The organism is Jiella sonneratiae (assembly GCF_017353515.1).
In the GTDB taxonomy this organism is placed as follows: domain Bacteria; phylum Pseudomonadota; class Alphaproteobacteria; order Rhizobiales; family Rhizobiaceae; genus Jiella; species Jiella sonneratiae.
This window is the reverse complement of the sequence record NZ_JAFMPY010000029.1, coordinates 1-55132: the sequence shown is the minus strand read 5'-3', so window position 1 is coordinate 55132 and position 55132 is coordinate 1. Positions and strand designations below refer to the sequence as shown.

Sequence of the window (55132 nt, the reverse complement as noted above, 5' to 3'; positions counted from 1 at the left end):
TCTTCTCCGTATCCGCGGAGCGGGGCCCCAGGGAAACGTCCTTCACCCCGCTTCGGCGATAGAGGTAATCTCGTCCCTTGATGGTCTTCCAACGCATTGTTCCGCGATGATGCGCCAACCGGTCGCGACCATCGATCATGGTCGCGTAAACCTGGCCGAGATCGGCGACCTGGCGAGACTGATCCAGCCGTAACGGTCTGAAGTTCATGGCGTTACCCCACATGCGACCGAAAGCACTCCCGGCTGGGGTAACACGTTTCGTTGCGAGGAGAGAAGCGATCTGGCGGTGGCCAAAGAAAGCGAGATCCCGCAGCAGGCAGCACCGGGGGGCGAGAATGCGGGCGACGTTGCGTGTCCGACATGGCGGCGGCCTCGACGCTTCGACGGTCCAGGGCACCGTCCCGAGAAGGACGGCGGGAAGCGGGCGAGCGGCGGCGCCTCGCTCGACGCGGTGCGCCTGCAAAAAAACAGCGCGGGCCCTTCCGGACCCGCGCCTTGTTGCATTCACCTCGTGAAGCGGCGGCTCACGCCGCCACCCGGTCTCCCTCGGCGCCGTTCTTCGAGCCGACGACGTGGAAGATCAGCCGGTCTGAGCCGCCCGAGATCTTCACGGTCTGCTCGTCCCTCACCTCGCCCATCAGGATCTTCTCGGCGAGCGGGTCCTGCACCTCGCGCTGGATGACGCGCTTCAAGGGCCGCGCGCCATAGGCCGGGTCGTAGCCCTTCTGGGCGAGCCATTCGCGCCCCGTTTCGTCGAGCTCGATGCCGATCTTGCGATCGGTCAGGAGCTTTTCGAGCCGCGCCATCTGGATGTCGACGATCGCGCCCATCTCCGAGCGATGCAGCCGGTGGAACAGGATGACGTCGTCGACCCGGTTCAGGAATTCCGGCCGGAACGACGCCCTGACCACCGCCATCACCTGTTCGCGCGCGGCCTCGGCGTTCTCGTCCTCGCCGAGGGCGACGAGGAACTCCGAACCGAGGTTCGAGGTCATGATGATCAGCGTGTTGCGGAAGTCGACCGTCCGCCCCTGCCCGTCCGTCAGCCGCCCGTCGTCGAGCACCTGCAGGAGAACGTTGAAGACGTCCGGATGGGCCTTCTCGATCTCGTCGAACAGGATCACCTGATAGGGCCGGCGGCGGACCGCCTCGGTCAGCGCGCCGCCCTCTTCGTAACCGACATAGCCCGGAGGCGCGCCGATCAGCCGGGCGACGGAGTGCTTCTCCATGTATTCCGACATGTCGATGCGCACCATCGCCGCCTCGTCGTCGAAGAGGAAGCTCGCCAAGGCCTTGGTCAGCTCGGTCTTGCCGACGCCCGTCGGCCCGAGGAACATGAACGAGCCGATCGGCCGGTTCGGATCCTGCAGGCCGGCCCGCGCCCGCCTCACGGCCCGCGACACGGCCTGCACCGCCTCGCCCTGGCCGACGACCCGCTTCTGCAGGGAATCCTCCATCCGGAGCAGCTTGTCGCGCTCGCCCTCCAGCATCCGGTCGACCGGAATGCCGGTCCAGCGCGAAACGACCTGGGCGACGTGGTCGGCGGTGACGGTCTCCTCGACCATCGAGCCGGCGCCCTTCGCCCCGTCGCGCGCCTCGGCCTCCTTCAGCGCGGCCTCGAGCTTCGGGATCTCGCCATAGGCGAGCTCGCCGGCCCGCTGGAACTCGCCCTTGCGCTGGGCGATGGCGAGTTCGTTGCGCGCCTCGTCGAGCTGGCGCTTCAGATCTGCCGCCTGGTTCAGCTTCGACTTCTCGGCCTGCCAGGCCTGGGTGATGCGGTCGGACTCTTCTTCCAGATTCGCCAACTCGCCCTCGAGACGCTCGAGCCGGTCCCTCGACGCGTCGTCGGTCTCCTTCTTCAGGGCCTCGCGCTCGATCTTCAGCTGCATGATGCGGCGGTCGATCTCGTCGAGCTCCTCGGGCTTGGAATCGACCTGCATCCTCAGCCGCGCCGCGCCCTCGTCCACGAGGTCGATCGCCTTGTCGGGCAGGAAGCGGTCGGTGATGTAGCGGTTCGAGAGCTGCGCCGCGGCGACGAGGGCGCTGTCGGAGATCCGCACCTGATGGTGCTGCTCGTATTTCTCCTTCAGGCCGCGCAGGATCGAGATCGTGTCCTCGACCGTCGGCTCGGAGACGAAGACCGGCTGGAAACGGCGTGCGAGCGCCGGGTCCTTTTCCACGTGCTTGCGGTACTCGTCGAGCGTCGTCGCGCCGATGCAGTGGAGCTCGCCGCGGGCGAGCGCCGGCTTCAAGAGGTTGGAGGCGTCCATCGCCCCGTCCGCCTTGCCGGCCCCGACGAGGGTGTGCATCTCGTCGATGAACAGGATGACGCCGCCGGCCGCCGCCGAAATCTCGGAGAGGACGGACTTCAGCCGCTCCTCGAACTCGCCGCGATATTTCGCGCCGGCGATCAGCGCGCCCATATCGAGCGCCATCAGCTGCTTGTCGCGCAGGCTCTCCGGGACGTCGCCATTGACGATCCTCAGCGCCATACCTTCGGCGATCGCGGTCTTGCCGACGCCGGGCTCGCCGATCAGCACCGGGTTGTTCTTGGTGCGCCGAGAGAGGACCTGGATAGTGCGGCGGATCTCGTCGTCGCGGCCGATCACCGGGTCGAGCTTGCCCTCGCGGGCGGCGGCCGTCAGGTCGCGGGCGTATTTCTTCAGCGCGTCGTAGCCCGATTCCGCCGAGGCGGTGTCGGCGGTGCGGCCCTTGCGCAGGTCGTTGATCGCCTCGTTGAGCCCGGCCGGGGTGACGCCGGCCTTCTTCAGGATGTCGGCGGTCTTAGCGGTCTTCTCGATGGCGAGCGCCAGCAGCAGCCGCTCGACGCTGACATAGCTGTCGCCGGCCTTCTTGGCGATCTCCTCGGCGGTGGCGAAGACCTTGGCGAGCGGCTGGGCGAGATACATCTGGCCCGACCCGCCGGAAACCTTGGGCATCGCCTTCAGCGCCGCCTCGACGCCGAGCCGCGCTTCCTGCGCGTTGCCGCCGGCCTTTTCGATCAGGCCCGCCGCAAGGCCTTCCTCGTCGTCGATGAGGACCTTCAGGAGATGTTCGGGGGAAAACTGCTGATGATCGTTCGACACCGCCAGCGTCTGTGCCGCCTGGATGAAACCGCGGACGCGCTCGGTGTATTTTTCCATGTTCATGGCTCTCTCCTTGCTGCGCTGCGCCCTCGTTCAGGCACGCAGCACCTACCCTGGAGTCCGGCTCCCGCACGCGGCGAGCCGCCCGAAACAGATATGGGAGGCAAAAGCCGGCGGCGGAAGAGGCGGAGAGGACGATTGTTGCAAAAATGATACGCCCTGCGGAGAGCCCTGCCGCAACGGGCACCAGGCGTCCCGCGTCGTCTCAGGCGGCGAGCTCGGGAAGCTTCAGGCCCTCGCGCTCGAAGGCCGCCCGCACCGCCGGGCGCCCCACCATCCGCCGGGCATGGGCGGTCCATGCCGGAAAATCGCCGGCCATGTCATAGCCGAGGAAGGATCCGTTGCCCCAGTTCCAGAACACCAGGAGATAGGGATCGGCCACCGAATAACTTTCGCCCGCCGCCCAGTCGTCGCCCGCGGCAGCAAGCTTGTCCTCGACCATCCGGTAGATCTCGCGCGTCGCCCGCTTGCCGGTCTCCACGACGTCCTGGCGCCCCTCTTCCGTCGCCGCGTAGCGCTCGGCCCGGCGGATGTGGGCGTAGCTCGGATGAACACCCGACGAAAGAAAGGCCAGCCACTCGGCGCAGCGCGCCTCGCCGTGCGGATCGGCGGGCCAGAGCCTGGCATCCGGATGGGTCACCGCGACGTAGCGCAGGATCGCCGGATTCTCGGTGACGACGAAGTCGCCGTCGGCGAGCGACGGGACCCGGCCCTTCGGATTGATCTTCAGATATTGCGGCGAACGCTGCTGACCGCCGGCGGTATCGATCCGCACGGCCTCGAAGTCGGCCCCCGCCTCCTCCAGCGCGATGTGCGAGGCAAGCGAACACGCGCCCGGGGCATAGTAGAGTTTCATCGCTGCCGTCCTCGCCCTTTGCTCGCGCGACGCTGCGTGTCGCCCCCTGCGCTGCCGGCCGGCGGATGTGCCGCCCGCCACAGGGCGGCGGCTCGCGCGTCGCAATCCCAGGAACAAGAAAGGGCGGACGGTCCGCTCGACCATCCGCCCCTCGCAAAAATCGTCGCGTCCCGCCTTACTGGGCGTAGCGGCGCATCACCAGCGAGGCGTTGGTGCCGCCGAAGCCGAAGGAGTTCGACAGCACCGTGTCGATCCGCTTTTCCTTCTTCTTGTGCGGCACGAGGTCGATCGGCGTCTCGACGGAGGGATTGTCGAGGTTCAGCGTCGGCGGTGCGACGTTGTCGCGGATCGCCAGCGCCGAGAAGATCGCCTCGACGGAACCGGCGGCGCCGAGCAGATGGCCGATCGCCGACTTGGTGGAAGACATGGTGATCTTGTCGGCATTCTCGCCGGCAAGCCGCTCGAAGGCTTTCAGCTCGATCTCGTCGCCCATCGGCGTCGAGGTGCCGTGGGCGTTGACGTAGTCGAGCTCGCCGGCGCTGATGCCGGCCCGCTTCAGCGCTGCCGACATGCAGCGGAAGGCGCCATCGCCGTCCGGCGAGGGGGAGGTGATGTGATAGGCGTCGCCGGACAGGCCGTAGCCGATGATCTCGGCATAGATGCGCGCCCCGCGGGCCTTGGCGTGCTCGAGTTCCTCGAGAACGACGACGCCGGCGCCCTCGCCCATGACGAAACCGTCGCGGTCGCGGTCATAGGGCCGCGAGCCCCGCCTGGCGTCGTGGTTGAAGTGGGTCGACAGCGCTTTGCAGGCGGAGAAGCCGGCGAGCGACAGCCGGCAGACCGGCGACTCGGCGCCGCCCGCCACCATGACGTCGGCATCGCCGAGCCCGATCAGGCGGCTGGCGTCGCCGATCGCATGCGCGCCGGTCGAGCAGGCGGTCACCACCGAATGGTTCGGGCCCTTGAGGCCGTTGCGGATCGAGACGTGGCCGGAGGCGAGATTGATCAGGCTGCCCGGGATGAAGAAGGGCGAAACCCGGCGAGGCCCCTTCTCCGCCAGGATCAGCGAGGTCTTCTCGATGCCCTGCAGGCCGCCGATGCCGGAGCCGATCAGGACGCCGGTGGTGATCCGGTCCTCGTAGGTCTCGGGATGCCAGTCGGCGTCGTCGAGCGCTTCGGCGGCGGCCGCGACGGCGTAGACGATGAAATCGTCGACCTTGCGCTGCTCCTTCGGCTCCATCCACTGGTCTGGATCGAAGGTGCCGTCGTGCCCGTCGCCGCGCGGGATCTGGCAGGCGATCTGGCACGGCAGATCGGAAACCTCGAAGTTCTCGATCCGCGCCGCGCCGCTCTCTCCGGCCAGGAGGCGCCGCCAGGTGACCGGTGCGCCGGCGCCAAGCGGTGTGACCATCCCGACGCCAGTGATGACTACTCGTCTCATATCGGCTCTTTTGTCAGATGGACGGGTCGATCTGCGGGAAACTGGTCGGCCGCCCCGGCTCCGGCAAACGCGATGCCGACGAGCCCTGCCTACATCCGCCAGCCTCGCCCCGACCGGGCGAGGGCCGCCGCCATGCGGCGTTCAGTCCGCACCCGCTGCGCGGCAAGCCGTCGGCCCCCGAAACGGGGGCCGCCCGCCCATCAGGCCTGGTTCTTCTCGATGAACTTCACGGCGTCGCCGACGGTGAGGATCGTCTCGGCCGCATCGTCGGGAATCTCGACGCCGAATTCCTCCTCGAACGCCATCACGAGCTCGACGGTGTCGAGGCTGTCTGCCCCGAGATCGTCGATGAAACTGGCGTTCTCGGTGACCTTTTCCTGCTCGACGCCCAGGTGTTCGACGACGATCTTCTTCACTCGCTCGGCGGTATCACTCATTGTCATTCCTCTGCTGTGATGACGTTGGCCGTTCGTTAGCGGCGACACGGCGCTTTATCAAGCGGCGCGCCCGGTTTTGCCGGCCGCGCCATCAATTCGGCCCCATCGGTCTCGATGCGGCGGCTCGTTAGCACCTCCGCGAGGTCCCGCCAAGGGCGGCGGCATCGCGCGACGGGCGCCCCGTGCGTTCAGATCATCGCCATTCCGCCGTTGACGTGGATGGTCTGCCCGGTGACGTAGCCCGCCTCGCTGGATGCGAGATAGACCGCGGCGGTGGCGATGTTCGATGCCTCCCCCATGCGCTTCATGGGAATCATCCCCAAGATCGAATCCCGCTGTTTCTCGTTCAGCTTATCCGTCATGGCGCTGGAAATGAAGCCGGGGGCGATGCAGTTCACGGTGACCCCGCGCGAGGCGATCTCCTGCGCCAGCGATTTCGAGAAGCCGACCATTCCGGCCTTGGCGGCGCAGTAGTTGGCCTGGCCGGGATTGCCGATCACGCCGACCACCGAGGTGATGTTGATGATGCGGCCGAAGCGGCGCCGCATCATCGGATGGACAAGCTCGCGGGTCAGGCGGAAGGCCGCCGTGAGATCGATCTCGAGCACGTTGTCCCAGTCGGCATCGGACATGCGCACCATCAGACCGTCCTTGGTGATGCCGGCATTGTTGACGAGGATGTCGATCCCGTCGAGCGCCTCGCTCGCCTGTTCCGCCAGCCGGGTCTGGCCGTCGCGCTCGGAAAGGTCGGCCGGCAGCGCGACGCAGCGCTCGCCGAGCGAGGCTGCGAGTTCCTCGAGCTTCTCCCGGCGCGTGCCGTGCAGGCCGACGGTCGCGCCGCGTTCGTGCAGCGCCCGGGCGATGGCTTCGCCGATGCCGCCGGTGGCACCGGTGATCAGGGCCCTGCGGCCGGTCAGGTCGAACATGTCGTGTTTCCTCGAAAGCGTTCGTGGAGGCGAGCTCGACGGCTTCGCTCGATCTTATGGGGGACTCACGCCATCCGATGCGCTTCGACGAAGGCCTTCACCGCCTCCGCCGTGCCGAGCGCCTGGGCCGACAGACGCTTGTCGATCCGCCGGGCGAGGCCGCTGAGGACCTTGCCGCTGCCGATTTCGACGAGGTCGGTGACGCCGGTCCCGGCAAGATACTCCATGCTCTCGCGCCAACGCACCTCGCCGGTGACCTGCCTGACCAGCCGATCGCGGATCTCCGCCGGATCGGCGGTCGGCGTCGCGGTGACGTTCGAGACCACCGGCACCTTCGGCGCGCGGATCGTCGCCGTCGCCAGCGCTTCGGCCATCTTTTCGGCGGCGGGCGCCATCAGGCTGCAGTGGAAGGGCGCGGAGACGGGCAGCGGGATCGCCCGCTTGGCGCCGGCCTCGGGCGCCAGCGCGACGGCGCGCGCCACCGCCGCCGCGGCGCCGGAAATGACGATCTGGCCGCCGCCATTGTCGTTGGCCGGCGACAGCACCTCGCCCTCGGCGGCCCTGACGCAGAGTTCGGCGACGCTCGCGGCGTCGAGGCCGAGGATCGCCGCCATGCCGCCCTCGCCGGCGGGCACCGCCGCCTGCATCGCCCGGCCGCGCAGCTTCAGGAGCCGCGCCGCCTCGGAAACGCCGATCGCGCCTGCGGCGCAGAGGGCCGAATATTCGCCGAGCGAATGGCCGGCGACGTAATCCGCCGCGGTGACGGCGAAGCCTTCGGCCTCGAGCGCGCGCATTGCCGCGAGCGACACCGCCATCAGCGCCGGCTGGGCGTTCTCGGTCAGCGTCAGGCTCTCTTCGGGGCCTTCGAAGATCAGCGCCGACAGCTTCTCGCCCAACGCCTCGTCGACCTCCTCGAAGACCGCGCGGCTCTCCGCATAGGTCTCGGCCAGCGTCCGGCCCATTCCCACGGCCTGGCTGCCTTGCCCTGGGAAAACCAGCGCCAACGTCATCATCTCGCTCCGTAATCGTCCACTCGGGATAAGGGTGGCGTGGGCAATGGGCGCTACGAACCCGGGTGTCAAGCTTGCAGCGCACAATCCTGCGGCGCCGGAGCCGCCCGGCGCCGGCGCGCAAGCATCGCGAGAGCGCTATTCCTTCACGGCGCCGGTCATCGACGAAACGTAGTAATCGACGAAGAAGGAATAGAGGATCACCACCGGCAGCGAGCCGAGCAGCGCGCCGGACATCAGGGCACCCCATTCGTAGATGTCGCCCCTGACAAGTTCGGTGAGGACGCCGACCGGCACCGTCTTGTTCTCCGAAGAGGAGATGAAGGTCAGCGCGTAGATGAACTCGTTCCACGAGAGCGTGAAGGCGAAGATGCCGGCGGAGATCAGGCCGGGCACGGCCAAGGGCAGCACCACCCTGGTGAGGATCTGCCAGCGCGTCGCGCCGTCGACCAGCGCCGATTCCTCGAGTTCGAACGGGATCGTCCGGAAATAACCCATCAAAAGCCACGTGCAGAAGGGGATGAGGAAGGTCGGATAGGTCAGGATCAGCGCCAGGCGCGAATCGAAGATGCCGACCTGGAAGACGATGAAGGCGAGCGGGATGAACAGGATCGACGGGGGCACGAGATAGGCGAGGAAGATCATGAGGCCGGTCGTCCGCGCGCCGGTGAAGCGGATGCGTTCGATGGCATAGGCCGCGAAGACCGAGGCGAAGAGCGAGATGAAGGTCGAGGCGACGGCGACCAGCATCGTGTTCCACAGCCAGCCCGGATAGGAGGTCTCGAACAGAAGGTACCTGATGTGTTCGAGGGTCGGATTGACCACCCAGAACGGGCTGTAGTCCTTGTAGTTGGTGAGCTGGTGATCCGGTTTGATGGCGGTGATCGCCATCCAGTAGAAGGGAAACAGCAGCACGAAGATGAAGCAGGCGAGCGGCAGATAGACGACGAAGATCCGCCGCAGCGGCGTGTCGAACTGGTCCATGCCTTCGGAATCGTCGTGGATCGCCGGGCGGTTTGCGGAAACGGACGGCTGGCTCATCGAACGGGTCTTTCCTCAGTCGGCTCCGCCCTGCTGCCATTTGCGGCGCTGCAGACCGAAGAAGGAGAACAGGATCGCGGCGAGCAGGAACGGGATCATCGCGACGGCGATCGCCGCGCCCTCGCCGAGCTGGCCGCCCGGGATCGCCCGCTGGAAGGAGAGCGTCGCCATCAGGTGGGTGGCGTTCACCGGGCCGCCGCGGGTCAGGACGTAGATCAGCTGGAAGTCGGTGAAGGTGAACAGCACCGAGAAGGTCATCACCACGGCGATGATCGGGGTGAGCAGCGGCAGCGTCACCTTGGTGAAGCGCTGCCACGACGTCGCGCCGTCGAGGGCGGCGGCCTCGTTCAGCGACTGCGGGATGGTCTGCAGGCCGGCGAGCAGCGAGATGGCGACGAAGGGGATGCCGCGCCAGACATTGGCGGCGATGACCGCGGCGCGGGCATTGGTCGGATCGCCGAGGAAGTTGATCGGCCGGTCGATCCAGCCCCACTGCATCAGCACCCAGGAGATGATCGAGAACTGCGAATCGTAGATCCACCAGAAGGCCAGCGCCGAGAGCACCGTCGGCACCACCCAGGGCAGGAGGATGATCGCCCGGAAAAAGGTCTTGAACGGCAGGTGCTCGTTGAGGATCAGGGCGAGCCACAGGCCGAGGGCGAATTTCAGGATCGAGGCGACGATCGTGTAGAGCAGCGTGTTGTAGACCGACAGCCAGAACACCGGATCGTCGAACAGCCAGGCGTAGTTCTCGAAGCCGATCCACTGCCCCGACCGGCCGATCGAGGCATCGGTGAAGCCGAGCCAGACGCCGAGGCCGAGCGGATAGGTGAGGAAGCAGAGCAGAAACACCGCCGCCGGCAGCATGAACAGGAAGCCGAGGCCGTTGCGGCTTTCGACGAAGCGGCGGAGGAGACCGGGGCGCGGCCTCGCCGTGCCGCGTGATCCGGTGGTGTCTATGGCGGCCATCGACCGAGGCTCCCTGAGATGCTCTCTTCGCCCGTCCGACCGACGGGACATGCAATTCAGTCGACGGACGCCCCCGATCGGGCGACACCCTCGACGCTTCGTCATTGTCGGGCCCCGTCCCGAGATCCCGGAGATCGTCGGCCCTGCCAGCTCCGGCCGCAAAGGGGCGGACGCGGCCGATGCGGCGCCAACCGCCCCTGGATTCTCGGGACGGGGCCAGAGAATGACGAGGTTTCAACTTCTGCCCCGACCCTTCCGAGCAGACGGCCCTCGAAAGCCGCTCGCCGACCAGACCCCGCCGCGGCGGCGATGCCGCCCGAACCCTCTCGCCCCTACCCCCCTTCGATGAACTCGAGAGGTCCTGGATGAGGGGCCGTCGCGGCACCGGATCATCCTCATCCTGAGGTGCGAACCGGAGCCTGCGACGGGGAGCCTCGAAGGGCGAGGGTGACCCCGCCTGGTTTCGATGCGGCACCAAGCGCCCCCTCGCCCTTCGAGGCTCACCCGCTCAGATGAGCGGGTGAGCACCTCAGGATGAGGGAGGCTATTTCAGCGCCGCACCGGATCGGCGCGGCGCCTCCTCCTTACCGATAATACCGCTTGATCCGCCGTTCGGCATTGGCGATCGCGTCCTCGGTGGAGCGCTGGCCGGTGACCGCCTCGGCGAACATGTCGACGAGAACGTAGTCGGCCATGACGCCCGCCGATGCCGGTCCGAGAGGCCCGGCATAGCCGTTCGGCCTGAGGCTCGCGGAGGCGTTGGCATAGGCCTTGTGCACCGGGTTCGACGACCACACCGGATTGTCGGCGAAGGCCTTGAGCGGCTGGCAGCAGTAGGCGCTGGCGCCTTCCAGCCAGGCGTTGAACTTCTCCGGCTGGAACATGAAGGCGATCCAGGCCTTCGCCGCTTCAGGATATTTGGTGTGCTTGAAGATGTTGATCGTCGAGGTCTGGTGCAGTTCCACCGACTTGCCGACCGGGCCGATCGGCAGGTTCGTCGTCCGGATGTCCTCGGCGATCTCGGCCATCGCCGGATCCTTCTTGGCGGCGTAGTACAGCGAGACGCCGTTCGCCGTCAGCGAGATCTGGCCGGCCAGGAAGGCGCGGTTGTTGTTGATGTCGAGCCAGCTCTCGGTGCCCGGGATGAAGGTCGCATAGAGCTTCTTGGCGTATTCGACGGCGGCCTTGGTCTCGGGGCTGTTGATCGCCGGCTTGCCGTTCTCGTCGACGGTCATGCCGCCGTGGCTCCAGAGCAGCCAGTGGGCGTAGTTGTTGCCGTCGCCGACCGCCTTGCCGTGCGGGAAGCCGGCGGGCGTGCCCTTGTCCTTCATCGCCTTGCAGAGCTCGAGGAAACCGTCGGTGTCCTTGGGAAATTCCGAGAAGCCCGCCGCCTTCATGTGGCTGTCGCGGTAGCAGATGGCGTTGCCGATGGCGCAGAGCGGGATGGCGATGAACTTGTCGCCCTGGGTGGCGTAGCCCTTCAGGCCGTCGTACCAGCCGCCATTCGCCTCGCCCAGCGCGTTGCCGAGGTCGGTGACGTCGACGAGCTTGTCGGGATACTGGAACGGATCGTCGAACCAGCTCATCACCATGTCCGGCCCGGAGCCGACATTCGCGGCGACGGCGGCCTTCGGACGCACGTCCTCCCAGCTTTCCTGGTCGATGCGGACCTCGACGCCGGTCGCCTCGGTGAAGGCCTTGGTGTTGGCGTTGAAGGCCGCCTCCTCGCCGGAGACGAAGGGCACCCAGCGCAGCAGGCGCAGCGAGGCGCCCTCCTCCGGCTTGAACTGCGGCATCGAGCCCGCCGCGAAGGCCCGGCCGGCGCCGAAGGGGCTGCCGAGGGCCGCGCCGGCGGCGATGCCGGCCGCGCCCTGCATGAGCGTCCTGCGATTGATGGTCATGACGTTTCCTCCCTGTCACACCGAATGTCACTGCCTGATGGCGCCACCCTCCTCGGCGGCGCCGCTTTCGACCTCTTCCTCGCCTCCGGCCGGCGGCCGGAACGCTGCGGCTTGACGCATCGCGCCCGAGGTCGCCGCAATCTTGCCTATGCCGAAACCCGCTCTCCCGACTTGGCGTCGAAGACGTGGACGCTCTCGGGATCGATGCCGACCCGGATCTCCTCGCCCGGCCGCGCCGCGATGCGCTCGCGGAAGACGCAGGTCACCTCGGTCTTGCCGAGCCTGGCGAGGACGTGGGTCTCGGAGCCGGTCGGCTCGACGACGTCGACCGTCAGCGGCACGTCGCCGCCGAGGTGGAAGCTTTCCGGCCGCACGCCGTAGATCAGTTCGGCCCCAGCCGCAGCGGTGCCCGGCCGGCCGACCGGCAGGACGTGGCCGTCGCCTGTGACGAAGCGCCGGGCATCGCCGCCCTCGATATGGCCGGTCAGGAAATTCATTGCCGGCGAGCCGATGAAACCGGCGACGAACAGGTTGTCCGGCCGGTCGTAGAGTTCGAGCGGCGCGCCGACCTGCGCGACCGCGCCGTCGTGCATCACGACGATCTTGTCGGCCATGGTCATCGCCTCGATCTGGTCGTGGGTGACGTAGACGGTCGTCGTCTTCAACCGCTGGTGGAGGTTCTTCATCTCCGAGCGCATCGAGACGCGCAGCTTGGCGTCGAGGTTGGAGAGCGGCTCGTCGAACAGGAAGACCTGCGGCTCGCGGACGATCGCCCGGCCCATCGCGACGCGCTGGCGCTGGCCGCCGGAGAGCTGGCGCGGATAGCGGTCGAGGAGATGGCTGAGGCCGAGGATCTCCGCCGCGGGCCGGACCCGCTCGGCGATCTCGGCCTTCCCGACGCCCTTCAGCTTCAGGGAGAAGCCCATGTTCTCGGCGACGGTGATGTGCGGGTAGAGCGCGTAGTTCTGGAACACCATGGCGATGTCGCGCTCTTTCGGCGGCAGCGCGTTGACCACCCGGTCACCGATCCAGATCTCGCCGGCGGTGACGTGCTCCAGACCGGCGAGCATGCGCAGCAGCGTCGACTTGCCGCAGCCCGACGGGCCGACGAGGACGACGAATTCGCCTTCCTCGATGGCGATCGAGACGCCGTGCAGGACCTCCACCGTACCGAACGCTTTGCGGACGTCCTTGAACGTCACCGATGCCATCCACTACCCCCCGGATCGATTTGCAACGTATTTTTTGGGCGCATACTGTCCGCTTCGCCGCGGAAGCGCAACAGGCCAGTCGCGCGCACCGGAATTTCGCCGTCGACAGTGTGGAAAGGCCTCCGTCGCTACGGCGCCGGACGGACCGGCAGAAACGCCGCCGCCGGCCGCAAGAGGGCGCAACGTATACGTCTTGCCGGCCCCGGACGCCCTATGCCCGCCCCCCCCCGCCCATGAGGGCCGCCGACCCGCATCGCGGCGGGCCCGGCCGCCCTCACTCGGGGCGGATCAGGATGACGAGACCGAAGAGGACGAGGCCGACGGCGGCGATCTTCCAGAAATCGCCGCGCTTCCTCAGCCCGGGCAGGCCGAGCGGGCGGATGAGATGGGCGCCCATCAACAGGACGAACAGGATCGAGAAGAGTTTGCTCATGGTGCCGAGGCCGTACAGCATCGCGGCGCGAAGCAAAATCGTCCCGGCGCAGATCCCGGCCGAAACGGGCGGGTGCCGTCGTCCGTCAGATCCTGTCGAGCGCCCCGGAGGCAACGACCGGGCCGGTCGGCTGGCCGGTGGGCGAGCCGCCGGGGGGTTCGAGCGAGACGGCGAGCGCCGCCTTGGGTTCTCCCACCGGCCGGTTCTTGAAATGGATCTGGGCCGGCCGCTCGGCATTGATCAGGCCGAGCGACAGCGGCGCCCCGCCGTTCGGCGGCACCACCCAGAGCTCCGGCACGCGGTTGCCGTGATTCTCGTGGGTGACCGGAATCAGCGTCGCGATGTCGTGGTCGCGGTCCATCACCACCGTGAAGAGGGCCTGCCCCTGGTCGCTCGCCAGCGTGCCGACGAGGACGTTTTCGAAGACGTCGCCCGTGTTGCCCGTCCCGAGCCCGGCGAGATTGCCGGAAACCAGGATCAGCGCGGCGAGGCTCGCCGCCGCAAGGCCCATGCCGGACAGGCCGATCCACTGCCAGATGCCGGAGACCCGCCGGCCGCGCGGCCGCTCGCGGCCGTCGGCCGCCGCGACGCGGCGCATGCGCGCCAGTTCGCCGGCGATGCCGGGCCAGACGCCGGCCGGCGGCTCCACCGGCTGGATCGCCGCATAGAGCGGTGCCAGACGCGCGTCCCACGCGGCCACCTCGGCGGCGAAGGCCGGATCGCGCTCGATCCGGCGCTGCGCGGCGCGACGATCGGCACCGTCGAGCACGCCGAGCGCGTACTCGGCGGCCGGATCCGCCTCGTCACCGTCGTCGCGGCGCAGATCGTTCATTGCGACAGACACTCCTTCAATCTGATCAGGCCGCGCCTGATCCGGCTCTTGATCGTCCCGAGCGGCACCGAGAGCCCCGCAGCGAGCTGTTCATATGTCATGCCGCCGAAGAAGGCGGCGGCAATGGATTCCCGCGTGCGCTCGTCGAGCGTGCGCAGGCAATCGCCGAGACGGCGGCCCTCGTCCACCTCGGCGAGGCGGTCGAAGGCCGACGGTCCGGTCTCGGCGACTTCCGCCGCCTCTTCCATCGGGCGGTCGCCGCCCCGCCGCCCGATCTGCCGCAGCCGGTCGATCGAGCGGTTGCGGGCAATGGTGGCGAGCCAGGTGATCGGGCTCGCGCGTCCGGCGTCGAAGCTGTCGGCGCGCCGCCAGGCGGTCAGATAGACGTCCTGGAGAACGTCCTCGGCTTCCTCGCGGTCATTCAATATACGCAGGCAGACACCGAAAAGCTTCGCCCCCGTCCGGCGGTAGAGCTCGCCGAGCGCGGCCTCGTCGCCCGCGGCGAGACGGCCCATGATCGCGACGAGAACCGTCCGCGCCTCCTCTGGCTGCACGAAATGCTCCTCCAACGCGGCCACACACAGCTGTGCCTAGGGCAAACAGCTTCGAGGCCCGGTTGTCAACGTCGGGTCGATCGCGTCGCCCGAATGGTCCGGCGGCGTCAGTAGGGCGCCGCCTCCGGCCCCGTCGCGACATAGACCGACTTCACCTGGCTGTAGTGTTCGAGCGCCTCGCGGCCGTTCTCGCGGCCGATGCCCGAGCGCTTGACGCCGCCGAAGGGCATCTCCACCGGGGTCAGATTGTAGGCGTTGATCCACACCGTCCCCGCCTCGACACGCGCCGCCATCCGGTGCGCCCGCGACAGATCGCGCGTGTAGATGCCGGCGGCGAGGCCGAAATCGGTGGCGTTGGCTCTCGCGATCGCCTCGTCCTCGCCGTCGAAATCCATGACGCACATCACCGGTCCGAAGATCTCCTCGCTGGCGATGCGCATGCCGTCGGCGACGTCGGTGAAGACCGTCGGCTCGACGAAGAAGCCGCGCTCCATGCCCGCGACCTTCGCCGCCTTTCCGCCGCAGGCCAGGCTCGCGCCCTCGCTGCTGCCGATCTTCAGATATTCCAGCACCTTGTCGTACTGCGCCCTGGAGACCAGCGGGCCGAGATGGGTCTCGGGATCGAGCGGATCGCCGAGCCGGATCGCCTGCACCCTTTCGCAGAGCCGTTCGACGAAGGCCGCGCGCACGCTCCTTTCGACGAAGACGCGGGTGCCGTTCGAGCAGATCTGGCCGGTCGAGTAGAAATTGCCGAGGATCGCGCCGGAGACCGCCGCATCGAGATCGGCGTCGGCGAAGACGAGGATCGGCGACTTGCCGCCGAGTTCGAGGGTGACGTGCTTGGTCGTCTCGGAAGCCGCACCCATCACCTTCGCGCCGGTGCCGACGGAGCCGGTGACCGAGACCTTGGCGATCGCCGGATGCGAGGCGAGCGCCGCCCCCAGCGGGCCCTTGCCCTGCAGCACGTTGAAGACGCCGGCCGGCAGCCCCGCCTCGGTATAGATCTCGGCGAGCTTGAGGGCCGAAAGCGGCGTCACGTCCGATGGCTTGAAGATCATCGCATTGCCGCAGGCGAGCGCCGGCGCGCTCTTCCACGAGGCGATCTGGATCGGATAGTTCCAGGCGCCGATACCCGCACAGATGCCGAGCGGCTCGTGGCGGGTGTAGGCGAAGCCGTTGGAGAGCGGGATGTGGGCGCCGCGCATGTCGGCGGCAAGCGCGGCGAAATACTCGATGCAGTCGGCGCCGGAGGCGGCGTCCGCCACCCGCGTCTCCTGGATCGCCTTGCCGGTGTCGAGGGTCTCGATCTGGCTGAGCTCCTCGTTCCTCTCGCGCATGATCTCCGCCGCCCGCCTGAGGACGCGAGAGCGCTCGGCGCCGCTCCTTGCCGCCCATTCCGCCTGGCCGCGGCGGGCGGCCGCGACGGCGCGCTCGAGCAGCGCCGGGGTGGCGGCATGGAGCCTCGCCAGCGTTTCGCCGGTCGCCGGGTAGAGGCTTTCGAAAGCCTCGCCGGCGGTGTCGTCGACATAGGCGCCGTCGACGTAATGGGAGGCTTCGGGCTGGGCTCGCATGGCTTCGGGCTCCTCGATGCGGGTCGGACCGACCGGTTCTTGCGTCGGCGCTTCATATCGGCCGGAACGCGCGAACGCCAACCGCTTCCTCCGATCGGCGGGATCGCCGGGTGCCGGCGGGGATCGAAAGCGCCGCTCCCGCAGTTCCTGGTGAAAGCGAATAAGGGAGACCGCAATGGCAAGCCCCGAAGAAACCCGTCAGCGGATCACGATCACGCCCGAGCCGCATCCGGTCACCGTCTATTTCGACGACGTCGTCATCGCCTCGACCAAGGAGGCGCTGAAACTCGTCGAGGACGGCCACGCGCCCGTCTACTACATTCCGCGCGACCGGGTGGAGATGGCCTATTTCGCCGCGACGGACAAGCGCACGACCTGCCCCCACAAGGGCGAGGCCCGCTACTGGACGATCACGGCGATGGGCCGGGCGGCCGAAGACGCCGCCTGGTCCTACGAGACGCCGCACGGGGGCGTCCAGGAGATCGCCGGTTACATCGCCTTCTATCCGACCGCCGTGCGGATCGAAGTGGACGAGCCGCCGACCAAGCGGGACTGGTGAGCGGCATCCGCCGCCCGGACGTTCCGGACCGCCGGCGGGCGACACGCCGAGCGCGCCGCCCCTCTCTCGACGGTTGCGGCGGGCCGCCTCGATGCCGCCGCGCAAGGCTTCCGGCCGGCGCCTATTTGGACTTGGCGCCCGTCTTCTGCCCGGCATGACCGTTGTGACCGGCATGGGCGTCGGGCGCCTTGCCCATCGCGTCGGGCTTGTCGACGGCAAGGTCGACCTTCACCTCTCCCGCCTTCTCGAAGGTGAGGGTCAGGGGGACGCGCTCGCCCTCTTCGAAGCGCTTGGACGGCTTCATCAGCATCAGATGGTAGCCGCCGGGCGCCAGCCTCACCGTTTCGCCGGGCGGCAGCTCGAGGCCCTCCTTCAGCGGACGCATCGTCATGACGTCGCCCTCCATCTTCATTTCGTGCAGCTCGACCTTCGCGGCGGCCGGCGTGGTGCCCCCGAGCAGCCTGTCGGCGGTCTTGCCGGTGTTGGTGATGGTCATGTAGCCGCCCGCGACCGGCGCATTGGGCAGCGTCGCGCGGCTCCAGGGATGGCCGATCTCGAGCGTGCCGACCTTGTAGGAATGGGCGCCGGCGGGAAGGCTCGCGGCGCAGATGATCGCGGCCGCAGCGATCGTGGTCGTCGTGAGACGCATGAATTCTTCTCCGATTGAAACGTGAAAGGACGGCGCCGGCGGGATGGCCGCCGGCGATTCTCGAACTTCAGGCGGAGAGTGACGGCGGCCCGCGCTGGCGCATGAGGCCGCCGGGTATCGTGCGCCGGCGCACGACCCTTGCGGCGACGGGCCGCGGCAGGGCGATCGAGGCGCTGCGGTCGAAGGCCGGCGCCGTCTCCGGCGTCATCGCCATGACGACCGGGCGTCCGGAGCCGCAGAGCGTCGCGCAGGCACAGTCCGGACAGTGGCCGGAATTGCCGTCCGACCGCTCGCCGCGATCGACCGCGGCATCGGCAGGGACCGCCACGCCGGAGCACAGCACCGCCGGCACCCCGCCGAAGGCCATGTCGAGGCAGGACTTTCCGGCGACGAGCCCCTGCAGCAGCATCAGCTGCGCCAGCAGCGCGACTGCCGCCGCCGCCGTGAGCCTGTCGCCGAGAAGAAGCCGAAACGCGCGCATGGCGCGACTTGTCGCAGAGAAGACGGGCCTTGTCATCCGTCCCGGTGGCTGCGGCAGAGCGCCGATCCACGCGGCACCCGTTTCGAACCTCGGCACGTCCGGCCGCGCCCTCGCGAGGGGCGCAAAGTCGCGTGATCAGCTTGCGGGGCGGCGGCGCTGCGTCTACGCCTTGAGCCATGACGTTCCGCCGCTTGCTCGCACCCTTCCTGGTCCTCATCGTCGCCGCCTGCGGCTTCGGCGCGCCGGCGCTTGCCTTCGAGACGAAGGCGCCGACGGCGATCCTCGTCGACGTCGGCACGGGCCGGGTGCTGTTCGAAAAGAATGCCGACGATCCGATTCCGCCTGCGAGCCTCGCCAAGCTGATGACCGCGACGGTGGTCTTCGACATGATCCGCAAGGGCGAGGCCTCGAAGGACGACACGTTCGAGGTCTCCGAACACGCATGGAAGGAGGGCGGGGCGAATTCCGGCGGCTCGACCATGTTCCTGCCGGTGCACAAGCGGGTCAGCCTCGGCGACCTGATCAAGGGCCTGATCATCCAGTCCGGCAACGACGCGGCGATCGTCATCGCCGAGGGACTTTCCGGCAGCGAACAGGGCTTTGCCGAGAAGATGAATGCCGAGGCCAAGGCGATCGGCCTGTCGCATTCGCATTTCGTCAACCCGCACGGCCTGCCGGCCGAGGGCCAGCAGGTGACGATGCGCGACCTCGCACTGCTCGCGGAATATCTGATCAAGACCTTTCCGGAGGAATATCCGCTGTTCTCCGAGGAAAGCTTCCGGTTCAACGGCATCACCCAGCGCAACCGCAATCCGCTGCTGGCGCTCGGCGCCGACGGTCTGAAGACCGGCCATACGGCCGCGGCCGGCTACGGCCTCGTCGCCTCGGCGACGAAGGACGGGCGGCGGATCGTCCTCGCCATGTCCGGCATGCAGAGCTCCGAGGAGCGGGCGCGCGAGGCCAAGCGCCTGATGGATTTCGGGCTCCAGGACTTCGAGGAGGTGACGCTGGTCAAGGCCGGCGAGCCGCTCGGAACGGCGCGCGTCGCGGGCGGCTCGCAGGCGAGCGTGCAGCTCACGGCGCGCGAGGACCTCGCTTTGCTCGTGCCGCGCGGCAGCCTGAAGGACGTCAGCCGCCACATCGTCGACAACGGCCCGATCCCCGCCCCCGTCGCCATGGGGCAGCGGGCCGGCTGGGCGCTGTTTTCGCGCGGCGACGAGACCATGCGCGAGGTGCCGCTCTATGCCGCCGAAGCGGTAGACCGGGCGGGGGTCGTCGCGCGGGTCGCCGAGACCATCGTCGGGCAGTTCTCGTCGGAACGCAGCGAGTGACGGGCCGCGGGCGCGTCGCTGCGGAAGCCGCTGACCCTTGGGCGGTGCGGCAGGACGCCCCCTCGATTGTGACTTGACGCGGCGCAGCAAAACGACGATATGGGCAACATCACGCCGTGATCGCGCGATCGTCGTATCTTCAGCTTCACCCACAGTTGGTAGCCCTCGACGAAATCGGATCGGCCTGGTGGCCCCGCCATCGGCCCGCCCGACACGGCCCGTCGAACCGTCCGCCCGCGCGAAGACGTTCGATCCTTCCGGCGGCCCCGGTCACGGCGCCGCACGCATCCAAAGGCATGCTTTGACCTCTCAGAATTTTCAGGCGTTCGGCCTTGCCGACACGCTCCTCTCGGCGCTTGCGCGTCTTTCCATCACCGAACCGACGCCGATCCAGTCCCAGGCCATTCCCGCCGTCATGGCCGGCCGCGACGTTCTCGGCATCGCCCAGACCGGCACCGGCAAGACTGCCGCCTTCTCGCTTCCCGTCATCCACGCCCTCCTGAAGAAGGGCGGCCGTGCGGCCCCGAAGCAGACCAAGGTGCTGATCCTGACGCCGACCCGCGAGCTCGCCTCGCAGATCGCCGGCAACGTCAAGTCCTATACCGTCGGCACCAAGATCAGCCACACGACCGTCTTCGGCGGCGTCTCGATCCGTCCGCAGATCGCCACGCTCGCCCGCGGCGTCGACATCGTCATCGCCACGCCCGGCCGGCTCATCGACCTGATGAACCAGCGCGCCGTCGACCTTTCGGCCGTCGAGCACGTGGTCCTCGACGAGGCCGACCGGATGCTCGACATGGGTTTCGTGCGCGACGTCATGAAGATCGTCGCCAAGCTGCCGAGCGAGCGCCAGTCGCTGCTCTTCTCGGCGACCATGCCGCGCTCGATCGGCGACCTCGCCGCCAAGATCCTGACCAAGCCGGTGCGCGTCGAGGTGACGCCGGAAGTCGTGACCGTCGAGAAGATCGACCAGAGCGTCTTCCTCGTTCCCCAGAAGGCCAAGAAGCACTGGCTGATCGACCGGCTGGCGGATGCGAGCCTTGCCAAGGTGGTGATCTTCACCCGCACCAAGCACGGCGCCAACCGCCTCGCCGGCGACCTCGAAAAGGCCGGCATCCCGGCGCTGGCGATCCACGGCAACAAGAGCCAGGCGGCCCGGCAGAAGGCGCTCGCCGCCTTCCAGCACGGCTCGGCGCGGGTTCTCGTCGCCACCGACATCGTCGCCCGCGGCATCCATGTCGACGAGATCAGCCATGTGGTGAACTTCGAGCTGCCGGAAGAGCCGGAGAGCTACGTCCACCGGATCGGCCGCACGGCGCGGGCCGGCCATTCCGGCATCGCGATCTCGCTGATCGATCCGTCCGAGCGCGCCAAGCTCAAGGCGATCGCGCGGCTGACCGGCCAGAGCCTCGAGCCGCAGCCGACCGACTTCAAGGTGCCGGAAGGCGCTGCCATGGACGGCGACGAGCGTCCCGCCCGCGGTCCGCGCCAGCCGCGCGGCCGCAACGGCGGAGGCAATCGCCGCGGCGGCAATCCCGGCCAGGGCGCGCCGCGCAATGCCGGCGGTGGCGAGAACCGCCGCCAGGAGAACGGCGGCCAGCGCGCGGGACAGCGTGAGGGCCAGCGGGAAGGCCAGCGCCGGCGGCGGCGCGGCGGCGGCGGCGGCGCACAGCGCCAGGCGGCCGGCGTCTGAGCCTGCCGGCGCCAACGCAGATCATGGTGGGGAGCGCGGGGGCAACTCCGCGCTCTTTTTGCGTGATGGCCGCTGTCCCGGGGGCAGACGCGCGGCACGACGTTGCGCCGCAGGGGCGGCGTCGCCATATCCGGTGCGAGGCAGACGGCAAGGAGACGGCGATGGCCGAGACGGTGAAGGTCGACATTCCCCACAAGCTCACCCGCGAGGCGGCGCGTGGCCGCATCGAAGGCGGGTTCGCGAGCCTCAGGCAGGACATGCTGGGCGGCATGGTGAAGTTCGAGGACAGCTGGGAGGGCGACCATCTCGACTTCCGGGCAAGGGTGATGGGCCAGACCGTCACCGGCCGTCTCGACGTCCTCGACGACAGCGTGCATGTGGAGATCGACCTGCCGGGCTTCCTCGCCTCGATCGCCGAGAAGCTCAAGGGCCGGCTGAAGAAGGAAGGCACGCTGCTTCTCGAAAAGAAGTAGGCGCCGTCCCGCAAGGCCGCGCCGCTTCGGCCGGAACCCCGCTTTCCGCGGCGCCGCCTGCGCTCAGCCGGGCTCCCCGCGCTGGGCAAGCGCGGCGACGCGCATCTGGCTGAGGGTCTGGCGCGGGGTCAGCGCCTCCGCCGATATCGCAAGGTCGAGCACCGCGCCGGTCTTCGAGGCGAGCGCGCGTTCGAAGGCCGCAGGAAACTCCTCCGTCCGCTCCACCCGCTCGCCGTGAAAGCCATAGGCCCTCGCCAGCAGCGGAAAGTCCGGGCTCTCCATGTCGGTCCCCGAGACCCGCGCCGGATAGTGGCGCTCCTGATGCGCGCGGATCGTCCCGTAGGTGCCGTTGTTGAGGACGAGGACGATCGGCTGGGCGCCCGCCTGCTTGGCGGTGGCGAGTTCCTGCGAGGTCATCTGGAAGTCGCCGTCGCCGGCGAAGCAGACGACGGTGCGGCCGGGATCAGCAACCTTGGCGGCGATCGCCGCCGGAAGTCCGTAGCCCATCGCGCCGGCCTGGGGCGCGAGGAGTCGCGCCTGCGGCCCGTAGAGCAGGAACTTGTTCGGCCAGACGGTGAAGTTGCCGGCGCCGTTGGTGACGATCACGTCCTTTGGCAGCACGGCGCGCAGATGCGCCGCGACCTTGCCCATGTCGACCGGCGACGGCAGGTCCGGCAGGTCGAGGCCCGCCTCGAAGGCCGCCCTGCCCCGCGCCCGCCAGTCCGCCCGGTCGCCGGAAACGGCCTCCATTTCGCCAAGCGCCGCGGCGAAGGCGTTCGGCCCGGCCTGGATGCCGAGCGACGGACGGTAGACCTTGCCGATCTCGCCGTCGGAGCCGTGGACGTGGACGAGCGCCTGGTTGGGTTCGGGAACCGTCAGCAGCGTGTAGCCGGCGGTCGAATTCTCGCCGAACCGAATGTTGAGCGCGAGGATCAGGTCGGCTTCGGCAATCAGCGCCTTTACCGAAGGCGTCATGCCGACGCCCGCCTCGCCGCAGAAGGTCGGCGAGAAGTTGTCGTACTGGTCCTGGTAGCGGAACACCGAGACGACGGGAATGTCGGAGGCTTCGGCGAAGCGCTGCACCGCGGCCATCGAGCCGGGCTTCCAGTTGCAGCCGCCATAGAGGATCAGCGGCCGCTCGGCGCCCTGCAGCATCTCGCCGAACCGCGCCATGGCGGCGGCGGCCGGCGCCGGCTCGAAGATCTCGGCCGGGCCCGACAGCGGCGCGGCGTCGGCGGCGCCGCTGAGCATGTCCTCCGGCAGGGCGACGACGACCGGGCCCGGCCGGCCGCTCACCGCCGTCGTCCAGGCGCGCAGCAGGATCTCTGGGATCCGCTCCGCCCGGTCGATCTCGACGGCCCATTTCGCCATGGTGCCGAACACCGCCCGGTAGTCGAGCTCCTGGAAGGCCTCGCGGCCCTTCATGTCGGTACCGACCTGGCCGACGAAGAGGATCATCGGCGCCGAATCCTGCATCGCCGTGTGGACGCCGATGGCGGCATTGGTCGCGCCCGGGCCGCGGGTCACCATGCAGATGCCGGGCGAACCGGTCAGCTTGCCCCAGGCGGCGGCCATGAAGGCGGCGCCCCCCTCCTGCCGGCAGAGCACGTAGTCGAGGCGGCCGCGCGTGTCGTGCAGCGCGTCGAGCACCGCGAGATAGCTCTCGCCGGGAACGCCGAAGCACGTCTTCGCTCCGAGCGCCATCAGGCAGTCGACGAGCAACTGGCCGCCGTTTCGCATCTGGACGTCATCCCTCTTCGTCGGATCGGCCCGAGATGCCAGCCTTTCATGCGGCCCGCAACCCGCGACCTGCCGCGAAGCCGGGAGGTCCCCGCAGGCGGCGCAGGCAGCGCCCCCGCCGGACGCCGCGACGGCGATCAGGCCTCGGCCAGCGCCTTGCCGGCCGTAATCCGCGCGATCTCGTCGGTGAGATGCCGGCAGTCTTCGTCGATGGCGAGGAAGCGGCCGGAGCCCCAGGTGTTCAGCCAGCCGAGCCCGATGAAGTAGAAGCCGGGAACCTTCGTGACGCCGCGGTCGAAGACCGGCTTGCCGCGTTCGTCGAAGACCGGAACCTCGATGAAGGAATAGTCCGGGCGAAAGCCGATCGACCAGACGACCGAGGTGATGTTCTCGGCCTGCGCGTCGATCTCGGTGATCTCGCGCTCGGGGCGCCAGAGCTTTTCGAAGGGCGGCTCGGCCGGCGCGTCGATGCCGTTTCTCTCGATATGGACGTCGATCTGGTTGCGGATGCCGACATAGCTCCGGTCGGCGTCGTCGAGGTTCTTCTCGAGCTCCGGCGCGAAGCGGATCGTCCGGCCGTCCATGCCGGCGACCGAGCCGTAGAGGCGGACGCCGTCCTCCAGCGCGAAGCGGCGCAGGTCGATCTCGTGGCCGCCGTCGCGCCCCGACATGTAGTGGTTGGTCTGGGTGACCGCCTTCATCGGATCGGGATGATCCCGGATGGTCATGGCATAGTGGCCGGCCTCGTGGAGCCAGTCGGTCGAATCGCGGCCGCGATATCTGCGGGGGCTGCGCGGGGCCGGCCCGACGGCGAGATGCACCTCGCGCCCCGCCTTGAGGAGATCCTCCATGATCTGGACGCCGGACTGGCCGGTGCCGACGACGAGGCTCGCACCGTCCGGAAGCTGCGATGGCCGCCGATATTCGCGCGAATGCATCTGGACGATCGCCGGATCGAGACGTTCGGCATAGGGCGGGACGATCGGCGTGTCGTAGCCGCCGGTGGCGATCACCACCTGATCGGCGGTCCAGACGCCGGCCGAGGTCTCGATGCGATAGCCGCTTCCGGCGCGGGCGATCCGGGTGACGGCGACGTTCTCGCGGAGCGGCGGGGCAAAGCTCGCCGCGAAGCCTTCGAGATAGTCGACGATCTCGTCCTTCACCATGAAGCCGTCCGGATCCTCGCCGCGATAGGGATGGCCCGGCAGCCGACATTGCCAGTTCGGCGTGACGAGGCAGAAGCTGTCCCAGCGGTTGACCCGCCAGGAATGGAACCGCCGGTAGCGCTCGAAGACGACGTGGCCGATGCCGCGTCGTGCGAGGTGCCAGCTGACGGAAAGCCCCGCCTGGCCGCCACCGACGATGGCGACCGTGACGTGGCTCGGTGCCGCCGGGCTCTTGCTCATCGCTTTGTCCTTTCAGATTGCCGGCGCGTCGCGGCGGCCATGCCGCGCGCAGTCCCGGCGCCTTGCCACCCGCCCCCCGTCATTCGTCGAGCGACAGGCAGACGACTTCGGCGCCCTCGCAGCCGAGGAACGGCCGCCCCCGCGCCTCGATGCGGGCGAGTTCCGCCATCGCGGCGGTGCAGGCGAAGCCGTATTTCGCCGCCACCCGGTCGGAGGCGGCGGTGAGCCCGTCCCGGGCCCGTTCCAGGAAGTCGGCGAGCGGATAGGTCTCGCCGGCGGCGACGAAGCGTCTGATCGCGGTGGAGGGCGAATAGCAGCGCTCCTCCTTTCCGTCCGGCCAGCGGATGGTGAAGCGAACCTCGGGCATCACGGCCTCTCCGGGGCGGGCGCGGGGCGAAGATAGGGCGTTTCCCGCCAGTCCCAGAAGACGGCGGAACGCCCGCCGGAATGGAACGTCACCGTCGACGAACGCTCGACCTCGCCGATGAGCCCGGCATAGATGCCGCGCTCTTGGAACATCTCGGCTGCCCGCAAGACTTTGTCCGGCTTCATTGCAAAGAGGAATCCGAAACTCGGGAAGGTCCGCATCCAGCGTTCGAGCGGAATTTGCCCGGGCGGGAAGGGAGTGAGGACGCGGTCGAGATCGAGCGCGATCCCGACGCCGGAGGCTTCGGCCAGCATCAGCGCCGTTCCGGCGATGCCGCCCTGGCTGATGTCCTTGCCCGCCCTGAAGAACCGGCGCTCGGCAAGGTCGGAGACGAGGGCGAGGTCGCCGCGCAGCCGCTCGGGGGCGACGTCGATCGCGGCGCAGAAATTGTCGAAATTCCGGTAGGTGCCGCGCATGTCGACCGCGATCATCAAAACGTCGCCGGGCCTCGCGTCGAAACTCGTGAGAAGCGCGCGCGTCCGGCCCAGGACGGTGACGGCGAGGCCGAGATCGGGCGCGGCGAAATTCGTGTGACCGCCGACGATGGGCACGCCATAGGCCTCCGCCGCCGCCCGCAACCCTGCGAGCAGGGGCGCCGCCTTTTCCGGCGACGGCGCAAAGACCTGGTCGACGAGGGCGACCGCCCGTCCCCCCATCGCGGCGATGTCGGAGAGATTGACCATCACCCCGCACCAGCCGGCGAACCAGGGGTCGTCCTCAACGAAGGACGGGATGAAGCCCTCGCCGGCGAGAAGGTCCCACCCGCCGGCCGCATTGGGCAGCGCCGCCGCGTCGTCGCCGGCCGTCGCGGCGTCGCGCATCGACAGGCCGAGCGCACCGGTCGCCCGGCCGATGGCGAGCTTGCCGCGGATCGAGGGATGCGCCCTGAGGCTCTCGGCAAGCGTGTCGGGGTCGAGCGTCACCGGTCCCTCACCACGGGATTTCGGCCGGCGGCGGCACGCGCCGTGCGAGCGCCAGGAAGCCTGCGGCGGGATCGGCGATCGGCGGATAGGCGGAAAGATCGGCGCGCATCCGTGCATGGCTCATGCCGTGAAGCACCACCTCCTCCTCGACCTGCCAGTGCAGATGCTTGAACATCTCGACGTTCTGCGCCTGGACATGCGCGAGAAAGGTGTGGCAGCCCCGGCCGTTGGCGGTGGAGACGGCAAGCCGGATCAGTTCGCGGCCGAGCCGGCCGACATGGCGGAAGCGGCTGTCGACGGCGAGCCGCGAGCCCCACCACAGGCCCGGCTCCGGCTCGTGGATGCGCACCGTTCCCACCACCTCGTCGGCCTCGTGGGCATAGGTCGAGAGAGCAACGAGCGAAGTGCAGTCCCGGTCGACCGCGTCGCGGTCGTGGACCGGAAAGAGCGTCTGTTCCTCGACGAAGACGCGGTGCCGGAGCCGGGCGGCGCCGGCCTTTTCCCAGGAGGCGACCGCCGCGCGGACGAAATAGCCGGGCGAGAGGAAGACGGAGGGGTCGACGGCGTTCATCAGGCGCTCCGCTTTTCGAGGGCTGCCGGCGGCCGCGGCAGGGCGAGCTTCTCGTAGGTCGAGAGCGCCGAGCAGGCGCCGCAGCGCCCGCAGCCGGCCTTGATCTCCTCGGCAGCCATGCCGGCGGCCCGGATCATCGCGGCGAGCGGCGCGAGGATCTCGGCCATGAAACCGGCGGACGGCGCCGGATGGCTTTCGAGCGGCGTGCCGGAGATCGGCACGAAGGGCACGACGAAGGGATAGACGCCGAGCGCGCAGAGCTTCTCGGAGGTTTGTAGGATCGCCTCGGCGGTGTCGCCGAGCCCGGCGAGGATGTAGGTCGACACCTGGCCGCGCCCGAACACCTTCACCGCCGCCTCGAAGCTTGAAAAATACTTTTCGAGCGGCACGGAAGCCTTGCCCGGCATGATCCTCGCCCGCACCTCCGGCGTCACGGCTTCGAGATGCATGCCCAGCGCATCGACGCCCGCCGCGCGCATCCTCTCGTGCCAGGCGTCGTCCTCCGGCGGCTCGCACTGCGCCTGGATCGGCAGGTCGACCGCCGCCTTCACGGCCCGGGCGCTGTCGGCAAGGATCGCCGCGCCGCGGTCCTTGCCCGGCGGCGTCCCCGTCGTCATCACCATGTGCTTCACGCCGTCGAGCTCGACGGCGGCCTTCGCCACTTCGGCGAGCTGCTGCGGCGTCTTGCGGACGATGGTGCGGCCGGCGGCGAGCGACTGGCCGATGGAGCAGAACTGGCAGGTCTTCTTCCTGCTCTCGTAGCGGATGCAGGTCTGCAGCACCGTCGTCGCCAGCACGTCGCGGGAGTGGAGAACGGCGATCTTTCCGTAGGGAATGCCGTCGGCCGTCTCGAGGTCGTAGAACCGCGGGCGGGCGGGAAAGCGGACCTTCGCCACCTCGACGCTGTCGCGGGTGACGCGCGACAGGCCCGCCGCATCCGGCGCGTCGACGAGATAGGGGCTGTCGAAGGCCGGCGCGGTGTGCACCGGCACCATCACCGTCCGGCCGCCGATCGTCACCGCCTTGTGGTCGGAAGGCCCGGCGCCGCCGCGGCGGCTTTCGTGGCCGGCCCGCGGGTCGACGAGGCGCATGCCGCGGGTCTGGAGGTCGTTGATCAGGTCCGCCTCAGACATGCGCCGCCTCCGTCTTTGCCGCCGGCTTCGGCGCCTCGATCCGCTCCGCCGGATCCGCCGCCTCGTCCGCCCCGTCGATCCGGTGCATCGGCCTTGCCGCCTGCGCGTCGAGGACGAGAGACAAAAGCTCCGGCCGCGCGTAATGGCCGACGGAATCCATCATGCGCTTGCGCTTGGCGATCAGCCGCATGTCGAGATCGGCGACGAGGATGCCCTCGCCCGCGGTCAGCGGCGGGACGAGATGCCGCCCCTCCGGCGAGACGATGCAGGTCATGCAGCCGTCACGGAGCCCCTTCTGCAGCTTCGGGTCGGGATGGATTTCGGCGATCTGCTCCTCGGTCAGCCAGCCCGTCGCGTTGACGACGAAGCAGCCGGATTCCAGCGCGTGGTGGCGCATCGTCACCTCGATCTGCTCGCCGAACACCGGACCGACGAGACTGCCGGGAAAGTGGCTCGCATGGATCTCCTCGTGCTGCGCCATCAGGGCGTAGCGGGCGAGCGGGTTGTAGTGCTCCCAGCAGGCGAGCGCCCCGACGCGGCCGACGGCGGTCTCGGCGACCTTCAGACCGGACCCGTCGCCCTGCCCCCAGATCATCCGCTCGTGATAGGTCGGGGTGATCTTGCGGCGCTTCAGCGCCAGCGAGCCGTCGGCGTCGAAGACGAGCTGGGTGTTGTAGAGCGAGCCGTGGTCGCGCTCGTTGACGCCGAGGACGACGACCATGTTGCGCCGGCGGGCGGCATCGGCCACCGCCGCGGTCTCCGGCGACGGCACCGTGACCGCCTCCTCGTAGAGCTTCAGATGCGGCGCCCCCTGCATCACCGGCGGTAGGACGAAGGAGAAATAGGGGTAGTAGGGAACGAAGGTCTCCGGGAAGACGACGAGCCCGGCGCCCTTGTCGGCCGCCTCGGCGATGGCGTTGAGGACGCGCTCGATCGTGCCGGTCCGCCCGGAAAGATCCGGCGCGATCTGCACGGCGGCGGCCCTGACCGTGTCGGTTCGAAAACTGTCTGCCTGCATCTCCGGCTCCCGCTCGGCGAAGGCGGCGCTTTGAGGCCTCGGTCGGCAGGGCGGGCGCCGCGGCGCAGCAACCCGCCTCCGCCTTCGGGGTCTCACACCGTCCAGGTATCGAGGATGACGGCGTTCGCCTTCTTGTGGAGAAGGATGCAGTCGAGCACGTCCTGCGGCGCGATCGGGGTGATCCCAGGCAGGAGCGACGGCTCGCCGTGGCCGTAGAGCGCCTGCAGCGCGAAGCGGCAGGCATAGACCTTGCCGCCCTCGCCCATGAACTTCTTCAGATTGTCGGCGAAGTTCTGGTGGCCCGGAAAGGCCGCGTCGCCGAGCTTGGGGAAGCCGCGCTGAATGCCGAGGGTGACGCCCGGGCCGTAGAGCAGGATAGAGGTCTCGTAGCCCTTGCGGTTCAAACGGATGGCGTTGAGGATGTTGACGAGGCCGATCGAGCCTTCGAAGGCGACGGTGTGGAAGGTGACGAGCGCCTTCTCGCCGGGCGCGGCCTTCACGTCCTCGAAGACCTTCTCCTCGTAATCGACGAAGTAGTCGCCGTCCTTGTGGGCTTCCGCCATGACTGCCGGCATCGCTCTCTCCTCTTGCGGATGGTTCGACGGGCAGAGTGAGCGAGTGCAAAAACTCCAGTCAATCGCCATTCTATTTTCCATACAATTATTTTGTCGCCTCGGGCCAATGGCGCGCAAGGATGCGCCAAATTGCGCACTATAAAGGCATGTTTCGCCGTCGGATTGGGCATGGAACGGCGAAATTGCGGTTGCCTCGGTCGCGAATAATCTCCATACAATTCACGACACGGATGGCCCGGCACCGGGCTGCGAAGCGGGACGCATCGATGAGTTGGCTTCCGGAACTGACCAAGAGCGGCAAGCCGCTCTATCTCGAGATCGCCGACGCGATCGCGACCGACGTCTCCGCCGGCCGGCTGAAGGCCGGCGACCGGCTGCCGCCGCAGCGGCGCCTGGCAAAGCGGCTCGCCATCGACTTCACCACCGTCTCGCGGGCCTATGCCGAGGCCCGCCAGCGCGGCCTCGTCGACAGCCATGTCGGCCGCGGCACCTTCGTCGAGGCGGGCGAGGCCCTCGCCGCCCGTCCCGACGCCTCGCGGGAAGCCGCCGAAGACCTGACGATGAACATGCCGCCCGAGCCGACCGACCCGGTGCTGCTCGCCAAGATGCGGGAGGGCCTCGGCTATGTCGGGGCGAACCTCGTCGCGCTGTTGCGCTACCAGGCGACCACGGGGAGCGAGAAGGACAAGGTCGCCGCCTCCTCCTGGCTGTCGATGCGGGGCATGGTGCCGAAGCTCGAGCGCATCGCCGTCACCCCCGGCGCCCATCCGACGATCACGGCGATCCTGTCGATCCTCGCGCGGTCCGGCGACACCATCCTGTGCGAGGAGATCACCTATCCCGGGCTGCGGGCGATCGCCGGGCTGATGAACCTGCGCGTCGTCGGCCTCAAAATGGACCGGGACGGCATCCTGCCCGACGCCCTCGAAGCGGCGATCGCCGCGCACACCCCGAAGGCGCTCTACGTCAATCCGACGCTGCAGAACCCGACGACGGTGACGATGCCGACGGCGCGCCGGCTGGCGGTCGCGGAGATCCTGACGCGGCACGGCCTCGCCGCGATCGAGGACGACGCCTACGGCTTCATTCCGCTGAAGGCGCCGGCGCCGCTCGCCGTCAGCGCGCCGGACCTGATCTGGCACATCGGCGGCCTTGCCAAATGCATCGGCGCGGGGCTGCGCCTCGCCTATACGGTGGCGCCGAGCGGCAAGGACGCGCTGCTGCTCGCAAACGCCCTGAAGGCGGTCAGCGGCATGGCCTCGCCGATCTCGATGGCGCTTGCGACGCAGTGGATCGAGGACGGCACGGCCGACATGATCCGCCGCTTCAACCGCGCCGAGAGCGAGGCGCGGCAGCGCATCGCGGCGGAAGCGCTGGAGGGTTTTGACTACGACACCAACCAGCATGCCTTCAACATCTGGCTGCGCCTGCCGGACGGCTTTTCCCGCGCCGACCTGATGGGGCGGATGGCCGGCCGCCATGTCGGCATAACGCCCTCCGACGCCTTCACCGTCTGCGGACCGCCGGAAGAGACCGTGCGCGTTTGCCTCGGCGGCCAGATCACCCGCGACCGGCTGAAGACCGAGCTCATGGTGATGGCGAGCGCCCTCCACAGCCCCGCCTGGGGCGGCTGAACTGGCCGGGCACGCGGAACCGGGCACGGGCCGCCGCCGTGCCGGCGCGGGCAAGGTCTCGTCCAGGATCAAAGGCTTGCGGATTCGCCGTTCGACGAGACGTCCGGCGCCGAATCGGACCTATACCGTCAGATCCTGCCGACGAATTCTTTGCCAGAGGGTCGCCGGCCGCAAGTCTCGCCGCGGCGAACGCCAGTGCGCCCGCAGGCGGCGGGACGTTCTGATCTGCTTGTTCTGAAAAAGAAAACACCGGATGTGGCGCTTCGATACGCGAAACCTTCTTCGAAGCCGACGACATCCGGTGTCGAGGAAGGTTTTACGGGAATGGGGTTACCTTTCTCTTTACTCGCCCCGCCCCTCTCGTCCGGCGGGCAGGGAAAAGGTCCTTCGCGCTGCGGCAGAGCGAGCGGGCTCGGCGGGGATGTCGTCTCCAGCGCTGCAGCGGAGCTCCGTAGGATGCGTCGAAACGGAGGGTTGCAGGCCCCTCGGGGCCGTGCCGGCGGCGAGGCGTAGCCGGTCACCGCGGCATTTTATCGCGGCCTCCCGGCAGGTCCTTCTGGCGGCGCGTCAGGCCGTCGTGGAGAGCCGGTCGTCGTTTGCCCGCAGGCGCTCGACGCTCGGGGCGAGACCCGCCGCGACGATGCCGTCGACGACACCGAACATCCGCCAGGGCAGCAACCGGCCGCTCAAGCTTTCCGCCTGCAGCGCCAGGCATGCCGCCAGCGTCGCCGCCTGCACGGCCGCCACCCCCTCGATGAAGGCGCCCGACTTCTCGACGATCGCCTTGCGGGTTTCCCGCCGCTCGGAGAGGGAGAACATCGTCGTCTCGCCGACGAGCAGCGGAATCCGCAACGAAAGCACCAGCGGCACCTCGTAGGCGATGATCATCATCGCGCTGAGGCAGTCGTTGTCCTCCCCGCCGGACCCGTCGCCCTCCGTGGCGAGGTCCGGCTCGCCCGGTTCCTCGAGCAGCGCGGCATCGAAAAGCCTGAAGTCGAACAAGACTAAAACTCCTTCACGATGCGATGCGTCGGCACGGCGGCAGCGATGCAAACGCGCCGCGGACGGCGCCGACGGCACCTTCCGCGTTTTATTGTGCAGTGCAATATAGACCGGGGCGACGCGGCTTCAATCGGAGCGGCAGCGGCGGCGCCCGGCGCGGGTCGAAACGAGCCACGGAAAGACGCCCGGCGCGGCGCACCTTGCCCTTCCGGTCCGATCCGGTCCGGCGCGTTGGCAGCACGTCCCGCCGAAACGTTCCTCAGGCGGCCCGGCGAGCGGCCTGCGTCTCCCCGACGTCGGCGTCGGCGTCGGCCGCCATCAAGTCGGCGGCTTCGGTGAGCTGCGCATAGCATGCGGCGAGGACGTCGAGATCGACCGGTGCCTGGCGGATCAGCGCGCGTTCGATGGTCTCGCGGCCGTAGCCGGCCCTGATCAGGGCGCCGACCAGCGCGCCGACGAGTTCGGGGTCTTCCAGACGGCGGACGGAACGCTCATACATCTGCCACGGCTCCTCACCCGATGCATCGAACCGACGGAAGCGGGCCGAGACGCGATTCGCCTGCCACCCACCGCTGCATCTGCGAGTTCATCATCCGAGGCTGGCGCGTGGCTGGAGAGCCGGCGACGAATCGGCGCAATTGACGCGGGCGCATGGTCGCGTCGCGCGCCTGGAGAGATGCCGATGCCGACCCTCGCCGAGAGACTGGCCGCCCCCGGAACGGTGATTCTCGCCGACGGCGCGATGGGGACCAATCTCTTCGCCTTAGGGCTTGCGCCCGGCACGGCGCCGGAGACCTGGCTCGACGAACGGCCGGACGCGATCGCGGCGCTGCACCGAAGCTTCGTCGCGGCCGGGTCGGAGGTGATCCTGACCTGCTCCTTCGGCGGCAACCCTCCGCGCCTGGCGCTCTGGGGCGCAGAGGGCCGGGCCTTTGCGCTGAACCGCCGGGCGGCGGAACTCGCCCGCGCGGCGGCCGACGCTTCCCTGCGGCCGGTGCTCGTCGCCGGCTCCGTCGGGCCGACATGGCAGACGGGAGAAGCGGCGGAAGACGCGATGGCCGCGATTTTCTTCGAGCAGATCGCCGGGCTGAAACAGGGCGGGATCGATTTCGTCTGGCTGGAGACCATGGTCTCGGCCGCCGAGACCCGCGCCGCGGCGATGGCGGCGATCGCGGCGGGGCTTTCCTACGTCGCGACGGCGAGCTTCGACCATCGGGGGCTCACCCCCGCGGGGCTGGCGCCGGCGGGCTTTGCCGCGGCGTTCGACGGCCTGGCCCGACCGCCGCTGGCCATCGGCGCCAATTGCGGCGACGGCCCGGCATCGGCGCTGGCGATCGCGGGCGCCCTCCCCCGCCCGGCCGGCGCGGCGCTGGCGCTGAAGCCGAATTGCGGGCTGCCGGCGCCCGGCCCGGACGGGGCGCGCCATGCGATCGGGCCGGCCGACCTCGCCGCCTTCGCAGCCGCCGCTCGGGCGGCAGGCGCGACGCTCGTCGGCGGATGCTGCGGCACGACGCCCGGGCACGTGCGGGCCATGCGCGAGGCGCTGGACCGCCGCGTCGCATGCAACTGAGAGGTCACGGCATAGCCGGACCGACCGGCGGACCACGGCGCGCCCCGAGCGGCTGAGACCCCTTTTCCGGCAGGGAATGCCGGCCGGAAGACCCGGCGTCGACGTCCGCCGATGCCGCAACGCAGAATTTTGTTTCCCGGCAGGCCCGCGAGGCGCCGGACTTTCAGCTTTGCTTAACAAGAATCCGAGTTGATTGGCCGGCTTGCCCCAATCTGCGGACCACCGATGCGGTATTTTCTCAGCACTGTTCTCCTTGCCCTCGCATGCGGTGCCGCCCCCGCCTTCGCCACCGAGGCCGCCGGTGACCTTCCGCAGCCGGCGGACGACGTCCATGTCTGGGTGCTGATCTCGGCGGGCCTCGTGCTTTTGATGCAGATCGGCTTCCTGTTGCTCGAGGCCGGCCTCGTGCGCTCGAAGAACTCGATCAACGTCGCCCAAAAGAACCTTCTCGACCTTCTCCTGTCGATCGTCGCCTTCGCGGCGGTCGGCTTCATGTTCGCGTTCGGCCGCGACAGCGGATACGGCTTCGGCCACGAGCAGCGCTTCGCCTTCCTGCGCGACCTCACCCCCGGCGAACACGCCTTCTTCGCCTTCCAGGTGATGTTCTGCGGCACCTCGGCGACCATCGTCTCGGGCGCCGCGGCGGAGCGTCTGCGGCTCGCCGTCTACGGGGTGGTGTCGATCCTGATCGCCGCCTTCATCTATCCGGTGTTCACCCACTGGGCGTGGGGCAACGCGCTGCAGCACAGCGACTCCGCCTTTCTCGCCAATATCGGCTTCATCGACTTCGCCGGCTCGACCGTCGTGCACTCGACCGGCGCGTGGATCTCGCTTGCCGCCTGCATCGTCCTCGGGCCGCGGATCGGCCGATTCGCCCCCGACGGGACCATCCGGCACATCCAGGGCCACAGCGCCGTGCTGGCGACGGCCGGCGCGATGATCATCTTCGTCGGCTGGGTCGGCTTCAACGGCGGCTCGACGATCAAGGCGACCCCCGCCATCGCCTCGATCATCGCCAACACCGTGCTGGCGGCCGGCTGCGGCGGAACGGCGGGCTATCTCTACGGCCTCTGGAAAGACGGCATCACCCGGCCGGAAATGCCGATCTGCGGTCTCATCGGCGGCCTCGTCGCGGTCACTGCCGGCTGCCACGTCCTCGACGGCGCCGGCGCCATGACGGTCGGCGTCGCCGGCGGGCTGATCGCCATCCTCGGCAACGATCTCGTCACCCGCTGCGGGATCGACGACGCCGTCGGCGCCATCGGCTGCCACGGCTTTGCCGGCATCGCCGGAACGCTGGCGCCGGCGCTTCTCGCGCCGAGCGACGCCCTCGTCGACGGCGATCGGCTCCTGCAGCTCGGGGTCCAGGCGGCCGGTGCCGGCGTCAACTTCCTCTGGACCTTCCCGATCGCCTATCTGTTCTTCCGGATCGCCGACCGGATCGAGCCGATCCGCGTCAGCCCCGCCGACGAGGAGCGCGGCCTCAACCAGGCCGAGCACGGCACGGTGCTCGGTACCGGCAGCCTCGAAAACGCCCTCACCGCTTATATCTCGGGCCGCATCGACCTCAGCCACCGCCTGCCGGTCGAGACCGGCGACGAGGCCGAGAGCGTCACCCGGCTGTTCAACGCCTTTCTCGACGAGATCGAAAATTCCGAAATGGCCCGCCGCGACCGCGAGGCGCTGCACCGCTCCACCCAGGAGGCCGAACGCCTCGCCGCCATCGGCGACGCCGCCTTCGAAGGCCTCGCCGTCGTCGTCGACGGTCGGGTGGTCGACATGAACGCCGCCCTCGCGCGCCTCGTCGACCGCCCCGGCGCCGATCTCGTCGGAACCCCGGTCGCCGACCTCGTCGACGACTGCAGCGAGGCGACGGTCGCCGAACTCATGGCCTCGGAATCGACGAAGGTGCTCGAACTGTCGCTGAAGCGGGCCGACGGCTCGCCGATCGCCGTCGAGGTGCGCTCGCGCGCCATCGTGCTGCGCGGCGTCGCCGCCCGGGTCATGGCCTTCGCCGACATCAGCGAGCGCAAGGCGGCCGAAGAGCAGCTGCGCTTCACCGCCCACCACGACACGCTGACGCAGCTGCCGAACCGCGCGCTCTTCGCGAACCGGCTCGAGACGGTCATCCTGCGGTCCCGGGAAACCGGCCGCAGCGCCGCGCTGATCAGCGTCGACCTCGACCACTTCAAGGACATCAACGACCTCTACGGCCATCCGGCGGGCGACGCCGTGCTGCGCGCGACGGCCGAGCGGCTCTGCGCGGTGGCCGGCAGGAGCGCCATCGTCGCCCGGCTGGGCGGCGACGAGTTCGCGGTGATCCAGACCGAGGCGGCCTTCCGCAACCAGGTCGCCGATCTCGCCTTTAGGATCGTCCGGGCGATCTCGGAACCGGTGGACGTCGGCAACGGCATCCAGATCCGGCCCGGGGCGAGCGTCGGCTTCGCCCTGACGCCGGACGACGCCGTCGAGCAGGAGGCGCTGATCTCGCGGGCCGACACGGCCCTCTACCACGCCAAGCGGCAGGGCCGGAACACCTTCGCGGGGTTCGAGCCGGGCATGGACACCGAGCTCAAGGTCAGGCGCGAGCTCGAGGCGGATCTCGCCAGCGTGGTCGAACGGGGCGAGCTGTCGCTCTGCTTCCAGCCGCGGGTCTCGATGAGCAGCGGCGCGATCATCTGCTACGAGGCGCTGGTGCGCTGGGAACATCCGGAGCGCGGCCAGATCGGCCCCGGCCTGTTCATCCCGATCGCCGAGCAGTCGGGCCGGATCGACGCCATCGGCAACTGGGTGATCCGCGAGGCCTGCCGGCTCAGCCTGAGCAAGCTCTCCGGCGCGCCGGTCAGCGTCAATGTCAGCGGCCACCAGCTGCGCAGCCGCGGCTTCGTCGAGAACGTCCTGCAGATGCTGAAGGACTGCGACTTCCCGCCGGAGCGTTTCGAGATCGAACTCACCGAGAGCATCCTCGTCGAGGATCGCGACCGCTCCCTCGCCACGCTGAAGGCGCTGAAGCGCAGCGGCATCCGGCTGGCGCTCGACGATTTCGGCACTGGCTACTCCTCGCTGAGCTACCTCAGGGCCTTTCCCTTCGACACGATCAAGATCGACCGCTCCTTCATCATGAACCTCGCCAACGACAACAGCTCGCTGGCGATCGCCGAAGCGGTGATCAATCTCGGCCGGGCGCTGAAGCTGACGATCGTCGCCGAGGGCGTCGAGACCGTCGAGCAGCTGACGATCCTGTCGAGCCGGCGCTGCGACGAGGTGCAGGGCTATCTGTTTTCCCGGCCGCTGCCGGCCGATGTCGTTCCGCAGACGGTGGAAAGTCAGCTCGCGGTGATCCTCAGGAGCATCGTCAAGGAGCCCCGCACCGCCCGCAGGGCCTGATCGCGCCGGGCGGCGGCTCCGCGCGGGCAAAGCGCGGCCGCCGGGCGCCGGAAAATCACGGCCTGCGCGCATCCGGAAAAGGGCTCGGGGGAGACGGCGCGGGTCCCGGGCCTCTCGGAGCAAACCTCGCGGACCGGGCCTCGCGGACCGGGCCTCCCGGATCAGGCCTCGACGACGTCGATGAAGGCTTCCGGCTCGTCGGTCTCGATCTCGATCACCCAGAAATCCGGGTCAAATCGCGCCTCGCGCTGGAACCGCGCGTCGAGCGCCGCCTCGTCCTCCGCGGCCTCCAGCATGAAGCGCCGGCCGCCCTCCTCGTCGGAAAGGCTCTGGACGGCCGGCCCGTAGAGCCGGACGCCGCCGCGCCCGCGCTGGACGACGAAGATCGCCCCCGCCGCCTCGGCGCCCCGGCGCATGACGGCGGCAAAGCCGCCGGCCGCGAACAGCCGGCGCGACAGCTGGGAGACGAAGAGCTCGCTGGTGATCCGCACGCGGCCGGGTCTATTCGACGAGGCCGATCGCGGCAAGCCGATCGAGGACCTTGGCATCCGGCTCGCCGGTGACGTCCATGCCCTCCAGCGCCTCGAAGGTGCGGATCGCCGCCCTGGTCTTCTCGCCGAGAACGCCGTCGACCGAGAGCTGGGCGACCTGCGCCGAGGACAGCGCGGCCTGGATGAGCTTCACCCGCTCGCCCTCGCTCATGGCGGAAAAGCGCTTGGACGCCGCCGATCCGGACCGCGCCGGCTTGGCTTCCGGCAGCGCCACGACGCGGCCGCCCTGCCCGGGCGTGATCGAGGCCGTCTGCTCGGGATCCGGCCGTTCGAGCGGCCGCGGGGCAGGCGCCGGCACGCGGCCAGGCCGCACCGGCGCGACCGCGTCGGCGGGCGTCGAGCGCGTGGTCTCCGCGACCTGCCGCGACGTGGATCCGGCCGGCGAGATCTGCGGGGAAGCCGGCGCCGCGTCGCCCGGATCGCGCATCGACGCTTCCGGCTCCGCCACGGTGCGCGCCGGCGCGCCGAACCGCGCCGCGTCGGGCGCAGCGGCCATGACGCGGGTCGCGAGAATCGGGTTCTGGTGCCGGCCGTGCTGCTCGTAGAGACCGTTCACCGTGATGCTGGTGAAGGTCACGGCGAAGACCGCGATGCCGGTCGACTTCGCGGGATGACGCGCGAGGAGATGCAGGAATCGCATCCCCGTCCGCGTCGAGAGCGCGGCCACCCGGTCGAGCAGGCCCTCAGGCCGAGCGTCTTTTCTCACGGGTCTGCGGCTGGGGGTTCGTTTTGCTGCGGGCATCACTCAACGCGACGATGTTTTCGGGAACGGTTAGGGACGGATCGGCGGCGGCGGCGGGGCCGGCGAGAGGCAGGCGGACGGTCACCATGGTGCCGACGCCCGGCTGGCTCTGGACGGTCATGCCGCCGCCGTGCAGTTCCGCGAGCCCCTTGACCAGCGACAGGCCGAGGCCGGTGCCCTGGTAGCGGCGGGAGAGGCCCGAAGAGAGCTGCACGAAGGGAATGCCGAGGCGGTGAATGTCCGCCTCGGCGATGCCGATGCCGGTGTCGCAGACGAGAAGATCGCAGAAGCCGCCGCGCAGCCGCGCTTCCAGCGTGACCGCACCCGCCTCGGTGAACTTCACGGCGTTGGCGACGAGATTGAGGAGGATCTGCCGGCAGGCGCGCCGGTCGGCGACGAGATCGATGCCGGCAGACGGCCTGACGTCGATCCTCAGCCCCTTGCGGCGGGCCTCCTCGCGCATCAGGTCGCCGATTTCGGCCATCAGTTCCGACAGGTCGAAGGGCTCGGGGTCGATCTCGTAGCGGCCGGCCTCGATCTTCGAGACGTCGAGAAGCGTGTTGACGATGGCGAGAAGGTGCTGGCCCGACTGGCGGATCAGCCCGACATATTCCTTCTGCTTGATGCTCTCGAAGCCGCCGAAATATTCCTGGTCGAGGACGTCGGAGAAGCCGATGATGGCGTTGAGCGGCGTGCGCAGCTCGTGGCTCACCGTCGCGAGGAAGCGGCTCTTCGCGGCCGATGCCTCGCGCAGCGCCTCGACGTCGGCGGGGTCCATCGCCGGCGCCGCGGGCCGTTCGGCGACCGGCCGTGCGACGACCCGCACGCAGGTCTCGCCGGGCCTTGCCATTCCGGCCTCGCCGGCGCCGCAGATCGTCAGGTCGAAGCGGGCGAAGCCGCCGTCGGCGATTTTCAGCCGGGCCTCGCAGAATGCCGGGCGCGCGCCTTTGCGGGCGTCGTCGATCGCCTGCATCACGGCCAAACGGTCGGCGACGTGGCAGAGTTCGCCGAAGAGGTTTCCGGCAAAGCCCCAGCCGGGACCGGCGATCGCCTCTGCCGCTGCCGTCGAAGCATGATCGATCCGCCCCCCGGGCGAGACCTCGAACATCAGCGTCGCGAATTCCTCCGCGATGCGGCGGCGCATCTCGCGCCCGTCGCGCCAGGAGGCTTCGCTTCCGGGCCGCGCGGCGCGGCTGCTACGACGCGCCCGCCGTGCCAGCCTGAGGCCGTAGACGAGGGCAAGACCCGCGAGAAGCGCGGCAGCCGCCGGCCCGCCGAGCGCGGCCGGCGCCGTCACGCCCGCAAACAGCGTGCAGCCGAGCGACACGGCAAAGAGCGCCGATGCGAGAGCGGGCCTGCCGGCGACCGCCGCTTCGAGCGGCAACAGGACGAGGACGACGGGCAGCACCGCCGCGAGGCCGGCAGCGCCCTCTGCCGCGATGGTGAGGCCGAGGCAAAGCATCGCGCCCCACAACCACAGCACGGCGTCGGGCCGCCCGGCGATCGACAGCCAGGCCGCGGAGGCAAGGGCGACGGCCGCGAGGATGAGCGGCAGGGCCGTCGTCGCGACGGAGGTGCCGGAGGCGAGGAGAACCGGGAAGGACAGGGCCGCGCCGAGCGCGAAGACGAGGAGGATGCGCAGCAGCAACGCCTGGAAGCGGCGCTCGCCGCCGCGGGTGATCGAGGGCGAGACGAACTCGTCGAGACGCACGGTCACGAGGCGGATCGCGGCTGCGCGCATCCGCCGTCCTGTGCCCGTGGGACGCTTCGCCGCTTGCCTCATACTCGGTCTCATCCTGGCAGATCATCTGTCGAACCGGCACGTCGACGGCGCTCTGGCCGCGTCGAAGCCGACTGTCCGGATCATGCCGGGGGCGCATTAAGGAAGCCATAAACCGGCGCTTCCTCAAGCTGGTGCGAGGCCTGCGTTCCCCAGAAAACTATGCTTTCCGTACGACGAAGAGATCGCAACATGGTTAACCAAAGGCAACCGCACGGCGAATCCCCGGCGGCGGCGGTGCGAAACCGTCCGGCCGCGCCGAATCGCTCGGGTTTAGCTAAAATTTGCCGCGCAATTTCAACGTGACCTTCCGCCCGGCATGCCAATGTCGGCGCAATGAAGCCGCGGCCGGTGCGATCCGGAACGCGGCCGGCATTCAGGACGGGGAACGGCGATGATTCGCTTCGTCATCAAGGTGGCATTCTTTCTCGGGCTGATCGCCCTTCTCATGCCGGGCGGCGGCGGGCGCAGCGACGGCCCCGCGATCAATGCCTTCGCGCTGCTCTACGGCGCCCAGGCGGCCGTGGCGGATCTTTCGAACTTCTGCGACCGGGCGCCCTCCGCCTGCGCGGCGGGCGGCGACGTCGCCCGCTTCGCCGGCGACCGGGTGAGCGAAGGATTTTCGATCGCCTACGGCTTCGTCGACGATGCGATCGCCAAACGGCGCCGGGACGCGGCGCCGGCGGCCGATGGCGGTTCTGCAGCGGGCCACCGCCCGGCGGACGCCGCGGCCGACACCCGGCGCGAGACCGCCGGCATCCGGGAGCCGGCGACCGACCGCATCACCACCGCGGCGATCGCCGCTGCGCGCCTTGCCGCACGCAAGGTCGAAACCAACGTCATCGCCGTGCCCACGGATCGCGGGGTCGCCGAACCGGCCGGGCCGGGCCCGCGCCTCGCCGCGTCCGGGGCGGCGCGTCTGCCGACGGTCGCGGCACGGCCGCTGCAGGCCGCCGGCGAAGCGCAGATCCCCGCAACGCGGCTTTCGGCGAACGTTCCGGGTGCCGGCTCCCCCCCCCGCGGCTGACACGGCGCACCTTCGCCCCTATATGCGGGTCGAGCGGCGGCGGGCCCGACGGCCCGCCCCGCGAGGACGGCCGGCGAGGCGGCGGCGCCGGGTTCGTCGGCCCGGCTTCATCGTTGCTGCCTCATCGCCTTGTCCCGATCGCCAAAGAGGGTTTCCGGAACGCATCATGCAGACGATCGACGAGATCACCGCGGATTTCGAGCTTCTCGACGACTGGGAGGACCGCTACCGCTATCTGATCGAACTCGGCCGCGCGCTGCCGGGGCTCTCGCCGGACGAGATGAACGAGGACACCAAGGTGCGGGGCTGCGTCAGCCAGGTCTGGCTGGTCGGAACCAGCGACGCCGCCCGTCCGCCGCATCTCTCCTTCCGCGGCGATTCGGACGCCCACATCGTCAAGGGCCTCGTCGCCATAGCGCTGGTGCTGTTCTCCGGCCGCACCAGCGACGAGATCCAGGCGATCGACGCCGAGGCGGTGTTTTCCCGTCTCGGCCTGCAGGAGCATCTGACGCCGCAGCGCTCCAACGGCCTCAGATCGATGGTCGCCCGCATCAAGAACGACGCGCGCGAGGCCGCCGCCGCCTGAGCGGTGAAGCTTCGCGCGACGCTTCGCAGAAGGCCGCGATTCGACGGCGGAAGCCGGCAGGGGCGATGGCCCCTCGCGTCACCGGGCGCTGTCCCCGGCCTCGTCCTTCGGCGCCCGCCAGTGGCGGATGCGGCCCGACCTTGCGCCGCCCTCCCGGTCGAAGCCGTAATGCCGGGCGAGCATGGCGAGACCGGTCTTCAGCAGAAGCTTGGCCGAGCGCGCCGGCCACTGGCGTTCCCGCTCCACCGTCTCCAGCCCTTTGAGGAAGCAGCAGACGTCGAGGAGGAGGCCCGACAGTTCGGGACCGACCGCATCGCAGGCCGCGCCGACGCGCTTCCTCGCGTCGATCGCCGTGTCGGCGAGGTCGCCGATGCCGCCGCGCCGGGGCGCACGGGGCATCGCGTCCCAGCGCTGGGTGATCGCCGGGCTCATCTGCCCGCGGGTGAAATCGGCCCGGATCCGCTCGCCGGCCATCGCCTCGGCCTGCGTCAGGAAAGGCTCGCCGCCCCTGACCCGTCGCGTCGCCAGCCGCGTCAGCGGCGTCTCCTCCTCGTCGAAACCCGGCCCCGCGCTCATCGCCGGTCTCCGGCAGCGAGCTTGACGGCCACCCCCGTCTCGATTGCCCGGCAGGCCGCGACCGCGAGGTCCTCGAGGCGCTGCAGCCGGCGGTCGAACGCCTCGTCGTCGCGCAGATCCTCGACCCGGCGGATGGCGTAGGAAATGCTCGTGCGCTCGCGGCCGAAGGCCGCACCGATGCGCGTCGACGAGATGCCGAAGGTGGTGTTGGCGAGATACATCGCGACGTGGCGGGCGTCGCAGGCGCGGCTCTCCGCCCGGCTGGCGCGGCGGATCTCGGCGACCGGAACGTCGAAGCCGAAGGCGGCGATCTCCTGCGCCAGCCGGCACGCCGCGGCAACCGTCGCCATGCGCAGCTGCACCGTCGAGGACGGGCCGGGCGGCTCCTGCAGCCGCGCCGCCTCCTCCCACCAGAGCCTCGGTTCGTCGCGGCACCTTTCGGTCGCGGCGGGCCCGTCGCTTGCTGAGGCGAATTGCATCGGTTGCGTCTCCCGGCTGGATTGTCGAGACCTTATAAGCCAGCCGACGCATTATGTGAATATCTTCCTACAACCGAAAAAATCCCCTTTCTGTTCAATCTTCCGGTTTTTCAAACGCTTGTCCAGTCATCGACGCCGAGACGCTGCGACCCGTGGCCGGAAGAAATCCCCATCCCGACGAAGGCCATCGATGCTGGGCCCCCCGCATCGTTTCCCGGAGTTTCGCCGCGATGGCCGCCGACGACCTCTCTCCCATGCTCGCGATCCTTGCCGCCCGCATCCGCCGCCACAGGGAGGCGCGGCAGGCATCCGACCTTAAGGAGACGCAGCGGCTGGAGCTGTCTGCGGCGCTGCGGCGCTTCGGCGCGGCCGGCGCCGGCATCGCCGCAGCCTGCCGCGACGACGATCCGTCGCGGCTCGATCCGGCGGAGCGTGCCGCCGTCGCGCTCCGCGTCTCGCGGGAACTGCATCGGCAGGCGCGCTTCTCGCGCGGCGGCGATCCGCGCTACGACATCAACCGCCACATCGTCGTCGCGCGCCTGGCGCGCTGGCTGACCACCGGCGAACGCTGGCTGAAGCCGCCGGATGACCCGGCCCGACGCCCCTCCACCGCCAAGCCATCGAGACCCGGCAGGCAGGACCGCATCAGGCGTCAGGGCGAGCCTCGCAAGCCGGCCCGTCCGGGGCCGGGCCGGTCGCGGCGGCGCAGGGCGAAACCCGCCGGCGGCGGGCCTTCGACCAAAGTCTAATGGGCGGCGTTAGACCCGGCCTTTTGCAAATCAAGCCGTTGACATCGGTGCCGCCCCTGTCTCTCATTCGCGGCGAAACGAAGGGCCCGGGAGGAAAACTGGCCCTTCACGGTTTCGTTCGGGAGGAGTTCGACATGCGCATGGACAGGATTTTGCTCGCCGCCACGGTTGCGGCGGGTGTCGCGGTACCGGCCGGTGCCTTCGCCCAGGAGGTCTCCGACGACGTCGTCAAGATCGGCATCCTGAACGACCAGTCGGGCGTCTATGCCGACTTCGGCGGCAAGTGGTCCGTCGCCGCCGCGGAAATGGCGGCGGAGGATTTCGGCGGCAGCGTTCTCGGCAAGCCGGTCCAGATCATCAATGCCGACCACCAGAACAAGCCGGACATCGCCTCCAACATCGCCCGCGAGTGGTACGACACCCAGCAGGTCGACGCGATCATGGAACTGACGACCTCATCGGTCGCCCTCGCCGTCCAGGGCCTGTCGAAGGAAAAGGGCAAGATCGACATCGTCACCGGCGCGGCGACGACCGAACTCACCGGCAAGCAGTGCAGCCCCTACGGCTTTCACTGGGCCTACGACACCCATGCTCTGGCGGTCGGCACCGGCGGCGCGCTGGTCAAGGCCGGCGGCGACAGCTGGTTCTTCCTGACCGCCGACTACGCCTTCGGCTATTCGCTGGAGGAGCAGACCGCGAACTTCGTCAAGGAGAACGGCGGCGAGATGCTCGGCGAGGTCCGGCATCCGCTGGCCAGCAACGACTTCTCCTCCTTCCTGCTGCAGGCGCAATCCTCCGGCGCCAAGGTGATCGGCCTCGCCAATGCCGGTCTCGACACCGCCAACGCGATCAAGCAGGCCTCGGAATTCGGCATCGTCCAGGGCGGCCAGAAGCTCGCCGCGCTGCTCTTCACCCTCGCCGAGGTGCACGGCCTCGGGGCCGAGGCGGCCCAGGGCCTCAACCTCACCGAAGGCTGGTACTGGGACCAGAGCGACGAGAACCGCGACTTCGCCGAGCGCTTCATGAAGAAGACCGGGCGCATGCCGAACATGATCCAGGCCGGCACCTATTCGGCGGTGCTGCAGTATCTGAAGGCGGTCAAGGCCGCCGGCACCGACGAGACCAAGGCGGTCGCCGCCAAGCTGCACGAAATGCCCGTCGAGGACCTGTTCGCCAAGAACGGCAAGGTCCAGGAAAACGGCCGGATGGTCTACGACATGTATCTCTTCCAGGTGAAGAAGCCGGACGAGATGAAGGGCGACTGGGACTTTTACAACGAAGTACTGAAGGTTCCGGGCAACGAGGCCTTCCTGTCGGTCGACAAGTCCGGCTGCGACGTCTCCTCCTTCGCAAAGTGACATGCCTGCCTGGCGGCGTCCGGCCCTCGGGCCGCGGCGCCGCCGGCTTCCCGCATGACGCGGCGAGCCGCCTGCGACCGCCGGAAAGCCGCCCCGATGCATTGCCCCGTGGCTTCGCTGCGAGCGGCGTGCGGCCGGGGAGCCCGGGCGGCGGAGAAAAGCGCCGCCCGCAGAAACTCCACCGGGCTCACGCCCGAAGCCTTCACGAGATCGAAGAACGGACATCGACGGCGATCGCCCGCGACAGGAGACGAGAAACCGCATGAGCGCTCCCCCGGCAGATCCGATATTGTCGGCCCGCGGCCTCACCAAGGAATTCTTCGGCTTCAAGGCCGTCAACGACGTCGATCTCGACGTCGCCGAAGGCACGATCCATGCGCTGATCGGCCCGAACGGCGCCGGCAAGACCACGGTCTTCAACCTCCTCACCAAGTTCCTCACCCCGACCGCGGGCCGGATCGTCTTCCGCGGCACGGACATCACCGGGGTGAAGCCGGCCGACGTCGCGCGCATGGGCCTCGTGCGCTCGTTCCAGATCTCCGCCGTCTTTCCCCACCTCACCGTGCTCGACAACGTCCGCGTGGCGCTGCAGCGCAAGGAGGGGCTCGCCTGGCAGTTCTGGCGCTCGAACCGGCTGCTCGACCGGCTGAACGACGAGGCGCACGGGCTGATCGACGCCGTCGGCCTCGAGGCCTTCGCCGCCCACGACGCGGCGGAACTCCCCTATGGTCGCAAGCGGGCGCTGGAGATCGCGACGACCCTCGCCCTCGATCCGCCGGTGCTGCTCTTCGACGAACCGATGGCCGGCATGGGCGTCGAGGACATCGGCCGAATCTCCGATCTCATCCGGCGCATCGCCAGGGGCCGCACCGTGGTGATGGTCGAACACAATCTCAACGTCGTCGCCGATCTCTGCGACCGGGTGACCGTGCTCGCCCGCGGCGAGATCCTCGCCGAGGGCGACTACCGGACGGTCAGCAACGACGCCCGCGTGCGCGAGGCCTACATGGGAAGCGAGCATGAATAGCGCGCCCGCCGCGGAACGGGGCGAACCGCTCCTGAAGGTCCGCAAGGTCAACGGCTGGTACGGCGAGAGCCACGTCCTCCACGACGTGTCGCTCGATCTCTACGAGGGCGAGACGATCACCCTGGTCGGCCGCAACGGCGCCGGCAAGACGTCGACGCTGCGGGCGATCATGAACCTCCTGCCCCGCCGCTCCGGCGAGATCCGCATCGCCGGCCGCGACATGGCAAAGGTGCCGGTTCACCGCACGGCGCATTCCGGCATCGGCTACGTTCCCGAGGAACGCGGCATCTTCGCCTCGCTCACCGTCTCGGAGAACCTGATGCTGCCGCCCAAGGTCGCCGAGGGCGGGATGAGCGTCGAGGCGATCTTCGATCTGTTCCCGAATCTCGCCGAGCGGCGCAACTCGCCGGGCACGAAGCTCTCTGGCGGCGAGCAGCAGATGCTGGCGATCGCCCGGATCCTGCGTACCGGGGTGAAGATCATCCTCCTCGACGAGCCGACCGAGGGCCTCGCCCCGGTGATCATCCAGCGCATCGGCGACGTCCTCGTGGAACTGAAGAAGAGCGGCATGACGCTGCTCCTCGTCGAGCAGAACTTCCGCTTCGCCCGCAAGGTGGCCGACCGCTTCTATCTGATGGAGGACGGCCACATCCTCGAGAGCTTCCCGACGGCGCAGCTCGACGCCAAGATGGACCGGCTTCACGAAGTCGTGGGGGTCTGACCAAGATGACGATGATCTTCGGCATTCCGCTGCCCGCTCTGCTCGGCCAGCTTCTGATCGGCTTCATCAACGGCTCGTTCTACGCGCTCCTGTCGCTCGGCCTTGCGGTGATCTTCGGGCTGCTCAGGGTGATCAACTTCGCCCACGGCGCGCAATACATGCTCGGCGCCTTCGCCGCCTACCTGCTTCTCGCCCATACCGGCATCGGCTTCTGGCCGGCGCTCGTCATCGCGCCGCTCGTCGTCGCGGCGATCTCGGCGGTGATCGAGCGCACGATGCTGTCGCGGCTCTACGACCTCGACCACCTCTACGGCCTGCTCTTCACCTTCGGCCTCGCGCTGATCCTCGAAGGCACCTTCCGCTGGTATTTCGGCGCCGCCGGCCAGCCCTACGCCCAGCCGCAGATCCTGTCCGGCGGCACCAATCTCGGCTTCATGTTCCTGCCGAACTATCGCGGCTTCGTGGTCGTCGCCTCGATCGTCATCTGCCTGTCGGTGTGGCTGCTGATCGAAAAGACCCGGCTCGGCGCCTATCTCAGGGCCGCGACGGAGAACCCGCAGCTCGTCCAGGCCTTCGGCGTCAACGTCCCGCTGCTCCTCACCCTCACCTACGCACTCGGCGCCGGCCTCGCGGGCCTCGCCGGCGTGCTGGCGGCGCCGATCTACCAGGTCTCGCCGCTGATGGGCTCGAACCTCATCATCATCGTCTTCGCGGTCGTCGTGATCGGCGGCATGGGCTCGATCGGCGGCGCGATCGTCACCGGCTACGTCCTCGGCATTCTCGAGGGCCTGACCAAGGTGTTCTATCCGGAGGCGTCGAACATCGTCGTCTTCGTGATCATGGCGGTGGTGCTGATGCTGCGGCCCGCCGGTCTGTTCGGCAAGGAGATCTGACGATGTCGAGCCTGACGGGATCCGGCGCCGCGGGCGCCGCCGCCGAGACCGGCCCTGCGACGGCGGCGCATGCCCGCCACAGAAATCTCGAACGCCTCGGCTTCGCCGTCGCCGCGGTGGCGATCGCGCTGCTGATCGCCGCGCCGTTCTTCGTCTATCCCGTCTTCCTGATGACGGTTCTGTGCTTCGCCCTCTTCGCCACCGCCTTCAACCTTCTCCTCGGCTATGTCGGGCTCCTGTCCTTCGGCCATGCCGCCTTCTTCGGCGGCGCGGCCTATTTCGCCGCCCACGCGGTCAAGGTCTGGCACTTCGAACCGCTGTCGGCGATCCTCCTCGGCGCCGTCGGCGCCGGTCTGATGGGCCTTGCCGTCGGTTTCCTCGCGATCCGCCGCCAGGGCATCTATTTCGCAATGGTGACGCTGGCCCTATCCCAGATGATCTTCTTCATCTTCCTGCAGTCGCCCTTCACCCACGGCGAGGACGGCATTCAGAACGTGCCGCGCGGCTGGCTGCTCGGCTTCGTCGACCTCACGCGGCCCCTGAACATCTATTATTTCGTGCTGGCGGTGTTCCTCTGCGGCTTCTTCGCCGTCTGGCGCATCGTCCATTCGCCCTTCGGCCACGTGCTGCAGGCGATCCGCGAGAACGAGAACCGGGCGATCTCGCTCGGCTACCGGGTCGAGCGCTACAAGCTCGCCGCCTTCGTGATGTCGGCGACGATCGCCGGGCTCGCCGGCGCGATGAAGGCGATCGTGCTGCAGATCGCCACCCTCACCGACGTCGCCTGGCAGATGTCCGGCGAAGTCGTGCTGATGACGCTGCTCGGCGGCATGGGGACGATCTTCGGCCCCTCCGTCGGGGCTGCGCTGGTCGTGACGATGCAGAACTATTTCGCGACCTCCGACGTCCCGGTCACGGTCATCGTCGGCGTGATCTTCGTGCTCTGCGTGCTGCTCTTCCGCCGTGGCATCGTCGGCGAGGCAATCCGCCTGATCAGGCGCTGAAGAGATCCGCCACGGCATTCGCCGTGCGGGTTCCTGCCGGCAAGGTCCGGCTTTCGGCTTTCGGCGATGGAGACGGCCTCGCCGATGCGGGGGGCGGTAAGAGAGCAAGCCCCAGACGCGATCCCGTGGTGACCCCGGTCACAGCGGACGCAGGCCCTTCGTCGCTAGGTTCCTGATGCCGGCGAAATGGTTCGCCCGCCTCCCAAGCTTCAGGAACACTCCCATGCGCAGCCTTCGCAAGATCCTCCTCTCCGCCCTGCTGCCGCTGGTCGGAACCCTCGCTCCGGCCCTCGCCTTCGCCGACACCTACGCCGTCGTCATCAACGCCACCAAGGAGCCCATCCTCCTCAACGGCGCCAACGTCCCCGCGCTCGACAGCGCCTGGACCCCGCTCAATGCGAACATCACCTTCGCCGACGGGACGTCGGGCAACATCATGGACATGCACGCCAAGTGCAGCGGCAACAGCGGCTGGCTGCTGATGAGCAACGCCCAGCTCCCCACGCCCTACTGCATTCCGCTCGGCTTTGCCGAGATCGGCTGCATCTTCGCCACCGTGCGCCGCGATCCGGCGACCGGCCTGCGCAAGATCGACATGCAGAAGACCCGCGGCACCGCCTGCTCGGACAACTGGTACCAGAAGGGCGGCAGCAAGATCCTCGGCGACGTCGCCGACAAGCTGCTGACCTATCAGGGCAACGTCGGACAGGTTCTCGGCGCGATCGTTCCGTGAGCCGAGGCTTTCATCCCGGAGCCTTCGGGGAGGCGGGGGTGAGGTGGTCCGCACCACCTGCCCCCGCCGGCCAGCTTCCGGGCAGCGTCCTTGACGATCGCCTCGAACCCTGCCGGCCTCAGCCGAGCGCCGCCGCAAGCCAGAAGCTGTGGGAATAGACATAGAGCCCGGCGACGCCGAGCGCGATGCCGTAGGGCACGCCGGTGTCCTTCTCCATCAGCCGGTCGACGAAGGCGACGCCCGTCACCGGCAGGAGATGGCTGCGCAGGACGAGGATGGTCAGCGTCAGTCCACCGCCGACCAGCGCCGAGACGAGCAGATATTCGGCGGCGAGCATGGTGGGGCCGAACCACAGCGCCGTCGCCGCGATCAGCTTGGCATCGCCGCCCCCCATCCAGCCGGCCGCGAACATGCCGAAGGTGACGCAGAGGCAGAGAAAGCCGGTCAGAAGATGCATGCCGACGACCGGCCAGGGCAGGCCGGCGAGATAGGCGGCCGGCAGGAATGCGGCGGCAAGCACGATCATCGCGCGATTCTCGATCTTCATCTCCAGAAGATCGGTGAGCGCGCTGTAGATCATCGCGAAGGGAAACACGGTGAGAAAGAGGGTCGTCGCCAGCATGTCGATTCCTTCGCTTCCTGGGCGCTTCCCGGGCGCTTCCTGGGCGCTTCCTGGGCGCTTCCTGGACGCCTGCCGGGCGGCGGTCCGAACGGTGCCCGCCCGAGTGGGGCCGCCGCGACCATGATGCCCCCGAACGGTGATCGTTCGGTTTACGGCCAAAAGCGCGGCATCGCCCGCACCCGAACCCGCGGCATCGGCCGGACAGACCACTGCCTATCAACCGCCGGAGCACCCGCGCCCTCGCTGCGCCCGACGCTGTCGCGCGCATCCAACGTCCAGGCGGGCCGGCCCGGCCTTTTTTTTCCGGCCGCCTAATACAATTGTGGGCAGCCGGCTTGCCGCCGACCGCCCACAGTCGATTCCTTCGTCCGGTCAGACCGGCGACTTGCGGCGATTACTCGACCTGCATCTTGTCGCCGATGGTGCTGAGGGCGTCCGACATCTTCGGCGTGAGGATGGCGAACATCGCGATCAGGGCGACGGCCATGATGCCGGCGATGAGGCCGTACTCGATGGCGGTGGCGCCGGACTCGTTCTTGGCAAAGCGGGTGATGAGCTTGGACATGGTGACTCCTTGAGATCTCTGTGTAGCGCTCCCGTCGACTGTCCCGTCGTTCGGGTGAGGCTGACGCTACCGGCCGCCTGTTGCGATGCACTTAAATTCATTGGTTGATTTTTACTTATCAGAGCGGCGAGCGGGGCGGCGGGCGCAATCACCTCGCCGCTGCCGTTGCGAAAGATTTTTGCGACAACTCTTCGGCGCACCGACGGCAACCGCCGCAACAGCTTGGAATTTCAGACCGTTGCATTCCCGTAGCCGGCTCTCTTCGCTCACCCTGCGGCACGCCGTTAACGCTTCGTTCAGCCTATTCAGCGAGAGTGACGATCAACGCGCCCCACCCGACGACCGACCGGATCACCGCCATGCGACGAGCCATCGCCCCCCTGCTCTCCGCCCTTGCCGTCCTGGCTCTGGCCGCCGGGCCGGCCGTCGACGCGGCGGCGGCCAAGGAACCGCTGTCGGTCGAGATGGATCAGGCCCGGGTCGTCGAACTCGACAAGGCGGCGTCCACGGTGATCGTCGGCAACCCGGCGATCGTCGACGTCCAGGTGCTCTCGCCGAAACGCCTCGTCCTCACCGGCAAGAGCAACGGCATCACCAACATGGTCATCCTCGACGAGAACGGTCAGCCCTTCATCGACGAGCAGGTCTCCGTCCAGACCTTCGAGGCGAACACCGTGCGCGTCTACCGACAGGCGAGCCGCGCGACCTATGCCTGCACGCCGAAATGCGTGCCGACCGTCACGGTCGGCGACGACATGAGCCAGTTCAGCCAGGTCGTGCAGCAGCAGTCGCAGCGCCAGAGCATCGTCGAGGACGCCGCTAAGAACCACTGAAACCAGGCGGGCGAGGACGTCGACGCGCCCGCTCGGACGAGCCGGCGCGGATGAGCATCGCCGCCGATCCGTCCCCGCCAACCAAGCGCCCTCTTTCCGACCGACGAGGCCGGCCCCATCTCGACCGCTCGTCCCGAAGCGAGCGGCGCGCGCCGTCTTGTTTGACGGCAGCCGGGGCTCCCGCTGACCGATCGGCGCAATTTCCTGCCCTGACGTAACCAATTCCTAAGCCTTACCGTCCATCATCGGTCGCTGCCGCACGTGCACCGACGGCCTTCGCCGACGACGCGGACGGCGTGGATGAAGATGCCGTCGGCATCGGGGTTTCGGATTTGGCGATGCGCGAGAACGAGATGGTTCAAGGCCGTGCCGGGCGCGAAGGTCCGCCGCGCGGCGCCGGCAAAGACGGCACGGACCGCGGGAAAAAGCCTCTGGCAAAGCGGCGGCTGGCGCGGTTTTTCGGCGATCATCGGGGCGTCGTCGCGCTCGAATTCGCGGTTCTCGCGCTCCCCTTCTTTCTTCTGATGTTCGTCCTGATCGAGACCGCGACGGTGTTCATCGCCGAACTGGTGATGGACCGGGCAGTGGCGAAGATCGGCCGCGAGGTCCGCACCGGCCAGATCACCGCGGCGAGCCTCTCCAAGGACGACTTCAAGGCGAAGCTCTGCGACGAGGTCGACTTCCTCTTCGACTGCACGAAGCTGCAGGTGGACCTCAAGACCTACGGCACCTTCGGCGCCGTGCCCACCAGCGTTCCCGTCAAGAACGGCGACATCGACTCCAGCGGCTTTTCCTACACCACGCCCTCGGCGGAGACGATCACGTCGCTGAAGGCCTATTACAAATGGCCGCTCTACGTCGACGTCCTACGGCAGCTCGCGACGACGATGAGCGACCATTCCTTCGTCATCGTCGGAAGCGCGGCCTTCATGACGGAGCCCTACTGATGACGTTCAGCACAATCGCGCTGCCCCGGCTGGCGAAGCGGCTGGCCGATCGCTGCCGAAGCCTCGGCCGGGACCGGCGTGGGGTCGCCGCCGTCGAGTTCGCCATCGTCTTCCCGTTCATGGCCATCCTCTACATGGCCGGCTCCGACACGGCGATCGCCGTCTCGATCAACCGCAAGATCAACAATGCCGCCGAGACGATCGGCGACCTCGTCGGGCAGACGGACACGACCACGGCCGCCAAGGTGGACGCGCTGTTCGACGTCACCGCGTCGCTGATGCAGCCCTACGAATCGGATGACGTCTTCCTGCGCATCACGCAGGTGAAGATCGACGCCAACGGCAAGGCCACCGTCGACTGGACGCGGTCCCGCCACACGCTGGTCGGCACCACGGCCCTCGTCGCGGGCCAGACCTATACGCTCCCGAGCCAGTTCTCGAAGGAAAAGAGCGCCTACATCATCGTGGCGGAGGGCTACTACTCCTACGACGCGCTCGGCGGATTCGGCCTCACCGGGCCGATCGTCATGGGCGAGACGAGCTACCACACGCCCCGCCTCAGCGATAAAGTCACCTGCTCGGACTGCTGATCCGGCTGTCCTTTCCGAAAGCCGCCCCCACATCTCCGGTCGGGCGTCCGGCGATCGGCCGTCGCCCCACGGTTGAACCGACGGGAGAGAGACGATGGCGCGCGCGATCATCCTGGTGCTCGATTCCTTCGGCATCGGCACGGCGCCCGATGCCGAGGCCTTCGGCGACGACGGCGCGGACACCTTCGGCCACATCCTCGCCGCGTGCCTTGCCGGCGAAGCCGACGTCGACGGCCGGCGGGAGGGACCCCTGCGACTGCCGAATCTCGAGCGGCTCGGCCTCTTCGCCGCCGCCGGGCGCGGCGAATCCCGGATGCGGCCGCAGGCGGTCTGGGGCTCGGCCTGCGAAATCTCTCACGGCAAGGACACGCCGTCGGGCCATTGGGAGATCGCCGGCGTTCCGGTGCTCTTCGACTGGGGCTATTTCCCGCGGACCGAACCGGCCTTCCCGCCGGAACTTATCCGGCAGATCGTCGACGACGGCGGGATCGACGGCATTCTCGGCGACAAGCACGCCTCCGGAACGGAGGTGATCCGCGAGCTCGGCGAAGAAAGCGTCGCGACCGGTCGGCCGATCTTCTACACCTCTTCCGACAGCGTCCTGCAGATCGCCGCCCACGAGACGCATTTCGGCCTGGAGCGGCTCTACGACCTCTGCGCCGTCGCCCGGCGGCACGTCGATCCCCTGAACATCGGCCGGGTGATCGCCCGCCCCTTCACCGGCGAGACGGCCGAGACCTTCACCCGCACCGCCAACCGCCGGGACTTCTCCGTCCCGCCGCCGCAAGCGACCCTGCTCGAAAGCGCGACGCGCGCCGGGCGGAGCGTCCACGCGATCGGCAAGATCGCCGACATCTTCGCCCATCGCGGCATCACGAGGACCCTCAAGGGCGACGGCAACATGGCGCTGTTCGACAGGACCCTCGAAGCCCTCGGCCAGGCGGCCGACGGCGACCTCGTCTTCGCCAACTTCGTCGATTTCGACATGCTCTACGGGCATCGCCGCGACGTCGGCGGCTATGCGGCGGCGCTCGAAGCCTTCGACAGGCGCCTGCCCGAGCTGCAGGCCGCCATGCGCCCCGGCGATCTCGCGGTCGTCACGGCGGATCACGGCTGCGACCCGACCTTCCGGGGCAGCGACCACACACGCGAGGTCGTCCCGGTCCTCGCCTTCGGCCCAGCCATCGAGCCGAAGCCGATCGGCCGGCGCGAGACCTTCGCCGACATCGGCGCTTCCGTCGCGGCGCATCTCAGCCTCGAAGCGACGTCGAACGGCCGGAGCTTCCTGTGACGAGCGGCCCAGACGGGCGAAGCGTCCCGAAGCCTGCATTTCCGATGGCCGAGCTGCATTGCCACATCGAGGGCGCCGCATCGCCGGATCTCGTCGAGCGGCTCGCTGCGAAATACGGCAGCGACGTTTCGGCGATCATCCGCGACGGCGCCTATGTCTGGCACGACTTCACTTCCTTCCTCGCGGCCTACGACCGTGCCGCCACGGTGTTCCGCAGCGAGGAGGACTACGCGGAACTCGCCTGCGCCTATCTCGGCGGTCTTGCCGCCGCCGGCGCCCTCTATGCCGAACTGTTCGTCTCGCCTGACCACGCCCGTTCGAGCGGCACCGAGCCCGAGATCTACGTCCGGGGCCTCGCCGCGGGGATCGCCCGGGCGCGGGCCGAGACCGGCATCGAAGCCCGCATGGTCGTCGTCGGCGTCCGGCATCTCGGCGCCGAGGCCGTGGAGGCGGCGGCGCGCTTTGCCGCCGCGCCCGGCCATCCGCTGATCACCGGCTTCAACCTCGCCGGCGAGGAGCGCAGCGGGCATCCTCGGCAATTCGTGAAGGCATTCGACATCGCCCGCGACGCGGGGCTCGGCCTCACAGCCCATGCCGGCGAGCTCTGCGGTCCGGAAAGCGTCCGGGCGGCGATCGAGTGGCTGAAGCCCGCCCGCATCGGCCACGGCGTGCGCGCGATCGAAGACCCGGCCCTCGTGCGCGAGATCGCCGAGAAGGGCATCGTCCTCGAAGTCTGCCCGGGCTCGAACCTTGCCCTCGGGCTCTATCCCGACATCGCGTCCCACCCGCTCCGCCGGCTGGTCGCAGCGGGGGTGAAGGCGACGCTCGGCTCAGACGACCCGCCCTTCTTCGGCACCGATCTTGCGCGCGAATATCGGCTCGCCGCCGAAAACGGCCTCGACGATCCGCAGCGGATCGCGCTGACCCGCACCGCCATCGAGGCGGCCTTCGTCGAGGAGGACGTGCGGCGCCGGCTGCTCGACCGCTTCCAGATCGCAGCGCTGGCGCTTGGCGCGCCCGGCGCATCCGACTAGGGCGTAGACTCATAACGATGCGATCCAGATTCGAACTGCGACGAGTTTGAGGGCTGCGAGGTAGTTGTCTGCGCGTCGGTCGTAGCGCGTTGCCAGTCCGCGCATGTTCTTGATGCGATTGAAG

Annotated in this window: 55 protein-coding genes and 1 pseudogene (1 of these 56 cut by a window edge); 21 read left to right on the top strand and 35 right to left on the bottom strand. The window is 68.8% G+C overall.

Going from position 1 to position 55132, the window contains the following annotated elements; translation table 11 throughout:
- From J1C47_RS20345 to betB, 15 genes are all read right to left on the bottom strand, one after another.
- Positions 1-208 carry the beginning of a GSU2403 family nucleotidyltransferase fold protein gene (locus J1C47_RS20345; protein WP_207352636.1) on the bottom strand. The gene continues 821 nt to the left of window position 1, outside the view, so 208 of the gene's 1029 nt are visible here — the first part of the coding sequence; it begins with the start codon at positions 206-208; its stop codon lies off the left edge, out of view.
- A gap of 316 nt (positions 209-524) precedes the next feature.
- Positions 525-3149, bottom strand: coding sequence for an ATP-dependent chaperone ClpB (gene clpB, locus J1C47_RS20340; protein WP_207352635.1), 2625 nt, complete (start codon positions 3147-3149; stop codon positions 525-527).
- 202 nt (positions 3150-3351) lie between these two features.
- The gene (locus J1C47_RS20335) at positions 3352-4002 is read right to left on the bottom strand and encodes a glutathione S-transferase family protein (protein ID WP_207352634.1); all 651 of its coding nucleotides are present in this window, start codon (positions 4000-4002) and stop codon (positions 3352-3354) included.
- 175 nt (positions 4003-4177) lie between these two features.
- The gene (gene fabF / locus J1C47_RS20330) at positions 4178-5443 is read right to left on the bottom strand and encodes a beta-ketoacyl-ACP synthase II (RefSeq protein WP_207352633.1); all 1266 of its coding nucleotides are present in this window, start codon (positions 5441-5443) and stop codon (positions 4178-4180) included.
- 200 nt (positions 5444-5643) lie between these two features.
- Positions 5644-5880 carry an acyl carrier protein gene (locus tag J1C47_RS20325; protein WP_026358398.1) on the bottom strand — a complete coding sequence of 79 codons (237 nt, stop codon included), beginning with the start codon at positions 5878-5880 and terminating at the stop codon, positions 5644-5646.
- 188 nt (positions 5881-6068) lie between these two features.
- A complete protein-coding gene (fabG, locus tag J1C47_RS20320) occupies positions 6069-6806 on the bottom strand; it encodes a 3-oxoacyl-[acyl-carrier-protein] reductase (protein ID WP_207352632.1) in 738 nt (245 codons plus the stop codon).
- A gap of 65 nt (positions 6807-6871) precedes the next feature.
- Positions 6872-7816: an ACP S-malonyltransferase gene (gene fabD, locus J1C47_RS20315; protein ID WP_281065559.1), complete on the bottom strand. Its 945-nt coding sequence runs from the start codon at positions 7814-7816 to the stop codon at positions 6872-6874.
- A 138-nt stretch (positions 7817-7954) separates the two neighbouring features.
- Positions 7955-8857 carry a carbohydrate ABC transporter permease gene (locus tag J1C47_RS20310; RefSeq protein WP_207352630.1) on the bottom strand — a complete coding sequence of 301 codons (903 nt, stop codon included), beginning with the start codon at positions 8855-8857 and terminating at the stop codon, positions 7955-7957.
- Positions 8858-8872: 15 nt separating this feature from the next.
- On the bottom strand, positions 8873-9724 hold the full coding sequence (locus J1C47_RS20305; RefSeq protein WP_245396705.1) for a carbohydrate ABC transporter permease: 852 nt from the start codon (positions 9722-9724) through the stop codon (positions 8873-8875).
- Positions 9725-10410: 686 nt separating this feature from the next.
- Entirely contained in the window at positions 10411-11727 is a 1317-nt protein-coding gene (locus J1C47_RS20300) for an ABC transporter substrate-binding protein (RefSeq protein ID WP_207352628.1), read from the bottom strand.
- 146 nt (positions 11728-11873) lie between these two features.
- The gene (locus tag J1C47_RS20295) at positions 11874-12938 is read right to left on the bottom strand and encodes an ABC transporter ATP-binding protein (protein WP_207352627.1); all 1065 of its coding nucleotides are present in this window, start codon (positions 12936-12938) and stop codon (positions 11874-11876) included.
- Between the two features lie 274 nt (positions 12939-13212).
- Entirely contained in the window at positions 13213-13371 is a 159-nt protein-coding gene (locus J1C47_RS20290; RefSeq protein WP_207352626.1) for a hypothetical protein, read from the bottom strand.
- An 85-nt stretch (positions 13372-13456) separates the two neighbouring features.
- Complete coding sequence (locus tag J1C47_RS20285; protein WP_207352625.1) at positions 13457-14203, bottom strand: anti-sigma factor; 747 nt, start codon at positions 14201-14203, stop codon at positions 13457-13459.
- Positions 14200-14757, bottom strand: coding sequence for a sigma-70 family RNA polymerase sigma factor (locus J1C47_RS20280; protein WP_342592028.1), 558 nt, complete (start codon positions 14755-14757; stop codon positions 14200-14202). The genes J1C47_RS20285 and J1C47_RS20280 overlap by 4 nt, the downstream gene beginning before the upstream one ends.
- A 107-nt stretch (positions 14758-14864) precedes the next feature.
- Entirely contained in the window at positions 14865-16328 is a 1464-nt protein-coding gene (gene betB, locus J1C47_RS20275; protein ID WP_207352624.1) for a betaine-aldehyde dehydrogenase, read from the bottom strand.
- A gap of 175 nt (positions 16329-16503) precedes the next feature.
- On the opposite strand from betB, the gene J1C47_RS20270 reads away from it, so the two are divergent.
- Positions 16504-16887 (top strand): DUF427 domain-containing protein, encoded by a 384-nt coding sequence (locus J1C47_RS20270; RefSeq protein ID WP_207352623.1) that lies wholly within the window; start codon positions 16504-16506, stop codon positions 16885-16887.
- 121 nt (positions 16888-17008) lie between these two features.
- Here J1C47_RS20270 and J1C47_RS20265 read toward each other — a convergent pair whose 3' ends face one another.
- Both J1C47_RS20265 and J1C47_RS20260 read right to left on the bottom strand, forming a co-directional pair.
- Positions 17009-17536 carry a copper chaperone PCu(A)C gene (locus J1C47_RS20265; RefSeq protein WP_207352622.1) on the bottom strand — a complete coding sequence of 176 codons (528 nt, stop codon included), beginning with the start codon at positions 17534-17536 and terminating at the stop codon, positions 17009-17011.
- 67 nt (positions 17537-17603) lie between these two features.
- Complete coding sequence (locus tag J1C47_RS20260; RefSeq protein WP_207352621.1) at positions 17604-18017, bottom strand: hypothetical protein; 414 nt, start codon at positions 18015-18017, stop codon at positions 17604-17606.
- A gap of 191 nt (positions 18018-18208) precedes the next feature.
- Here J1C47_RS20260 and J1C47_RS20255 point away from each other — a divergent pair, with 191 nt between their 5' ends.
- From J1C47_RS20255 to J1C47_RS20245, 3 genes are all read left to right on the top strand, one after another.
- Positions 18209-19348, top strand: a complete 1140-nt coding sequence (locus J1C47_RS20255) for a D-alanyl-D-alanine carboxypeptidase family protein (protein ID WP_245396703.1) — start codon at positions 18209-18211, stop codon at positions 19346-19348.
- 301 nt (positions 19349-19649) lie between these two features.
- A complete protein-coding gene (locus tag J1C47_RS20250) occupies positions 19650-21041 on the top strand; it encodes a DEAD/DEAH box helicase (RefSeq protein WP_207352619.1) in 1392 nt (463 codons plus the stop codon).
- Between the two features lie 161 nt (positions 21042-21202).
- Positions 21203-21514 (top strand): polyhydroxyalkanoic acid system family protein, encoded by a 312-nt coding sequence (locus tag J1C47_RS20245; protein WP_207352618.1) that lies wholly within the window; start codon positions 21203-21205, stop codon positions 21512-21514.
- Between the two features lie 63 nt (positions 21515-21577).
- Here J1C47_RS20245 and J1C47_RS20240 read toward each other — a convergent pair whose 3' ends face one another.
- The 8 genes from J1C47_RS20240 to J1C47_RS20205 all read right to left on the bottom strand — a co-directional run bounded on the left by J1C47_RS20240 (position 21578) and on the right by J1C47_RS20205 (position 29307).
- Positions 21578-23254 (bottom strand): thiamine pyrophosphate-dependent enzyme, encoded by a 1677-nt coding sequence (locus tag J1C47_RS20240; protein ID WP_207352617.1) that lies wholly within the window; start codon positions 23252-23254, stop codon positions 21578-21580.
- 137 nt (positions 23255-23391) lie between these two features.
- A complete protein-coding gene (locus tag J1C47_RS20235) occupies positions 23392-24660 on the bottom strand; it encodes an MSMEG_0569 family flavin-dependent oxidoreductase (RefSeq protein ID WP_207352616.1) in 1269 nt (422 codons plus the stop codon).
- 79 nt (positions 24661-24739) lie between these two features.
- Positions 24740-25027, bottom strand: coding sequence for an MSMEG_0570 family nitrogen starvation response protein (locus J1C47_RS20230; protein WP_207352615.1), 288 nt, complete (start codon positions 25025-25027; stop codon positions 24740-24742).
- Complete coding sequence (locus tag J1C47_RS20225; protein WP_342592027.1) at positions 25027-26010, bottom strand: sll0787 family AIR synthase-like protein; 984 nt, start codon at positions 26008-26010, stop codon at positions 25027-25029. Before J1C47_RS20225 ends, J1C47_RS20230 begins: the two co-directional genes overlap by 1 nt.
- A gap of 7 nt (positions 26011-26017) precedes the next feature.
- Entirely contained in the window at positions 26018-26581 is a 564-nt protein-coding gene (locus J1C47_RS20220) for an MSMEG_0567/Sll0786 family nitrogen starvation N-acetyltransferase (RefSeq protein ID WP_207352613.1), read from the bottom strand.
- Positions 26581-27714, bottom strand: coding sequence for an MSMEG_0568 family radical SAM protein (locus tag J1C47_RS20215; protein WP_207352612.1), 1134 nt, complete (start codon positions 27712-27714; stop codon positions 26581-26583). Before J1C47_RS20215 ends, J1C47_RS20220 begins: the two co-directional genes overlap by 1 nt.
- Positions 27707-28732, bottom strand: coding sequence for a Nit6803 family nitrilase (locus tag J1C47_RS20210; protein WP_207352611.1), 1026 nt, complete (start codon positions 28730-28732; stop codon positions 27707-27709). The genes J1C47_RS20215 and J1C47_RS20210 overlap by 8 nt, the downstream gene beginning before the upstream one ends.
- Before the next feature lie 92 nt (positions 28733-28824).
- Positions 28825-29307 (bottom strand): MSMEG_0572/Sll0783 family nitrogen starvation response protein, encoded by a 483-nt coding sequence (locus tag J1C47_RS20205; RefSeq protein WP_207352610.1) that lies wholly within the window; start codon positions 29305-29307, stop codon positions 28825-28827.
- 266 nt (positions 29308-29573) lie between these two features.
- Here J1C47_RS20205 and J1C47_RS20200 point away from each other — a divergent pair, with 266 nt between their 5' ends.
- A complete protein-coding gene (locus J1C47_RS20200) occupies positions 29574-30941 on the top strand; it encodes an aminotransferase-like domain-containing protein (protein WP_207352609.1) in 1368 nt (455 codons plus the stop codon).
- A gap of 567 nt (positions 30942-31508) precedes the next feature.
- On the opposite strand, the gene J1C47_RS20195 is transcribed toward J1C47_RS20200, so the two are convergent.
- Complete coding sequence (locus J1C47_RS20195; RefSeq protein ID WP_207352608.1) at positions 31509-31943, bottom strand: hypothetical protein; 435 nt, start codon at positions 31941-31943, stop codon at positions 31509-31511.
- A gap of 259 nt (positions 31944-32202) precedes the next feature.
- Positions 32203-32442 (bottom strand): hypothetical protein, encoded by a 240-nt coding sequence (locus J1C47_RS20190; RefSeq protein ID WP_207352607.1) that lies wholly within the window; start codon positions 32440-32442, stop codon positions 32203-32205.
- Between the two features lie 183 nt (positions 32443-32625).
- Here J1C47_RS20190 and J1C47_RS20185 point away from each other — a divergent pair, with 183 nt between their 5' ends.
- Positions 32626-33513, top strand: coding sequence for a homocysteine S-methyltransferase family protein (locus J1C47_RS20185; protein ID WP_207352606.1), 888 nt, complete (start codon positions 32626-32628; stop codon positions 33511-33513).
- 225 nt (positions 33514-33738) lie between these two features.
- Positions 33739-36900 (top strand): EAL domain-containing protein, encoded by a 3162-nt coding sequence (locus J1C47_RS20180; RefSeq protein WP_207352605.1) that lies wholly within the window; start codon positions 33739-33741, stop codon positions 36898-36900.
- A 161-nt stretch (positions 36901-37061) separates the two neighbouring features.
- Here the strand turns inward: J1C47_RS20180 and J1C47_RS20175 are convergent, their stop codons facing one another.
- Genes J1C47_RS20175 through J1C47_RS20165 form a run of 3 tightly spaced genes read right to left on the bottom strand, consistent with a single transcriptional unit; the run spans position 37062 to position 39934 of the window.
- The gene (locus J1C47_RS20175; protein WP_207352604.1) at positions 37062-37391 is read right to left on the bottom strand and encodes a DUF1491 family protein; all 330 of its coding nucleotides are present in this window, start codon (positions 37389-37391) and stop codon (positions 37062-37064) included.
- Positions 37392-37401: 10 nt separating this feature from the next.
- Positions 37402-38091, bottom strand: a complete 690-nt coding sequence (locus J1C47_RS20170) for a peptidoglycan-binding domain-containing protein (RefSeq protein ID WP_207352603.1) — start codon at positions 38089-38091, stop codon at positions 37402-37404.
- Between the two features lie 43 nt (positions 38092-38134).
- Positions 38135-39934 (bottom strand): sensor histidine kinase, encoded by a 1800-nt coding sequence (locus J1C47_RS20165; RefSeq protein WP_207352602.1) that lies wholly within the window; start codon positions 39932-39934, stop codon positions 38135-38137.
- A 433-nt stretch (positions 39935-40367) separates the two neighbouring features.
- On the opposite strand from J1C47_RS20165, the gene J1C47_RS20160 reads away from it, so the two are divergent.
- A complete protein-coding gene (locus J1C47_RS20160) occupies positions 40368-41000 on the top strand; it encodes a DUF5330 domain-containing protein (protein WP_207352601.1) in 633 nt (210 codons plus the stop codon).
- 166 nt (positions 41001-41166) lie between these two features.
- Positions 41167-41586: a SufE family protein gene (locus J1C47_RS20155; RefSeq protein WP_207352600.1), complete on the top strand. Its 420-nt coding sequence runs from the start codon at positions 41167-41169 to the stop codon at positions 41584-41586.
- A 78-nt stretch (positions 41587-41664) separates the two neighbouring features.
- On the opposite strand, the gene J1C47_RS20150 is transcribed toward J1C47_RS20155, so the two are convergent.
- Together J1C47_RS20150 and J1C47_RS20145 are read right to left on the bottom strand one after the other, a co-directional pair.
- Positions 41665-42162 carry a DUF6456 domain-containing protein gene (locus tag J1C47_RS20150; protein WP_207352599.1) on the bottom strand — a complete coding sequence of 166 codons (498 nt, stop codon included), beginning with the start codon at positions 42160-42162 and terminating at the stop codon, positions 41665-41667.
- A complete protein-coding gene (locus J1C47_RS20145; protein ID WP_207352598.1) occupies positions 42159-42641 on the bottom strand; it encodes a helix-turn-helix domain-containing protein in 483 nt (160 codons plus the stop codon). The genes J1C47_RS20150 and J1C47_RS20145 overlap by 4 nt, the downstream gene beginning before the upstream one ends.
- A gap of 230 nt (positions 42642-42871) precedes the next feature.
- Here J1C47_RS20145 and J1C47_RS20140 point away from each other — a divergent pair, with 230 nt between their 5' ends.
- From J1C47_RS20140 to J1C47_RS20110, 7 genes are all read left to right on the top strand, one after another.
- Positions 42872-43390: a hypothetical protein gene (locus tag J1C47_RS20140; RefSeq protein ID WP_207352597.1), complete on the top strand. Its 519-nt coding sequence runs from the start codon at positions 42872-42874 to the stop codon at positions 43388-43390.
- Between the two features lie 140 nt (positions 43391-43530).
- On the top strand, positions 43531-44748 hold the full coding sequence (locus J1C47_RS20135) for an ABC transporter substrate-binding protein (RefSeq protein ID WP_425354585.1): 1218 nt from the start codon (positions 43531-43533) through the stop codon (positions 44746-44748).
- A gap of 262 nt (positions 44749-45010) precedes the next feature.
- A complete protein-coding gene (locus J1C47_RS20130; protein ID WP_207352595.1) occupies positions 45011-45775 on the top strand; it encodes an ABC transporter ATP-binding protein in 765 nt (254 codons plus the stop codon).
- Complete coding sequence (locus J1C47_RS20125) at positions 45768-46496, top strand: ABC transporter ATP-binding protein (protein WP_207352594.1); 729 nt, start codon at positions 45768-45770, stop codon at positions 46494-46496. The genes J1C47_RS20130 and J1C47_RS20125 overlap by 8 nt, the downstream gene beginning before the upstream one ends.
- Before the next feature lie 5 nt (positions 46497-46501).
- Entirely contained in the window at positions 46502-47389 is an 888-nt protein-coding gene (locus tag J1C47_RS20120; protein WP_207352593.1) for a branched-chain amino acid ABC transporter permease, read from the top strand.
- 2 nt (positions 47390-47391) lie between these two features.
- Positions 47392-48393: a branched-chain amino acid ABC transporter permease gene (locus J1C47_RS20115; RefSeq protein ID WP_207352592.1), complete on the top strand. Its 1002-nt coding sequence runs from the start codon at positions 47392-47394 to the stop codon at positions 48391-48393.
- A gap of 223 nt (positions 48394-48616) precedes the next feature.
- The gene (locus J1C47_RS20110; RefSeq protein ID WP_207352591.1) at positions 48617-49126 is read left to right on the top strand and encodes a hypothetical protein; all 510 of its coding nucleotides are present in this window, start codon (positions 48617-48619) and stop codon (positions 49124-49126) included.
- A 118-nt stretch (positions 49127-49244) separates the two neighbouring features.
- On the opposite strand, the gene J1C47_RS20105 is transcribed toward J1C47_RS20110, so the two are convergent.
- Positions 49245-49748 carry an A24 family peptidase gene (locus J1C47_RS20105; protein ID WP_207352590.1) on the bottom strand — a complete coding sequence of 168 codons (504 nt, stop codon included), beginning with the start codon at positions 49746-49748 and terminating at the stop codon, positions 49245-49247.
- A gap of 394 nt (positions 49749-50142) precedes the next feature.
- The gene (locus J1C47_RS20100; protein ID WP_207352589.1) at positions 50143-50313 is read right to left on the bottom strand and encodes a Flp family type IVb pilin; all 171 of its coding nucleotides are present in this window, start codon (positions 50311-50313) and stop codon (positions 50143-50145) included.
- Between the two features lie 359 nt (positions 50314-50672).
- On the opposite strand from J1C47_RS20100, the gene J1C47_RS20095 reads away from it, so the two are divergent.
- The 5 genes from J1C47_RS20095 (at position 50673) to J1C47_RS20075 (ending at position 55008) form a co-directional block, all read left to right on the top strand.
- The gene (locus J1C47_RS20095; protein WP_207352588.1) at positions 50673-51146 is read left to right on the top strand and encodes a pilus assembly protein N-terminal domain-containing protein; all 474 of its coding nucleotides are present in this window, start codon (positions 50673-50675) and stop codon (positions 51144-51146) included.
- A 296-nt stretch (positions 51147-51442) separates the two neighbouring features.
- Entirely contained in the window at positions 51443-52093 is a 651-nt protein-coding gene (locus tag J1C47_RS23860; RefSeq protein WP_207352587.1) for a TadE/TadG family type IV pilus assembly protein, read from the top strand.
- The gene (locus J1C47_RS20085; protein WP_207352586.1) at positions 52093-52683 is read left to right on the top strand and encodes a TadE/TadG family type IV pilus assembly protein; all 591 of its coding nucleotides are present in this window, start codon (positions 52093-52095) and stop codon (positions 52681-52683) included. The genes J1C47_RS23860 and J1C47_RS20085 overlap by 1 nt, the downstream gene beginning before the upstream one ends.
- Positions 52684-52777: 94 nt before the next feature.
- Positions 52778-53974, top strand: coding sequence for a phosphopentomutase (locus J1C47_RS20080; RefSeq protein ID WP_207352585.1), 1197 nt, complete (start codon positions 52778-52780; stop codon positions 53972-53974).
- Between the two features lie 44 nt (positions 53975-54018).
- Complete coding sequence (locus J1C47_RS20075; RefSeq protein WP_207352584.1) at positions 54019-55008, top strand: adenosine deaminase; 990 nt, start codon at positions 54019-54021, stop codon at positions 55006-55008.
- A gap of 9 nt (positions 55009-55017) precedes the next feature.
- On the opposite strand, the pseudogene J1C47_RS20070 reads toward J1C47_RS20075, so the two are convergent.
- Positions 55018-55132: pseudogene (locus tag J1C47_RS20070) on the bottom strand (IS5/IS1182 family transposase); the annotation flags it as partial.

Excerpts from the sequence above, each read along its gene's own strand:
- J1C47_RS20210 (WP_207352611.1), bottom strand. The coding sequence starts at position 28,732 with ATGCAGGCAGACAGTTTTCGAACCGACACGGTCAGGGCCGCCGCCGTG.
- clpB (WP_207352635.1), bottom strand. The coding sequence starts at position 3,149 with ATGAACATGGAAAAATACACCGAGCGCGTCCGCGGTTTCATCCAGGCG.
- J1C47_RS20085 (WP_207352586.1), top strand. The coding sequence starts at position 52,093 with ATGACGTTCAGCACAATCGCGCTGCCCCGGCTGGCGAAGCGGCTGGCC.
- J1C47_RS20205 (WP_207352610.1), bottom strand. The coding sequence starts at position 29,307 with ATGCCGGCAGTCATGGCGGAAGCCCACAAGGACGGCGACTACTTCGTC.
- J1C47_RS20200 (WP_207352609.1), top strand. The coding sequence starts at position 29,574 with ATGAGTTGGCTTCCGGAACTGACCAAGAGCGGCAAGCCGCTCTATCTC.
- betB (WP_207352624.1), bottom strand. The coding sequence starts at position 16,328 with ATGCGAGCCCAGCCCGAAGCCTCCCATTACGTCGACGGCGCCTATGTC.
- J1C47_RS20140 (WP_207352597.1), top strand. The coding sequence starts at position 42,872 with ATGGCCGCCGACGACCTCTCTCCCATGCTCGCGATCCTTGCCGCCCGC.
- J1C47_RS20130 (WP_207352595.1), top strand. The coding sequence starts at position 45,011 with ATGAGCGCTCCCCCGGCAGATCCGATATTGTCGGCCCGCGGCCTCACC.
- J1C47_RS20160 (WP_207352601.1), top strand. The coding sequence starts at position 40,368 with ATGATTCGCTTCGTCATCAAGGTGGCATTCTTTCTCGGGCTGATCGCC.
- J1C47_RS20220 (WP_207352613.1), bottom strand. The coding sequence starts at position 26,581 with ATGAACGCCGTCGACCCCTCCGTCTTCCTCTCGCCCGGCTATTTCGTC.
- J1C47_RS20235 (WP_207352616.1), bottom strand. The coding sequence starts at position 24,660 with ATGAGCAAGAGCCCGGCGGCACCGAGCCACGTCACGGTCGCCATCGTC.
- J1C47_RS20125 (WP_207352594.1), top strand. The coding sequence starts at position 45,768 with ATGAATAGCGCGCCCGCCGCGGAACGGGGCGAACCGCTCCTGAAGGTC.
- J1C47_RS20135 (WP_425354585.1), top strand. The coding sequence starts at position 43,531 with ATGGACAGGATTTTGCTCGCCGCCACGGTTGCGGCGGGTGTCGCGGTA.
- J1C47_RS20100 (WP_207352589.1), bottom strand. The coding sequence starts at position 50,313 with ATGTCCAAGCTCATCACCCGCTTTGCCAAGAACGAGTCCGGCGCCACC.
- J1C47_RS20300 (WP_207352628.1), bottom strand. The coding sequence starts at position 11,727 with ATGACCATCAATCGCAGGACGCTCATGCAGGGCGCGGCCGGCATCGCC.
- J1C47_RS20335 (WP_207352634.1), bottom strand. The coding sequence starts at position 4,002 with ATGAAACTCTACTATGCCCCGGGCGCGTGTTCGCTTGCCTCGCACATC.
- fabF (WP_207352633.1), bottom strand. The coding sequence starts at position 5,443 with ATGAGACGAGTAGTCATCACTGGCGTCGGGATGGTCACACCGCTTGGC.
- J1C47_RS20080 (WP_207352585.1), top strand. The coding sequence starts at position 52,778 with ATGGCGCGCGCGATCATCCTGGTGCTCGATTCCTTCGGCATCGGCACG.
- J1C47_RS20150 (WP_207352599.1), bottom strand. The coding sequence starts at position 42,162 with ATGAGCGCGGGGCCGGGTTTCGACGAGGAGGAGACGCCGCTGACGCGG.
- J1C47_RS20095 (WP_207352588.1), top strand. The coding sequence starts at position 50,673 with ATGCGACGAGCCATCGCCCCCCTGCTCTCCGCCCTTGCCGTCCTGGCT.
- J1C47_RS20165 (WP_207352602.1), bottom strand. The coding sequence starts at position 39,934 with ATGCGCGCAGCCGCGATCCGCCTCGTGACCGTGCGTCTCGACGAGTTC.
- J1C47_RS20180 (WP_207352605.1), top strand. The coding sequence starts at position 33,739 with ATGCGGTATTTTCTCAGCACTGTTCTCCTTGCCCTCGCATGCGGTGCC.
- J1C47_RS20285 (WP_207352625.1), bottom strand. The coding sequence starts at position 14,203 with ATGAACGATCTGCGCCGCGACGACGGTGACGAGGCGGATCCGGCCGCC.
- J1C47_RS20305 (WP_245396705.1), bottom strand. The coding sequence starts at position 9,724 with ATGCTGCCGGCGGCGGTGTTTCTGCTCTGCTTCCTCACCTATCCGCTC.
- J1C47_RS20290 (WP_207352626.1), bottom strand. The coding sequence starts at position 13,371 with ATGAGCAAACTCTTCTCGATCCTGTTCGTCCTGTTGATGGGCGCCCAT.
- J1C47_RS20310 (WP_207352630.1), bottom strand. The coding sequence starts at position 8,857 with ATGAGCCAGCCGTCCGTTTCCGCAAACCGCCCGGCGATCCACGACGAT.
- J1C47_RS20110 (WP_207352591.1), top strand. The coding sequence starts at position 48,617 with ATGCGCAGCCTTCGCAAGATCCTCCTCTCCGCCCTGCTGCCGCTGGTC.
- J1C47_RS20155 (WP_207352600.1), top strand. The coding sequence starts at position 41,167 with ATGCAGACGATCGACGAGATCACCGCGGATTTCGAGCTTCTCGACGAC.
- J1C47_RS20230 (WP_207352615.1), bottom strand. The coding sequence starts at position 25,027 with ATGCCCGAGGTTCGCTTCACCATCCGCTGGCCGGACGGAAAGGAGGAG.
- J1C47_RS20295 (WP_207352627.1), bottom strand. The coding sequence starts at position 12,938 with ATGGCATCGGTGACGTTCAAGGACGTCCGCAAAGCGTTCGGTACGGTG.
- J1C47_RS20170 (WP_207352603.1), bottom strand. The coding sequence starts at position 38,091 with ATGCGATTCCTGCATCTCCTCGCGCGTCATCCCGCGAAGTCGACCGGC.
- fabG (WP_207352632.1), bottom strand. The coding sequence starts at position 6,806 with ATGTTCGACCTGACCGGCCGCAGGGCCCTGATCACCGGTGCCACCGGC.
- J1C47_RS20105 (WP_207352590.1), bottom strand. The coding sequence starts at position 49,748 with ATGCTGGCGACGACCCTCTTTCTCACCGTGTTTCCCTTCGCGATGATC.
- J1C47_RS20240 (WP_207352617.1), bottom strand. The coding sequence starts at position 23,254 with ATGCGAAACGGCGGCCAGTTGCTCGTCGACTGCCTGATGGCGCTCGGA.
- J1C47_RS20115 (WP_207352592.1), top strand. The coding sequence starts at position 47,392 with ATGTCGAGCCTGACGGGATCCGGCGCCGCGGGCGCCGCCGCCGAGACC.
- J1C47_RS20120 (WP_207352593.1), top strand. The coding sequence starts at position 46,502 with ATGACGATGATCTTCGGCATTCCGCTGCCCGCTCTGCTCGGCCAGCTT.
- J1C47_RS20190 (WP_207352607.1), bottom strand. The coding sequence starts at position 32,442 with ATGTATGAGCGTTCCGTCCGCCGTCTGGAAGACCCCGAACTCGTCGGC.
- fabD (WP_281065559.1), bottom strand. The coding sequence starts at position 7,816 with ATGACGTTGGCGCTGGTTTTCCCAGGGCAAGGCAGCCAGGCCGTGGGA.
- J1C47_RS20270 (WP_207352623.1), top strand. The coding sequence starts at position 16,504 with ATGGCAAGCCCCGAAGAAACCCGTCAGCGGATCACGATCACGCCCGAG.
- J1C47_RS20145 (WP_207352598.1), bottom strand. The coding sequence starts at position 42,641 with ATGCAATTCGCCTCAGCAAGCGACGGGCCCGCCGCGACCGAAAGGTGC.
- J1C47_RS20245 (WP_207352618.1), top strand. The coding sequence starts at position 21,203 with ATGGCCGAGACGGTGAAGGTCGACATTCCCCACAAGCTCACCCGCGAG.
- J1C47_RS20260 (WP_207352621.1), bottom strand. The coding sequence starts at position 18,017 with ATGCGCGCGTTTCGGCTTCTTCTCGGCGACAGGCTCACGGCGGCGGCG.
- J1C47_RS20215 (WP_207352612.1), bottom strand. The coding sequence starts at position 27,714 with ATGTCTGAGGCGGACCTGATCAACGACCTCCAGACCCGCGGCATGCGC.
- J1C47_RS20325 (WP_026358398.1), bottom strand. The coding sequence starts at position 5,880 with ATGAGTGATACCGCCGAGCGAGTGAAGAAGATCGTCGTCGAACACCTG.
- J1C47_RS20075 (WP_207352584.1), top strand. The coding sequence starts at position 54,019 with ATGGCCGAGCTGCATTGCCACATCGAGGGCGCCGCATCGCCGGATCTC.
- J1C47_RS20265 (WP_207352622.1), bottom strand. The coding sequence starts at position 17,536 with ATGCGTCTCACGACGACCACGATCGCTGCGGCCGCGATCATCTGCGCC.
- J1C47_RS20185 (WP_207352606.1), top strand. The coding sequence starts at position 32,626 with ATGCCGACCCTCGCCGAGAGACTGGCCGCCCCCGGAACGGTGATTCTC.